The following is a 57671-nucleotide window of genomic DNA, read 5'->3' as shown; positions in this document are numbered from 1 at the left end:
GGTTAAAACTTTATACCGATTAAAACCATAAGTTAAAAAATAACTTTTAATTACAGTTTAAAGCCTGACCATCATAAATCTATCAGTTAAAAATGAGAAAAACAACTGGTTTTATTAATACTGATATGCCCTGTAAAAAGAAAAAATAAGAATATTAAATAGTTTAATAAGATAATATATTTAAAAAAGAACCGACTTTAATAATGCTTTCAAATTAAAATAAACTTTGTTATAAACTAGTTAAATCATCGATTATAAAAAAATACCAAAGGAATGATTTAACAGAATACGAATCAGGTTACTTGCAGTGTTACTATGTAAAACCGTAAATACGCCAGATTAAACTTGTTTTACACTGCTTTAATCATTCTTGTTCGTAAAAAAGTCTTCTTTTTGTAAAGAGGAATTCTTTTTCATCCTTAATTTAAATCACACTCATAATTTCATTATTCAATAATATCTATAGGTTTCTATCTCATTGTGGCTTTTGAAAAATAAAATCATACTCGTTGTTTTTATTTGTATTTCCTAATAATACCTAATGAGATAAATATAAAATTGAAACGCTTAATCAGCACACATCAAAAGATAGTGATATATCACGTAAATACTCTCTATAACTAATGGAAAAAGTGGAAGATTAAATTGTATAATTTAAATATTGCATCCAATCGCTTTCTGTAAAGTGAATAAATACTTACCTAATTAATGCCCATTGGAATTATTTTTCTGGCATACCTGTTGTTGAAGCGCCTATATCCTTTGCCAGAGAAAATCGACGTTTTCGCTATAAGGGCAAGATTTTAACTATGCGCAATTTAGTGTCACAACCGGTAGTAATAGCGGTAGATACTTTGGAATTTGGTCAGATGAACAACTGACACATGAAATTATCCTAAATGTATAAACTTAAACTCAGGAGAATTCCCGTGGATAAAATAAGAACTGTTGCAGAAACTTTAGCAGTATTACATCAGTATCATGATTTGGTTGGTGTAAAACGGCAGCCAAAGCAACTGAAAACCTCGGATTTTGACGGCAAGGTAATATTTTCTAATGATCCGAAGACAGCGACTGTGCCTCCTGCATTTTTTACCGTACAAACCATACAAGAGCTGAAGGAACTCGGTGGTGTGCCTGATAGTGAGTATGGCCCTGGCAGAATGGAACCCCACCATCCATTGCCGGAACCGTTTTCTGCTGAACGGCTGGCAAATGTCACGGGTAATCATATTGATTTATGCAAAGCGTTTAGAGCCTATATCTATAGTGATTCTACTTTGGTCAAAGATTATGAAGACATTCTTAATGCTAAACGTTTCCCGATGAAGATTGCGCTGTACAGTGGCGAAAGTATTACTATTACCGCAGATAATCCAGTGATTGTTGAAGATAAAGAGGGTTATGGTGAGCCGGTTGCCTTAGTGTATGACCAGATAATCTTTGAACAAGGAGGTCAAATTATTTACTGCACTAACGGTAGCATGGAAGCGAACAGCGTTATAGGACATGGAACTGATAAAAAGCAGGGTATTGTCAATAGAGGTACTGATGGAATCGATAATTCAGAGGGGAGCCAAGGAAATAATGGGATTAATGGCAGTAATGGTAATACGGGTACAGAGGGTAAAAGCAGCTGCAACATTCAATCCACGCCAGGTACAGATGCAACCAGTGGTTCTGCGGGAGCATCAGCGGGGAATGGTGGACGAGCTGGAGATGCAAATGACGTCACTGTTACGGTTCAATCTTTTATAGGATTAGTTAATGCGCTATCACTGGGTGGTCGTGGTGGTCACGGTGGTGACGGTGGAAATGGGGGGAATGGCGGAAATGGCGGAAATGGGGGGGATGTTAACAAAACAAAAAGCAAGTGTAGTCCTGGGTCTGGAGGAAACGGGGGGTCTGGAGGAAATGGCGGGGATGGGGGAGATGGGGGTAAAGGTGGAGACAGTGGTAACATCTATATTAATTTCTCTGACGGTCAGCCAATAATTAATGCTCTGTCATATAGAGGTGATGGTGGTAATGGCGGGAAAGGTGGGAAAGGCGGTAGTGGCGGAATAGGCGGGAACAGCGGAAAAAATAACGGCCAACCAGGCGCATCTGGTCAAGATGGTTCTGAGGGAAAACCAGGAGATGAAGGTATATCTGGTAAGATATTTATCAACGGCCAGTCGCACTAATTTTGTGCGCCATATTCTTTCTATGGCGCCCTGAATTTGTAGTATGAAATTGTTGGGAAAAAGTTACTTCAACCAACCTTTCTTTTGAGCAGACTCTAATTGTGGCAGTAGATATTGCCACAATTCAGGATAGACATCGGCAATAAAGTGATTGCGATTCATCACCTGCTCAAGACGAATACCGTTTTCCACCCAGCTTTGTCCCTTATTATGCAGATTCATCAGAATCGGCATTAATCTATCCAGCGTAATAGCAAAACAGGCATCCTGACTTTCCCCTGCTTCGTATTCCTGCCAAAGTGACATAAAGTGATTTTTTTGCGTTTCAGGTAGTAAGCCAAAAAGACGGTTAGCGGCTTTAACTTCCTGATCATGAATGGCTTCACGAGCAGCTAAATCATAAACCATCACATCACCGGCATCGATTTCAACGATATCGTGAATCAATGCCATCTGAATAACCCGCTGAATATCAACTTCTTTTACATACGGCGCAAAACTCATCGCAGCGATAGCAAAATGCCAGCTATGTTCTGCTGAATTTTCCTGGCGGTGGTTATCTAATAATTTGGTGCGCCGCTGAACTTTTTTCAGTTTATCCAGCTCCATCAAAAAACCGATTACATCCGTAAAAGGGCCAAAATCAACGGCAGGTACTGCTAACGACATACAAACCTCATAAATTATTTTTCTTCAACAAGGGAATAAGGCAGAGGCTGAATGGTCAGTGAATGTTCTTCATCGTCACGGACTCGGAACACGCTATCACTTTCCATATCATTATTCATGACGACCTGTACCCAAATACGATTATCATTCAATTTAACCGCAGCTAAAACAGTGCCCGTTCTCCGCCATTTATCTCCCAATCGCCATTCCAGATCATCACCGGCAACAGGCATTTTGGCAGCACTACCCGCCAGCCAGTACATTGCACGTTTATTTGCACCGCGATATTTAGCACGGGCCACCATTTCCTGACCGGTATAACAACCTTTTTTAAAACAGATACCACCCGCGAATGCCTGAAGGTTAGTTGCCTGTGGAATAAACTGCGCGCTGTTGGCGGCATCAATGACCGGGAAACCGGCTTCAATATCCAGAGCCAACCACTGTTCGCTGTGATTAAGTTGAGCTTGAAGTTTTTCTGTTAGCTGTTCAGCAGTGACAGTGTCTGTAACCAGAAGGAACCGCTCAGACGGCAAGGTAAAATGGAGCAAAGTAGTGGCTTCATGTTGAACTACCGCATTATCTGCATCCGGCAGCGCAGGGAAGATATTGCTTAGTGCTTCACGGCAACCTTTACCTGCGACACCTAGCAGTACCGTATTTTCATCCTGAACTAGCGTAATTTTGGAGAATACTGCATATTTTTTCAGCTCCTTAAGCTGGTTTTCCAGCACACTGCGGCGTTCAATATAAGCAAGGCTTTCACCACGATGAAAGAGACGCAGATTACTCCACATTTTGCCTTTCGCGTCACAATGCGCACTGAGCACATGTTGATTCGCTGCAAGAGCAGCAATATCTGCTGTCACCTGACCTTGCAAATATTTTTCTGCATCCGGTCCGGTTGCGGTTACCAGACCCCAGTCATCCAGAGAGATTAAAGTCAGGGGAAGGGTTGATGAAGACAATGGAGATTGTGAAGAAAACGGAGTTTTATAAGCCATGACACATCCTGCCAGTCAGATATTTGAGCCAATGATGCATCATGGTAAAAGAGCTGAAGCACAATGCAAGTAGTTATTATTGCGATTAGCTGGCATGATGCATGAGTTTGCCGGGCGATTTAATGGCTGATGGTTTTAAGATAAACAATGAGAATTAAAAAGGGGATTTTTTGAACATGGATATTAATAATAAAGCACGTATACACTGGGCATGTCGGCGTGGAATGCGTGAGTTGGATATTTCAATTATGCCATTTTTTAAGCATGAATATGACTCACTGAGTGATGATGATAAACACCTTTTTATTCGCTTACTTGAATGTGCTGATCCTGATCTGTTCAACTGGTTGATGAATCATGGACGTCCGGAAGATGAGGCGCTATTCCGCATGATTAAACTTATTCAGAATAGAAATAAAGCTCGTGGTCCTGTGGAAATGTGATCTCAGGGTATCTTGGAATACCCAGCTTATTTCCACCTGCGTCCATGGTGTGATAGCGTTTATCGTATTGTTGGCTCCGTGGCCGGCGGATGATTCTATTTTCTGGCTTCCTTTGGTACTGTTGATCATTGCCAGTTGGGGGCGTAGTCAGAAAAATATCCGGAAATTACAAGGGCCTTTGGTTCTGCTCAATAATAATAAGTTGCAATGGAAAAAGCACGAGTGGCAAATTATCCGGCAGCCGTGGGGGTGTCGCTATGGCGTGCTGATCACAGCGCAATCTTTTTATAACCGGAAAAAAATCCGATTATGGATAGCATCCGATAGCATGCCACAGGATGAGTGGAGGAATATCAACCAATTATTGTTGCAATATCCTGATATCTGATTGAGCTGAAATTGTTTTGATTAAAATAAAGGTTCCATTTCTTGCAGGATCTGCATACACCATTGTGATAAACGATCATCAGTTTGCTCAAATTGGTTTACGTCATCCAGAGCCAGCCCGACAAATTGCGAACCATTATCAGTTAATGGCTTCGGGCTGGTAAATTCATAACCTTCTGTGGGCCAAAAGCCAATGAAATGTACACCAGAAGGGCGTAAATGGTGATATAGCATACCGAGAGCATCAAGGAACCATTCGCCGTAATCAATTTGATCACCCATACCGTACATGGCGACGATTTTTCCCTGTAAATTAAGGGAAGGAAGTTGATCCCAGATAACCAGCCAATCTTCCTGCAATTCACCAAAATCCCATGTTGGGATACCAAGAATCAGTACCGAATACTCTTCCATTAATTCAGGTGTTGTCTCTTTAATATCGTGGAGATCAACCAAATCTTCGCCGAGGATATCGCGAATTTTCTCTGCTACCATTTCGGTGTAGCAAGTGCTAGAGCCGTAAAAAAGACCAATCTTCATCATTAATCATTATGGTTTTTGAATATCTGGGGTGGCATTGTAACAGAATAATTGCTTTTTCAGGCATAATAGCCAGCAGAGATATGCAGATTTAAGGAAAAGAGTTTCGTGTCAAAACAACAAACTCAGTTGACAAATCCACTGATAGAACAATTTCTTGATGCTATTTGGCTGGAACATGATCTTGCAGAAAATACGCTTGTTTCTTACCGGCTGGATTTACAGGCGCTGGATAATTGGTTAATACATCATGGTCATGATTTATTATCTGTCCAGTCGATTGATTTGCAGTCTTTTCTGGCAGAACGAGTGGATGGAGGGTATAAAGCCAGTAGCTCGGCGCGTTTATTGAGCGCCATGCGTCAGTTATTTCTCTATTTTTACCGGGAAAAAATGCGGGAAGATGATCCGACAGCGCTTTTATCTGCACCGAAATTACCAAAGCGGTTGCCGAAAGATTTAAGTGAAAAGCAAGTAGAAGATTTGCTTAATACACCTTGCACAGATCAACCTGTGGAGCTAAGGGATAAGGCGATGCTTGAAGTGCTTTATGCCTGTGGCTTGCGGGTATCTGAGTTGGTGGGGCTGACACTGTCTGATGTTAGTTTGCGTCAAGGCGTGGTGAGAGTCATTGGTAAAGGGAATAAAGAACGACTGGTACCTTTAGGAGAAGAGGCCGTTTATTGGCTAGAGAATTATCTGGAGTATGGGAGAGCTGGGTTGCTGAATGGTGCAACATTGGATGTGCTTTTTCCCAGCAACCGGGGGCGGCAAATGACCCGACAGACTTTCTGGCATCGCATTAAACATTATGCTGTATTGGCCGGGATTGATACTGAACGGTTATCTCCTCATGTTTTGCGCCATGCATTTGCAACACATTTGCTTAATCATGGCGCTGATTTACGGGTTGTGCAAATGTTGCTGGGGCATAGCGATCTATCCACAACACAAATATATACTCATGTCGCAACCGAGCGGCTTAGATTGTTACATCAACAACATCATCCGCGTGGGTGAGCATGGATTTAAAGGAACTGAAAATGAAAAAAAGTGGGTTATGTTTTTCTCTTTTGCTGGCCTTATTTAGCGGAAATGCGCTTGCTGATGATGACGCGGTTCATGGCGCGATGCAAAAGCTGGGGATCAAAGCAGAAAATATCCAGCCATCGCCGATTGTCGGCTTGAATACGATAGTGACTGAGCACGGTATCATTTATCTGTCTGATGATGGCAAGTATTTATTGCAAGGGCCAATTTACGATGTCAGCGGCAGCACTCCGGTGAATGTCAGTAATCAATTGTTGATGAAAAAGCTGGAAGCGATGAAAGACCAAATGATTGTTTACAAAGCGCCGAAAGAGAAGCATGTTGTTACTATTTTCACTGATATTACATGTGGTTACTGCCATAAATTGCATGAAGAGATGAAAGAATACAATAAACTTGGCATTACTATTCGCTATTTGGCATTCCCTCGTCAGGGGATGCAGCATCAGTCCGCTAAAGATATGCAATCTATCTGGTGCAGTGCAACACCACAAAAATCACTGGATGCTGCGTTTAAAAATGAGAGCATTTCGCCAATCAAAGATTGTAAAGTGGATATCGCTAACCATTATAAATTGGGAGTCCAATTTGGTGTACAGGGAACACCGGCAATTATTCTTAAAGATGGCAGCTTGTTAGGTGGATATATGCCGCCGGAAGCGCTGGCAAAAGCATTAGATCAGCGTGGTAAATAAGTTTAGTGAATATTGAAACACAACTCCGCCGCCGCCCGGCGGTGGATGATAGTCATCTTCCACAACAGACTCATCCATTATTGCGCCGTTTATATGCCATTCGTGGCATCCAGCAAGCTAATGAATTGGAACGCAGTGTTCAGGGATTACTGAATTACCAGCATTTGAGTGGTGTGGAACAGGCGGTAACGCTATTGTTGACCGCACTTTATGAACACTGGCGTATCGTTATTGTCGGTGATTTTGATGCTGACGGTGCAACCAGTACTGCACTGGCGATCCGCTCGCTACGGGCGATGGGCTACCGTAATCTTGATTATCTGGTGCCCAATCGTTTCGAAGATGGTTACGGTTTAAGCCCACAAGTGGTAGAAGAGGTTGTCAAGAAAGGCGCTGACCTGATTATTACTGTGGATAATGGTATCTCTTCCCATGAAGGCGTTGTAGCTGCACATCATCATCATATGAAAGTGATTGTGACTGATCATCACTTGCCGGGAGAAATTCTGCCCGCCGCTGATGCCATTATTAACCCCAATCTATCCGATTGTTTATTCCCGTCTAAATCATTGGCAGGGGTTGGCGTCACATTTTATCTGATGTCGGCTTTAAGGACTGCGCTGAGAAAAGAACAATGGTTTGAAAAACAGGGAATTGCGCTGCCAAATCTGGCAGAAATGCTGGATCTGGTTGCGTTGGGCACTGTTGCTGATGTTGTCCCTTTGGATACCAATAACCGGATTCTGGTTTATCAGGGATTAAACCGCATCCGCGCAGGGCGCTGCTGTGCCGGGATCCGCGCATTACTGGAAGTTTCTAAACGTGATGCTTATAAGCTGGCCGCCAGCGATTTGGGCTTCTTTCTTGGACCAAGGTTGAATGCAGCCGGTCGTTTGGATGACATGTCCATTGGCGTCGCTTTATTGCTCACTGACGATATGGCAAAGGCCCGTCAGATAGCTTGCGAACTGGACAGTCTTAACCATACCCGTCGTGAAATAGAGCAGGGAATGCAGCAGGAAGCACTGCAAATCTGCAACAAACTTGAACGTACCCGCACTGAATTGCCTTATGGTTTGGCGCTCTATCATCCAGAATGGCATCAAGGGGTGGTGGGAATTTTGGCTTCCCGAATTAAAGAGCGTTTTCACCGGCCTGTTATCGCTTTTGCACCGGCGGGTGATGGTATTTTAAAAGGTTCTGGCCGTTCAGTTCAGGGGCTACATATGCGTGATGCCCTTGAACGACTTGATACTTTAAATCCGGGGCTGATACTTAAATTTGGCGGTCATGCAATGGCTGCCGGATTGTCACTTGAACAGGATAAATTTGAACAATTCCAGCATCATTTTTCCACGTTAATGTCGGACTGGCTGGATATTTCGCAACTTGAAGGCGTTATCTGGAGTGATGGCGAGTTGGCAATGAATGAACTGTCATTGGAAATTGCTGAAATCCTGCGTGATGGCGGCCCTTGGGGGCAAGCTTTCCCGGAGCCTGTTTTTGACGGTAAATTCAGGTTGCTGCAACAACGCATTGTGGGAGAGCGTCATTTAAAAGTGATGATAGAACCCTTAAATGGTGGGCCGATGCTGGATGGCATCGCATTCAATATCGATCTTGCCCGCTGGCCGGATAACAGCGTCCGTGAAGTGGAAATTGCCTATAAACTGGACGTTAATGAATTCCGGGGCAACCGTAATGTGCAGCTTTTGATCCAGCATCTTTGGCCTTATTAAAAAATAGTCACGTATTCAAATGAGAGTACGTGACAAATCTATTGAAATGCTATAAACCCTTTGCCAAATCCGTTACAATACGCGGTTCGAAAAATATCCCATTTATCTACGACTACACAACGTAAGACACTAAAATATGTTTGAAATTAATCCGGTAAAAAACCACATTCAGGACCTGTCTGAACGGACAACGGTTCTGAGGGGGTATCTTTGACTACGATGCCAAGAAAGAACGTTTAGAAGAAGTTAACGCCGAACTGGAACAGCCTGATGTCTGGAATGAGCCGGAACGGGCGCAGGCTTTGGGTAAAGAACGCTCCTCACTGGAAGAGATTGTTGAGACTATCGATCAGCTTGAACAGGGGCTGGAAGATGTACAAGGCTTGTTGGAATTGGCGGTAGAAGCTGACGATGAAGAGACGTTTAATGAAGCCATAGCAGAACTGGAACAGCTTGAAGGTAAACTTGGTCAGTTAGAATTCCGTCGTATGTTCTCTGGTGAGTACGACAGTGCTAACTGCTACCTTGATTTACAGGCAGGCTCTGGTGGTACGGAAGCACAGGATTGGGCAAGTATGCTGATGCGTATGTACCTGCGCTGGGCTGAATCTAAAGGTTTTAAAACTGAAATCATCGAAGAATCCGATGGTGAAGTTGCCGGCTTGAAATCCGCGACCATCAAGATCATGGGCGATTATGCTTATGGTTGGTTGCGTACTGAAACTGGAGTTCACCGTTTAGTACGTAAAAGCCCATTTGATTCCGGCGGCCGTCGCCACACTTCATTCAGTTCTGCATTCATCTATCCCGAAGTGGATGATGATATTGATATTGAAATCAACCCGGCAGACTTACGTATCGATGTGTATCGCGCATCAGGCGCAGGTGGTCAGCACGTTAACAAAACCGAATCTGCGGTGCGTATTACCCATATTCCAACCAACATTGTGACTCAGTGTCAGAATGATCGTTCTCAGCATAAAAACAAAGACCAAGCCATGAAGCAGTTGAAAGCGAAGCTGTATGAGCTGGAAATGCAGAAGAAAAATGCTGATAAGCAGGTTATGGAAGAAAATAAATCGGATATCGGCTGGGGCAGCCAAATCCGCTCTTATGTTCTGGATGACTCACGGATCAAAGATTTGCGCACAGGCGTTGAAACCCGCAACACACAATCTGTGCTGGATGGTGATTTGGACAAATTCATTGAAGCAAGCCTTAAAGCTGGCTTGTGAGGAACTAATATGTCAAAACAACAACAGGGCGCAGAACAGGCTCCCGATTTAAATAATGAACTGCAAACCCGCCGCGAAAAACTGGCGGCTTTACGGGAAAATAGTGTTGCTTTCCCGAGTGATTTCCGTCGTGAAAACATTTCAGGAGATTTGCACGCGCAATACGACGACAAAACTCAGGAAGAGCTGGAAGCACTGAATATTGAAGTGACGGTTGGCGGTCGCATGATGACCCGCCGTATCATGGGCAAAGCTTCTTTCGTCACGCTACAGGATATGGGCGGTCGTATTCAGTTATACGTTGCCCGTGACGATTTGCCGGAAGGTATTTATAACGAACAGTTTAAAAAATGGGACCTGGGAGACATTCTGGGCGCTCGCGGCAAACTGTTTAAAACCAAAACCGGTGAACTTTCCATTCACTGTACTGAACTGCGTCTGCTGACAAAAGCGCTGCGCCCATTGCCGGATAAATTCCACGGACTGGCTGATCAGGAAACCCGTTACCGCCAGCGCTACTTGGATCTGATCGCTAACGAAGAATCGCGCAAGACTTTCCAGATTCGCTCTCAGGTTTTATCTGAATTGCGTAACTTCATGGTCAGTAAACGCTTTATGGAAGTGGAAACACCAATGATGCAGGCGATCCCGGGTGGCGCGTCGGCCCGTCCGTTTATCACTCACCACAATGCGCTGGATATTGACATGTATCTGCGTATTGCGCCGGAGCTTTACCTGAAACGTCTGGTTGTAGGTGGTTTTGAACGTGTGTTTGAAATTAACCGTAACTTCCGTAACGAAGGCGTCTCTCCGCGTCATAACCCTGAGTTCACCATGATGGAACTCTATATGGCTTACGCGGATTACCAAGATCTGATTGTTTTGATTGAAGAACTGTTCCGTACTTTGACGCAAAATATTTTGGGCAATACATTGGTTAAATATGGTGAGCAGGAATTTGATTTCGGTAAACCCTTTGCCAAAATGAGTATGAAAGAAGCGATCTGTAAATATCGTCCTGAAACCAATATGGCTGATTTGGATGATATGGACAAAGCAGCAGCTATCGCTGAATCACTTGGTATTGAAGTGGAAAAAGGTTGGGGCCTTGGTCGCGTTCAGTGTGAAATCTTCGAAGAAACTGCTGAAAGCCACCTAATTCAACCGACATTTATCACTGAATATCCGGCAGAAGTTTCCCCGCTGGCTCGCCGTAATGATGAAAACCCGTTTATCACCGACCGTTTTGAATTCTTTATTGGCGGACGTGAAATTGGCAACGGCTTCTCAGAATTGAACGACGCTGAAGATCAGGCGGAACGTTTTGCTGAACAAGTTCGTCAGAAAGACGAAGGTGATGATGAAGCCATGTTCTATGATGAAGATTATGTCACGGCTCTGGAGCACGGCATGCCGCCAACCGCAGGTTTGGGTATTGGTATTGACCGTATGATAATGCTGTTTACTGACAGCCATACCATTCGTGACGTTATTCTGTTCCCGGCAATGCGCCCACAGAAATAACAGCCAGAATTCAACTTCAAATTGCAACTCCCTATGGCATAACCGCCAAGGGAGTTTTTATTTTCAACTGCCTGAAATATAGGCAACTTAAACAGATAACTGCTTGCTGGTCTCTATGGAGTCGCTATAATAAAATGTATTACATCCAAATGCGGGCGTAGTTCAATGGCAGAACGATAGCTTCCCAAGCTCTATACGAGGGTTCGATTCCCTTCGCCCGCTCCAGTTTTACTGCTTCTTAAAAGTTCGCACGCATAGTTTTCATTGAAAATATATCCATTGATATAAGTATTGGCTAATATGAAAAAAATCCCACGATTAAACCAGCCTCGAATCAGTCACAAATGATGTATTTTTGAATGCGGATACATCACCATGGAAAGCATTCTATGGTAAGGAAATAATCAATAGAGGTTGTTTACCATGAAAGAAAAACATTGGTCAAAAACTCAATTTTTACATGAAGTTGTCACCAATCAAAATATTATCATCAAAGGAACCCATAGCTACTATAGTGATTGCTGGAGTGGTGGTTTTGAAGAGTCTGTCGTTCGCTATTTGTATGGTGATAAAATCAGTCTTCAATGGGAGTCTAAGTGGTCAATTGATAAATTGTATATTGGCGATTATGTTTGCATAGCTGCTGAAACCATCATTCTTATGGGTGGAAACAATACGCACAGAGCAGATTGGTTCTGTTTATATCCATTCATGGAATTCATTGAAGACGCCTATGTAGGCAAAGGAGACACGCATATTCATGATGGTGTGTGGCTTGGTATGCGTTCAATGATTATGCCAGGCGTCACCATTGGTGAAGGTGCTATAGTCGCTGCTAATAGCGTCGTCACTAAAGATGTTGCGCCATACAGTATTGTGGCTGGAACACCTGCGAAATTAGTTAAATATCGATTTGAACCACACATCATAAATGAGCTGCTTGGATTAAAAATATATGATTGGTCAGAAAAGAAATTTAATGCTTTAAAATCATATCTCTGTTCTTCAGATATTGAGGCGTTAAAATCTGCTGTAAAATCATATTCAGAGAAATAGTTAATTAATATTGTTAGTACATCAACTACTTATCTGTTAGTAAAATTTGCCATAAACTTTCGTTTAATACAGTCTCTTAATTAGGCTTTCTGATTAAGAGACTGAGTAAGGCGGTAGCATTCAACTATATTATTGTAACTCTCCGACAAAAATTTTTATTTAAAAAATTGAATTTAATATATCAGGAACTGCTCGACATTATACAATATAGCTGTCAATATTTACCGACCTATAAGTGATAGCAATGAGGTGAAAAGCTTTATCATGTAACTTTCAATTTGTTGATCTGAGAGGATGTATCACTTTGTGGTAAAGTAATGGTTGTTAAGGGCTAATGATAACAAAATATTATTTAAGGATTAATGTCGATGATCTCTGATTTAGTTAAATCCAATAGGTTAAAGATTATTTTCAATAGTATTGTTGGTGCTTTCAGTGCTTTCTTTAGTATATGGTTAATCTCCTTGATTACCGATGATGCGTTGGGGCAGATTAATACTGACTTGACATTATGGGCAGTCAAGTTTTTATCCGGATTAGTTTGCTTATTCATTGTGAGTTCTGTTGCCAACTACCTAATGACAAAATTAAGCGTTAAGATTATTTTTGAAGTTCGCAGCACCTTGGTGAGGCGTATTTTGAATACCCCGTATGCCATTTTGGATAGAATTGGTGGGCATAGAGTTCAGGCCAGTTTAACATCTGATGTTAGTGATATCTCCATGGCTATTTCTATCATGCCGCAGTTTATTTATCACGTAATTACAGTGGTTGCGTGCTTAGGTTTTCTGGCATTTAGATCAATTGAATTGTTTATGGTAATTCTGGTGATTTTTCCATTTGGGCTTTTGGTTTCACGTTACTTCATTAATAAAGGCGAAGCTTATGATGAGATATATCGTGATGATTATGATGAGCTTCATGAACAATTCAAAAGTCTGGTGGATGGAGTTAAAGAGCTTAATAATAATAAAAAGCGTAAGCGTTCGTTTTTTAATCGTGGAATTTTGCCAGCATTAAGAAAGATTAATGAATCTGATCTTAAATCAGAAATTTTTTGGAAACTGAGTGAAAACTGGGGACAAATATTATTATTTCTGGTACTTGGTTCTATTTTATTTTCTCATGCTATGTGGGGAATAGGGGAAAGTAGCGATATTCTTACCTTTATATTTATTATGACCTTTTTACTGGGGCCTGTTGATTTTATTTTGGCATCACAGGAGACCATAGTAAAATCTGTCATCTCTCTGCGTAAGATTGATAGTTTGCAACTTTCCGAAAATTTATCAATGGAGCCGACTCTAACAAACACAGAAAAACAAGATGAATGGTCTCAACTTTCACTGAATTCTATAAGTTTTAAATATACTGGTGAAGAGAATTGTTTTACGGTTGGGCCGATTAATTTGGATATTAAGCGTGGTGAAATTATCATTATTAAAGGTGGTAATGGCAGTGGTAAATCAACTTTTGCCAAATTATTGATTGGTTTGTTGAATAAAACTGAAGGTCATATTTTAATAGATGGTAAAGAGATTAATAAAGATAATCTAGAGAATTATCTCAATATGTACAGTGTTATTCATTCAGATTTTTATCTGTTTGATACTGTGATTAATCGCAAAGGTGAACCGGCAGATGATGAGCTGACTCGCCAATATCTGGAAAAATTGAATTTGTCAGAAAAAGTAACGGTTAAAGATGGCAAGTTATCGACCACTAAGCTTTCTCATGGTCAACGTAAACGCTTGGCTCTTGTGATCTCTTATATGGAAGATGCTCCTATTTGTCTATTTGATGAGTGGGCGGCGGATCAAGATCCTCACCATAGAAATTTTTTCTATCGTGAATTACTTCCTGAGATGAAGCGCAATGGAAAAACGATCATAGTTATTAGTCATGACGATAAATATTTTGATGCTGCGGACAGAATTATCACTATGGAGAGTGGCTTGGTGGATAATGTTGAAGTCAACACGTACCCCAATAAAGTAGAAAATGCTGTTTTAAATCCGGCACTTTCTACTATTGAATCATAATAGAAGATATATTAGCAATTGCCCTGTAAACCGTCGCCCAATCGGGCGGCGATATAAGGGGAGCTAATCCGGGGTTTCCTGCGATCTGACATAGGTTTTCAACGTTTCAATCGTTGCGCCGCCTGCACTACATGCAAAATAAGATCGTGATCATTAAGAACCATGCTGGTGGTTCTAACCTCTTTATCAACGATAGAAACACCAGCTTGAACGCTACCTTAGATATAAAACCCAGAAACGGCAGTCAAATCTAATAATATGTGAGTAGACCTAATTGAGGCTGATTGAGGGACTGGAAGTCACTCTCAGTTATCTCAATGATATCGGGAAGCATAGCATCTATTTTTTCATGTGCGTCAGGTACAATGATCGCTATGATTTGAAATGTATCCGATCGCTCCCAATGCCTAGCATAAACAAGATAGTTATTGCTTGTACGCGCAGACTGCCTTATGTCCGAGCTCCAGAAGCCTTTATGTGAATCTTGAGGATTCCCGATGATTGGGCATTTTGGTTTCTTTCAAAACCGCCATTTCTTCCTAACCTTCCCGAAACGGATTCTCCGTTTAGATAAAGCGACAGTTCCCTTGCATATCCTTGAATTGTTGTATTAGAGGCTAATGACGCGTGAATAGTGACGTTTGCCATTAACGCCACCCCGATGTTTTAATCCTAAGTAGTCTCCTGGACGCTGATAATGCCATAGCAAAACTTTCTTCAGTGCCTTCAACGCTGCTGTCAACCGTCGGGATCGGAGATGTAAATTGTTCAGCAATCAAAGCAATATTGAGATACGCATTTCTCAAGTTAGATACAGCTCTAATAGAAAATTTTTATGAAAATAAAGGTATCCCTATTCATGAAATAAATTTCATATTTAAAACTAATATTGAAAAAGACATTTCATTTTATTTAGAGTACGGAATAAGAAGAAAGTTAATTTGGATGCCAATAACAGAACTCCATACGTTGAAAATAATGCCAAATATAGTTATTGACGCAATATTGGGAAAAACAACGAACTACATTGTGTCTTTTAACTAAGTTCCCTGATGTTATTCAAACCATGAGGTTTTTTTTTGATCTGCCGACGCAATAGACAACAGTCGGGATAGCAGAATCATATGATAAATAGCGTTTTGATAAAAACGTTGAGCTCTCGTTTTGCATCACCATTAATTCCCGGCCATTTCCTGTTTCAATCGTCGCCACAACGTAGTACGGCTGATCCCCAGATGTTCCGCAGCCGCATGGCGATTGCCGGAAAATCGTTTCAGGGTTTCATGAGCTGAGGGTGGGGCAACAGGTGAAAATGGCATCACCAGAGAGGGCTTCGTACTTTTTTCTATCAGTCTGAGTGCAGGTTGGCGCTCCGGTGAAAGAGCCAATATCAATTCAGGTGTCAATATATGCTCAGTATGGGCGCTGAGGTATAACGCGATTCGCTCCATGAGATTACGCAGTTCCCGAACATTACCGGGCCAATGATAGGTTTGCAATGCCTCCTGACAAGCAGAAAGCTCTTGTACTCTTGACTGCGATACTGGCAAATTCAATGCGGCAAACGCCCGTCGCAGATATTCCAACGCCAATGTACCAATATCGTTGCCTCTTTCTCTGAGAGCGGGGATATTGATCCGCAATACACTCAGGCGATAGAACAGATCGGTCCGAAAACGCCTTTCCTGAACCCAAGTATCCAAATCGCAATGTGTGGCGCAAATAATCCGAACATCAACGGCAATGGGGCGGTGCCCCCCTACTCTGACGACAGATTTTTCTTCCAGCACTCGCAATAACCGTGTCTGAAGAGGCAGTGGCATTTCACCAATTTCATCCAGAAATAGTGTGCCCCGATGGGCAACCTCAAAAAGGCCTGCCCGCCCTCCACGTTGTGAGCCGGTGAAAGCCCCTTCTTCATAACCAAACAATTCAGCTTCCAGCAAGGATTCAGCAATGGCGCCACAGTTAACGGCAACAAACGGGCGTTGATGTTTGCCTGCAACATGACCATACCGAAGGGCATATTCATGGTGAATGGCTTGTGCCACCAGCTCTTTCCCTGTACCGCTTTCCCCCTGTATCAGAACCGTGGCAGGCGAGCAGGCATATAACATGATGGTGTTGCGCACGTGCTCCATCACAGCTGAATTTCCCCGAATATCATTGAGGGTGTGGCGGGTGCGCAGGGTTTCCTGTATCGGATAAGCAGAAATTGAAATTTGATTGCGCTTGGTCATTCTGGCGATATCTAGTGCATCATGGAATGCCCGGCGAATAGAATCCGCAGAATAGACAAAGACGCCGACAAGTTCAGCCTCATAGGCGAGATCGGTAATCAGCCCGGCACCGACAATGACTTTAATGCCGATAGCCTTTAATGCATTGATCTGAGCCCGAGCATCTTCTTCCGTGATGTAGCTGCGCTGCTCAATACGTAAGTTGAACCGTTGCTGAAATTCTTCCAGCGCAGGCAATGTATTCTGATAGGCGATAACACCAATGCGGGAACTGATTTGTCGTGCACGGGCCAGTGCCTGCATAAAATCAAATCCACTGGCTTCTGCAATGATAACAGGTACTGACAAACGGCTTTTCAAATAGGCGCCATTAGAGCCGGCACAGATCACTGCATCACAACGTTCGATTGTCAGCCGTTTACGAATATGCTGAACCGCATTTTCAAAGCCAAGTTGGATAGGCGTGATATTCGCCTGATGATCGAACTCCGGCGTGATGTCACGGAATAGATCAAAAAGGCGGGAAATGGATACCGTCCAAATGATCGGTTTGTCGCTGTTATCACGCCCTGCTGATGATGTTTCTGCCATTCCATCCTCCTAATATTGTGTGCTGTTTTTATTTTTCCCACCAGAACAATTCCATGTTTCAAAAATGTTTCAATTATTTTTTTGAAACAAAATTAATTTATTATGAAACAAGAACATTTTTGTATCAATGATGCTTTCCTGCAACATTAACCAATGTGCTTAATGTTATTTTTTGATTTAAAAACAATATGTTAATTTCAATCTTATCTTTATTTTTAAATTTATTAGCCATTTTTTACTTTGTTGGCACACACATTGCTTTATAACAAATGTATTTCATTCTAATAACAATGAGGTTATGTATGCCGTTTTCCTCTGCCGGTTTGGCATTTCGTCAGGCTATAGAAGCTGAATCTCCATTACAGGTCGTTGGCGCCATCAATGCCAACCATGCGTTGCTGGCGAAACGGGCGGGCTATAAAGCCATTTATCTTTCTGGCGGCGGTGTATCGGCGGGTTCATTAGGTATGCCTGATCTGGGAATTTCAACGCTGGACGATGTACTGACAGATATCCGCCGTATCACGGACGTCTGTGATTTGCCATTGCTCGTGGATGCTGATATCGGTTTTGGTTCTTCTGCCTTTAATGTGGCCCGCACCGTGCGCTCAATGATTAAAGCCGGCGCTGCGGGGTTGCATATTGAGGATCAAATCGGCGCGAAGCGTTGCGGTCATCGCCCGAATAAAGAGATTGTGTCCAAAGAGGAAATGATTGATCGCATTAAGGCCGCAGTCGATGCCCGTATTGATAAGAATTTCGTCATTATGGCCCGCACTGACGCTTTGGCTGTTGAAGGTTTGGAAGCGGCTCTTGACAGGGCTAAAGCCTATATCGAAGCCGGGGCAGACATGCTGTTTCCTGAGGCAATCACGGAATTACACATGTATAAAACATTTGCGTCAACAACCGGGGTTCCAGTACTTGCCAACATCACTGAATTTGGTGCGACACCACTGTTCACTACCGAAGAGTTGAAAAGTGCAGATGTTTCCATTGCGCTTTACCCGCTTTCTGCTTTCCGGGCAATGAATAAGGCAGCCGAGCAGGTTTACACCACACTTCGCCGCGAAGGAACACAGAAGAATGTGATCAACATGATGCAGACTCGCAATGAGCTATACGAAAACATCAACTACTATGATTTTGAACAAAAACTGGATGCGCTTTTCTCCCAGAAAAAATCTCAATGACGGACAGTTCCACCCAATTTCATCACTTTATATGGCATAAAAAACAGTAGAGGTGAGACCAATGAGCGAACAGAACACGATTACTGAGTCAACTACTTTCAAGCCTAAAAAATCTGTTGCCCTTTCGGGGGTCAGCGCGGGTAACACCGCACTCTGTACAGTTGGGAAAACCGGCAACGATCTGCATTACCGTGGCTACGATATTCTTGATCTTGCAACCCAGTGTGAATTTGAAGAAGCTGCGCACCTGTTGATCCACGAAAAATTGCCTTCCCGCGCTGAACTGGCCGCCTATAAAACGAAACTAAAAGCACTGCGAGGTTTGCCGGGTAGCGTCAAGGCAGCACTGGAAACATTGCCCGCCGCCGCTCATCCGATGGATGTCATGCGTACAGGTGTATCCGTTCTTGGCTGTACATTGCCTGAAAAAGACGATCACAATCTTGCGGGTGCGCGTGATATAGCTGACAAATTACTGGCTTCTCTTAGCTCCATGTTGCTCTACTGGTATCACTATAGCCACAACGGACGCCGTATTGAGGTAGAAACCGATGATGAGTCGATAGGCGGGCATTTTCTTCATCTCTTGCATGGTAAAAAACCCAGTGAATCATGGGAAGAAGCTATGCATATATCCCTGATCCTTTATGCCGAACATGAATTTAACGCCTCGACATTTACCAGCCGGGTTATCGCAGGAACCGGCACAGATATCTACTCCGCCATTATCGGGGCGATTGGCGCACTGAGAGGACCAAAACACGGTGGAGCAAACGAAGTCTCCTTTGAGATTCAGCAGCGCTATGAAAATCCTGACGAAGCAGAGGCAGATATCCTGGCGCGTCTGGCAAGAAAAGAGGTCATTATCGGCTTTGGTCATCCGGTTTACACCATTTCAGATCCCCGTCACAAAGTGATTAAAAATGTGGCTCTGCAACTTTCCAAAGAGGCAGGAACGACCAAAATGTTTGATATTGCGGATCGACTGGAATCTGTAATGTGGGCTAACAAAAAAATGTTTCCGAACCTTGATTGGTTCTCTGCTATTTCCTATCACATGATGGGTGTACCGACAGCGATGTTTACACCGTTGTTTGTGATTGCCCGCACATCGGGATGGGCTGCTCACATCATTGAACAACGTATTGATAACAAAATTATCCGTCCCTCGGCCAATTATACCGGGCCGGAAAATCAGGTATTTACGCCAATTGGCGAGCGTGGATAACGTTATTTTTAGTGCGGTGTTTCCTGCATTCATGTTTTTTTAACAAGGAATTATTATGTCTACCTCTGTAGTAAACAACCGTCCTGAATATGATCAGGTGATTGTGGATATCGTGGATTATGTAATGGCATACCCCATCACATCATCCATCGCCCATGAAACGGCCTATTACTGTTTTCTGGATACGCTAGGCTGTGGGTTGGAGGCGTTGGAATACCCGGCCTGTAAAAAACTGCTGGGGCCTATTGTACCGGGGACGGTTGTGCCTAATGGTGTGCGTGTACCAGGAACGCAGTTCCAGCTTGATCCCGTACAGGCGGCGTTTAACATTGGTACGATGATTCGGTGGCTGGATTTTAATGATACATGGCTGGCGGCTGAATGGGGACATCCGTCCGATAACCTTGGCGGCATACTGGCAGTAGCTGACTGGTTATCAAGAAATGCGGTTGCTTGCGGCAAAAAGCCTCTCACGATCAAAGCCGTTTTGATGGGCATGATCAAAGCACATGAAATTCAGGGATGCCTTGCACTGGAAAATGCATTCAATAAAGTCGGGTTGGATCACGTCGTTCTGGTAAAAGTGGCTTCGACGGCTGTTATTGCTGAAATGCTGGGGTTGAACCGGGAAGAGATCCTGAGTGCGGTATCGCTTGCCTGGGTTGATGGGCAATCGCTGAGAACTTACCGCCATTCCCCCAATACGGGTTCACGTAAATCTTGGGCTGCGGGTGATGCAACATCCCGAGCTGTTCGTCTGGCTCTCATGGCTCAGAAGGGTGAAATGGGATATCCCTCTGTATTAACCGCAAAAACCTGGGGATTCTATGATGTCTTGTTCAATGGGCGGCCTTTCAAATTCCAGCGTGCCTATGGTTCTTATGTGATGGAAAATGTGTTGTTCAAGATCGCTTTCCCGGCGGAATTTCATGCACAAACGGCTGTGGAAGCGGCAATAAGCTTGCATCAACAACTGAAAGACGCTGGCAAGACCATCAATGACATCGCAAAAATCACTATTCGTACTCATGAAGCCTGTATTCGGATTATTGATAAGCAAGGCCCGTTAAACAACCCAGCCGACAGAGACCACTGTATTCAGTATATGGTTGCGGTTCCTTTGATCTTTGGCCGTCTCACCGCTGCGGATTATGAAGATAGCGTTGCGGCAGATCACCGTATTGATGCACTGAGGGAAAGAATAGCGTGTGTTGAAGATGTCAATTTTACCCGTGATTACCACGATCCGGCAAAACGCGCTATTGCTAACGCATTAACCGTTACATTTACAGATGGCAGCCAGCTTGATGAAGTCAAAGTCGAATTCCCTATCGGCCATGCACGCCGCCGCCAAGAAGGCATACCATTATTGCTGAAAAAATTCAGAACCAATCTGGCACGCCAGTTTCCTGAAACACAACAGAGGAAAATTCTGTCTGTTTCCCTTGACCGTCAGCTACTGGAAAACATACCGGTAAACGAATACCTTGATTTGTACGTTATCTAATCTGAAATGCCATCGGCGGTCGCTCTCCCTGAGTGCTGCTCTATCATTTTACGCAGTACCAGGAGAGATTATGTTATTCAAAACTTTTTATCAGCAATCCATTGATGATCCCAACTCTTTCTGGGCTGAACAGGCTAAACGCATTTTCTGGCAACAACCTTTTGAACGGGTTCTGGATCACAGTAACCCACCCTTTGCCCGCTGGTTTTGCGGGGGAAAAACCAACCTGTGTTACAACGCACTGGATCGTTGGTTGGAAAGCCAGCCTGACGCCAAAGCGCTCATCATGATTTCAACAGAAACAAATAGTGAGAAAGTATTTACTTTCAGGGAATTACATCAGGAAGTGAACAGAACGGCGGCCATGATGCTTGCTCTGGGCGTTAAAAAAGGCGACAGGGTTTTGGTTTATATGCCGATGGTTGCCGAAGCGCTGTTTGTTTTGCTCGCTTGTGCCCGTATTGGCGCAGTTCACTCGGTTGTTTTTGGTGGTTTTGCTGCCCAGAGCCTTGCTACACGGTTAGATAATGCCGAACCTGTGCTGGTGGTGTCTGCGGATGCGGGATCTCGCGGTGGAAAAATCATTCCTTACAAACCGTTGCTGGATGAAGCTATCGAACTGGCTAACCACAAACCCCGCCATGTACTGATGGTTAACCGCGGGATGGCTGACATGGTTTGGCTGCCGGAAAGAGATGTTGATTTTGCAACATTGCGACAAAAGTACCTTGATGCTGACGTTCCTGTGACCTGGCTTGAATCAAATGAAACCTCCTGCGTGCTCTATACCTCCGGCACAACGGGCACCCCAAAAGGCGTTCAGCGTGATGTCGGCGGTTATGCTGTCGCATTGGCAACATCCATGGATATCATTTTTGGCGGTAAAGCGGGTGAAGTGTTTTTTTGTACGTCAGATATTGGTTGGGTCTTGGGACATTCTTATATTGCCTATGCCCCTTTAATCGCGGGAATGGCGACGATTATGTATGAAGGGCTGCCGATACAGCCGGATGCCGGCATTTGGTGGCAGATAGTGGAGAAATATCAGGTAACACGGATGTTTTCAGCGCCGACGGCGATTCGTGTATTGAAAAAATACCCGGTTGAATCTATTGCACAATACGATACTTCATCACTTAAGTCGTTGTATTTGGCGGGAGAACCGCTTGATGAACATACTGCTCGTTGGATTACAGAAGCGATCAACACCCCTGTTATTGATAACTACTGGCAGACTGAGACAGGCTGGCCGATTATGGCTATTGCCCGTGCTCTGGATGACAGGCCGAACCGATTTGGCAGCACGGGTTTCCCGATGTATGGCTTTCATGTCAAGCTCATCAATGAACTGACTGGCGAAGAGTGTGGCGATAACGAAAAAGGCCTGCTCGTTATTGAGGGGCCTTTGCCTCCAGGTTGCATTCAAACTATCTATGGTGACGATACACGTTTCATCAATACCTATTGGTGTCGTTTTGACCAGCCTGTTTATTCCACATTTGATTGGGGTATCCGTGACAGTGACGGCTATTACTTTATTTTGGGACGTTCGGATGATGTGATTAATGTTGCGGGACATCGATTGGGAACGCGGGAGATAGAAGAGTGTCTTGCCGGCCATGAAGACGTTGCCGAAGTAGCCGTTATTGGCATCAAGGATACCATCAAGGGACAAACCGCAGTTGCTTTTGCCGTCCTCAAGGACGGGAGGGAAATTCAGAATGCTGAGTATTATTCTTCTCTGGAAAAGGATCTGATGGGCTTGGTGAACAAACAAATTGGCAGCGTGGGCCGCCCGGCGCGGGTATATTTCGTGTCCCAGCTTCCCAAGACTCGTTCAGGAAAAATGTTGCGCCGAACTATGCAGGCAATATGTGAAGGGCGTGAGCCTGGTGATATTTCTCTGATTGAAAACCCTGCCTCTCTGGAGGTTATTCGGGAGGCTGTTTTTTGGTGAATTTTTCGTTATTGATTTGCTAGAAAATTTCATCCCGAAATTTATCCTGTCAGTACATGGTCGTGAACATTTCGATATCGCGTCTACGACCATGATGTAGTATAGAAAATCAGCATATCAAGGTGTTGCTATGCTTGACTCGGTTAGTGAAATGGTTATTGCACCAGATAGAGTGGATGTTTTGTTGGATAGGAATCGTATTCAGTTGACGATACCATCTTAATAGATGATTTATTATCTCTGATTATCTTTAATCCATTCACCGGCCATTTAGCAGAATTAAGAAGAAATGCGGCTGGTTGTCCAGTTGTACCAATAACGGGAGCGCCGACTTTTAATGAAGCGCCATATGGAATGGTATGGAAAATCTCAGGTGTAACTTCAACGAAGTTCTTGGTTAAAAACTGAATTGATCGAATGGAATGAGCTTGAAAACGCGTTCCAGATACAACAAATGTTAAAGGTAAACCGGCTGCTTTAATTCCATAACCTTCGTAGATATTCGCGACCTGACTAGGAAGCATATTCTCACAGCTCATTCCAGCACTGACGTCGATACCAATATGTGCCAAGTTTGTAGGCGACCTACGAGGGAAATTACGCGCAGTCGCATTGATAACATCGATTGGCAGTGTACTGCACTGTCCGGTACTTGAGACAACTGAGTGTTTGTCAGGTCTTGATACAATACCGGGACCTTCTACAGTGGAAGTGCTTAATTGGACATCATTGTAGATTTTCGTAGAGAAGTCTGGAGGATAAAAGCTTAAAGATAGCCTGGAACCATCATTGTGGGCCACGATCCATGCATTGAGCGCATCAGAAAACTGCATATCGACACTTACCCAATAGTTTTGACGGTATCCGGTGTGATTCTCTTCCGTTTTTGTGACAAATCCATTAGGAGTAAGCTCTTCCACTTCACTTTGAAAGGTTGGATCGGGAGATCTTAAGACATATTGTCCACCGCCGCCGTAAATTTTATCTAGGGAATTTTCTCCGGTCGTATCAGTGTACATAAGGTAAAACATGCCATTGAGATAGGATACGGATGGTTGCCCTGCTCCATAGGGATTTCCATCTAGCTTCTTGTTAGCGGGTAAGATTATCGGATTACCATTATTTGCACGTGTCCAATTAATTCCGTCAGTACTTGTTGCGAGGCCAATTTTTGTTATACCTTCAGCATCAACCCGAACGCTGTCCCATCCACCATAATACATATAATATGTACCGTTAACCCGTATGACAGAGGGATCGCAAGTATGGACTTTATCGAATGCGGTTGCTTCCTTGTTAGGAGAAAAAACAATCTGGTAGGGATCTCTACCTCCACGTGCGTGGAAAGGACCATCAAGAGATGAAGATTCGGCATAGAAAATATGGTCACCGGGATGAGTGGGATCGGAACCACACCACCACATCCGATATACCCCGTCCAACATCACGGAAGGTGCATAATTGTATACCCCTCCCTTAACCACAGGACTAATAGAAGTTCGAATGTCTGATGTTGTTAAAGGTATCTCTGTTTGTGCTAATGATGGGGGGGCCAATAATAGTCCACAGAGAATAACCAAGCTTAAGGTGACCAATAAAACATTTCGATAAATCACACGCAAATAGCGAAACAGCAATCCACAATAATGCAAGGAGCAAACTAAAGCATCATTTAATGTGGATCTGTGATTATTTGCCAGATCTGACATTTTAAGTGCATAGTTATTGATGCTTAATTGCTTGATGATGCCCCAAATTTTGGGCTTTTTTTTAATACACAAAGTCACAATTTTCTCCAGAGTTGTAAGTTTAAATAATGGAGCGAGAAAAGTTCTTAGCAAAACCTCTCTAAAATATGCTCCTAAAAAAGATGCAATGACTGGCAACCAGCATTCGTCGCACTAAATTCAGTCGGTGATGGGTAACTTAACCCGCTATACAACCGTCCTTTGTTAGTACATTGCATAAATTAGTGCTGGTTTATTCGAACAGTTCTTGTGCTGGTCTTCTGGTGTGCCTTTATAGGCATCTTCTTACCAATGTCGCTATGACAAAACACTGTCTATCAGCGCTGGTGTAGTACAGTAGTTTGCTGTCATCAGTAGTTATAAAGATAAATTTTTGTATTTTTATCCTGCCATGATCAAACCATTAGAGTTAAATAAATCGGTATCAAAAATAAAACGGTCATTGTTTGTTTGGTGGTGAATAACTGTTCATGGCAAAAATGTTACATAAATCACAAAAAATATCAATGAGTTTATTTTTAAGACAATGCCTAACCAATCAAAAAATTCCGGCTGGGTACTGGCTCTCTTATCTAGTGAGTATTTTTTGTGGAGGATAAAAAAATGCGATTGTAATTATGAAGGCTTATGGGTTATGTGGATAAGAGTTGATGTGGAAACGGTATTATTAGACATGTTAAGTCAAGTCTACCTTAATTGCTCATGGGGGAATGCCTTTGCCGGTGACGTTAATCTCTGTGATTTTGCTCGGTGTTCATGAAAGCAATTCCTCTGGCTTGAGAAAAACATCAAATTTTGTCGTCAAAGCGACATTCCTGCATAAAGTGTTTTAACATTTGACTGTTAAATACGTACAATCCCCTCCCTGAATGTGTTCTCTACAGAAATAGGCTTGGTTTGTCACTGATCCAGATTTACACATCGCGGAGCCGCTTGTCAGCCTGGCTTGGTATATTCGCGATATTGATGTTGTTCATTGCCCCCGTGATCTCCCGGTCACTGGAACATGTGCGCATTGGTGAGTCTCATTCATCAAAAGTGGCCGATTGTCATACGGTAATGTCACCTGACGATGATATGCCCAGGAATATGTCTCATTCTGACATTGTTTCTGCATCACCGGGCACTTACCATCATGACGGCATGCAGATGGGTATGCATGCTGGTGGTGGCATGTCGATGCTGGAGGATATTGCCTGTGGATACTGCGTCTTTCTTATCCATGTACCGATGCTGGATTTGGCGAATACACCGTTATTCTGGTCAACTTCGCTGACTTCACGGTCACCACCGGTTCAACCTGTAACTCTTCTCCTTGCGCATTTCATCTTTTCTGATTCACTACCTCGCGCTCCGCCTGAACAGATCTAATCTCATCGGTTTAAACATAATAAAACACGTTGTCCTGCTAACTTCTTAGCCAGGAAAAGTTTGCTTATACCAAAAACTGTTTTGGTTGGATTCTATAACGTATTCCGCTGTTGATAGCAATATCGCTTCGGAGCGAGAATGCACATTAAGGAAAGATGATGTTTAAGAAAAATTCTTCTTATAAAAAAAATACGCTGGCCCGTTATATTAGCTCGGCAATGCCGCTTTTTTTGCTGGCTGCTTTTAATGGATATGCGGTTGAAACCACATCAGATTCGCACGATCATGCGAATGGCCCAAAAACCAATGATGGCGATGTGATTACCGTCACTGCGCCTTTATATTCACCTTTGGCAATTGTCACTTCACCAAAAACGCCTCGTCAGCCAGTTCCGGCAAGTGATGGCTCTGACTATCTGAAAACCATACCCGGTTTTTCACAAATCCGTAATGGGGGCACTAATGGTGATCCGGTATTTCGGGGAATGTTTGGTTCAAGGCTTAAGATCCTGACTGATGGCGCAGAAATGCAAGGGGCTTGTCCTGGTAGGATGGATGCGCCTTCATCTTATATTTCACCGGAAAGTTATGATTTGCTGACACTGGTTAAGGGGCCTCAAACTGTGTTGTGGGGGCCGGGCGCTTCAGCAGGGACCATTAGGTTTGAGCGTGAACATCCTAAATTTAATGAGCCGGGAGTAAAGGTCAATGCCAGTGGATTGACCGGTTCAAATGAGCGTTGGGACGGTAATGTTGATGCCAGTATCGGCAATGAATTGGGATATTTACGTTTCATAGGAAATAAATCCCATTCAAATGACTATAAAGATGGTGATGGGTATCGTGTCCCTTCACGCTGGGATAAGTGGAATAGTGATCTGGCACTGGGATGGACACCGGATAAAGATACGCTGCTCGAATTGACCGCCGGGAAAGGTGATGGCGAAGCACGATATGCAGGGCGTAGTATGGATGGTTCACAATTTAAACGTGAAAGTCTTGGCGTGCGTTTTGAGAAATCTAACCTCGGTGAGATTCTTGATAAGGTTGAAGCCCAAGTTTATTACAACTATACCAACCATATTATGGACAATATAACCTTGCGTTCTCCGAACAGCCCCATGTCTATGGGATCAATGGGGAAGATGGGCATGCCTTCTACGACCTGTAAGCATATGTGTGGTATGCACATGAATATGAACAGTGGTATGTCCATGCAACTGGATCGCCGGATTGTGGGGGGACGGGCCATGGGCACCTGGCTATGGCAAGATTTCAAGCTGGAAAGTGGTGCGGACACTCAAACTAATACCCATCGTAATAAATCAGGCAGCGTGTGGCACAAGGATGCTCAATTCCGTAATTATGGTTTGTTTGGCGAGCTGACTTGGTACGCCACAGAGCAGAGTGAGTTGATAACCGGCGCCCGCCTTGATCGCAGTCTGGTGAAAAAATTCGCCGGTAATAGCGAGAAAGAACGAAATGATACTTTACCAAGTGGTTTTATGCGTTTAGAGCATACTCTTACTGATGTTCCTCTGATGTTTTATGCCGGGATTGGTTATACCGAGCGCTTCCCGGACTACTGGGAGTTATTCTCGCCTAAACTCGGTCCAGCCGGCAGCGCCAGTGCTTTTGATGGCGTGAAAAGCGAAAAAACCACCCAGCTTGATATTGGGGCGCAATATACGGGGGAACGCTTTAATAGCTGGGTGTCAGCCTATGTAGGGCGTGTGAATGATTTCATTTTGTTTAGATATAGCCCAACCAATACCCGCCTCAGCCAAGCTGATAATGTTAATGCCAATGTTATGGGCGGAGAGATGGGATTTGGTTATCAACTGACAGATCATTGGAAAACGGATGCCAGCCTTGCTTATTCCTGGGGTGAAAATACCACGGATAACAAGCCACTGCCTCAGATCCCACCTCTGGAAGCCCGTTTCGGATTGACTTATGAACATGGCGATTGGAGCAGTACCGGTTTATGGCGATTAGTTAGCAGCCAGCATCGGATTGCTGTAGATCAGGGCAATGTTGTCGGCAAAGATTTTAAAGACAGTCCAGGCTTCGGCGTGCTTTCTGCAAACGTCGCCTATAAGATCAACAAAAATGTCAAAGTCAGCACAGGTATCGACAACATCCTGAATAAAGGATACAGCGAACACCTCAACCTTGCAGGTAATAGCACCTTTGGTTATTCATCAAACACCTCAGTAAATGAACCAGGCCGAACGATATGGGCTAAAATGAATGTAACATTCTAATGAGAAAATGGCGTCCAGTGACTGGACGCCAATATTTGTTTAATATTCAAGGCAAATAATATAATAGGAGTTATTATTTCTTATTACCGATATACGGATAAACTTTCACATAATCAACATCAAATGTAGCGGTTGTTTTATTTATCGGGCCGTAACCCTGAGCTGGATAACTTCGCGGTATTTCAGAGCTTAAAATAATGTATTGGTTTGCGATTGAAATAGGAACTTGTTCCAGACCAGACAAATATTGAGGAACATCATCAACATAAAATGTGTAGCCATTTGGTGTCCATGCCACCGCAAATTTATGGAATTTACCATCAGCAAGTTTACTCATAGATAATTTCTTTGACCATTGTTTATGAGCGGCGCCATAACCATTCCAATGAATCGCATGATCATATTGATCTTGTTTAGCTTCCGCTAAGTGTTCAAATACATCGATTTCGACGCCTGATTTTTCTGGATTCGTCAGATCTTTACCCATTGTCGGTGACTGTATCCAGAATGCGGCCTGATTACCTTCTGCGCGGTTAAATCTAACAGCGGCTTCCCAATAGCCATATGACTGTAGGAAACTCTTTTGTGTTGAAATCATGCCGCAATAATTTTGTAGCTTGCCAGAAGAACTATCAGAATAAGTTTTTATGGTTAAATATCCATTCCGAACAATAACTGCTGACTGAGTATTAATACAATTATTTCTGACACCCAAACCACGGTAATCCCATTTTTGGCTATTGAGTATTGTGCCATTGAAATTCTCCTCGAATGACGACGTGGGGCTGAATCCATTTGGGATTTTTGCCGAAGCGTACCCGCAGAACAATGGGCTTAATAACAACGTATAGGCTAGCTGAACTTTCATCTATTTTCCTTGTATTTTTTGACGTGAATAGTTGCCACTCGGACGCTCCTACACGTTTTCGTAGGGATTGATTAAAGGAAAATAATTAAAATAGAGACAGTAAAAAAATAGTTATAGCTGGTGAATAAAACCCCGTTCATCAGAACGGGGTATATTGTAACGCTAGATTATTTCGATGCATCCAGAGCTTGGGCAAGATCGGTAATAATATCATCAATATGTTCAATGCCGATTGACAGGCGGATCATATCGTGTGGTACACCGGCTTTAACTAACTCCTCGTCATTTAATTGGCTATGAGTGGTTGAAGCTGGATGGCAGGCAAGTGATTTTGCATCACCAATATTGACCAGGCGCACAATCAGTTCTAACGCGTCAATAAAGCGGGCGCCGGATTCCTGTCCGCCTTTAATACCAAAGGAAAGAATAGCTGATGGCTTCCCATTCATATATTGCTGTGCCAGTTCATGTTCCGGATGGTCTGGCAATCCTGCATATTTCACCCAACTAACTTGAGGATGATTTTGCAGGTAATGAGCTACTTTCAGGGCATTTTCCGTATGACGTTCCATTCTTAATGCCAGCGTTTCCAACCCTTGCAAAATAAGGAAAGCATTAAAAGGCGATAACGCCGCGCCCATGTTACGTAACGGTACAACACGGCAATGCCCGATAAATGCAGCTTTGCCGAATTGTTCGGTATAGATGACGTTGTGATAAGAGGGATCCGGGTTATTCAGGATGGCGAATCGTTGCTTGTGTTTTTCCCAAGGGAAGTTACCAGAGTCAACAATGATGCCGCCAATAGTGGAGCCGTGTCCTCCCATGTATTTGGTCAGAGAGTGAATAATAATATCGGCGCCATGCTCAAAGGGCCGACAAAGTGCAGGCGTAGCGACGGTATTATCAACGATTAAAGGAACGCCATGACGGTGAGCCACTTCTGCGAACTTTTCCAGATCAACAACATTACCTGCTGGGTTACCAATGGATTCACAGAATACCGCTTTGGTCCGGTCATCAATCAGTGATTCCAATGCTGCAATATCATCATGGTCGGCAAAGCGTGTTTCAATACCGAACCGGGGCAAGGTGTGAGCCAGCAGGTTATAGGTGCCGCCATATAACTTAGCAACAGATATAATATTATCCCCGGCTCCGGCAATGGATTGAATAGCGCAGGTGACAGCAGCCATACCGGATGCGACCGACAATGCAGCTATCCCGCCTTCAAGTAAAGCAACCCGTTTTTCCAGTACGTCATTAGTCGGGTTCATAATACGGGAATAGATATTTCCCTCTACCTTTAAATCAAACAGATCGGCACCGTGTTGAGTATTATCAAATGCATAGGATGTTGTTTGATAAATAGGGACAGCAACGGCTTTGGTGGTTGGATCGGGTGAATATCCGCCGTGGATCGCAAGAGTTTCTGGTTTCATTTTCGGTCTCTTCTCTATATCAGTAAGATTACATGTATCTTTGATGAATAGATGTAAGCGGCTTTTATCAAAACTACAGCTCCACTTACTGCTGTTCACAAGGAATTTAACTTGTACATTTGTTTGATTGACGAACTGTCGGAGTAGGTATCTATCAGCTTAAGGGAATTTTCGGTGATAGAAAATGTGATTTTTTCGTCATTTTCTTCAATTCTCCAACGGCCAATGTTATCGACGTTATTGGAAGCCCATTCGACATGATTGCCATTTAAATAACCCTTAGCTTTCCACAGGGAATTATCACTGGGTCGAATGTAGTGCATATACGCCATTTTATCGTTATCCCCAAAAGATATCTTGATGATTTCTGTCTTTTGACTAAATAGGATAGATGCGGTTGCCTGGCAAATTTGACCAAGCTGAGGATGAATTTGCACCGTAGTTTTAACAGGTTGAGAAGTCGTTTTATCGGTTGAAATTGTGTAAAGTCCCATCGCCAGTATCGCTAAAACAATAAAGATTTTATTATTAGACATTATATTCCCGCTAATTCTTTATTAATCAAATAAATAATTTAAAAATGTTACTAATTTAGTGATATATTGGGTGTCGCTATTTTTTAATTATGTGGACATTATCACAAAAAGCAGAAGCTACTTAAGTCGAGTAACATTAACTATTAAAATGGAAAATGAGAACAAAAGACTTAAATAAATATCTAATCTTGTAGAAAGATCACAAAATTTCTTGTGAAGTAGTTCGTTTTCGTTAGGTTACTTGATTTATTTTTCTCTATTTCCTGAACAAAAATAGAGGGTATGCCCATAATTTTAAAATTTTTCTGCATGATCTTAGTTATAATTTATTGTTAGTATGACCAACATTGGAGCTAATCAATAAATTAACGGTATTTTTATGTCTAAATTTTCAAACTGGCAGGAATTAAGACAACTGTTCTTACTTTCTTTTCCCATCATTATTGCGCAGATAGCACGTACTGCAATGGGGGTTGTTGATATAGTGATGTCTGGTCACTATGCTACCGCTGATTTAGCGGCAGTAACGTTAGGAAGTAGTATTTGGTTCCCTATATTTGTGTTGGGATACGGGACTATTATCATGCTTGCAGCAGATGTCGCAAAGCACAAAGCGCAAGGTAATGAAGAAGGGGTCAAAGAGAGCCTTAGAAATTATTTGTTTCTATCGATGATACTTTCAATACCAATAATTTTATTATTAATGTTAATTAGCGAACTATTTTCGTTTATAGGATTAGATGATGATATATTAGATATTACACGGGGTTATGTTCTTGCTATGGTATTTAGTGTTCCCGGGGTGATGATATTTAATGTTTTTCGTTCATTTCTGCAAGGCTTGGAAGACACGAAAGTTGCTATGTACCTATCTTCTGGTGGCTTATTACTGAATATACCATTAAATTACATGCTTATTTACGGGAAATTTGGTTTTCCAGAAATGGGCGGCATTGGCGCAGGTATTACAACGGCAATTATTAATAATCTAAGTGCTGTATGCTTAGTTGTTTATTTTTTATTGAAAAATGAATATCGACGATATCGGTTTCGTTTAAAATTTCCAAAATATCAAGATTTACTGAGGACTTTTTATATTAGCATTCCTAGTGGATTGGCTTTTTTTGTTGAAATGGTTTTTCTCGATGTGGTTGCTGTATCCGTTGCGCCTTTAGGCACTCAAACTGTTGCCGCACATAATATTATGCTTAATATCGTCACTATTATTTATACCGTCATCACAGGATTTTCGACCGCGACGACGGTAAGAGTGGGCTCCTATATTGGGCAGAGAGATAGAACATCATTAATGGGTGTTATAAGAGTTTCGATTTCTTTGATATTATCTGTCTCGGTAATTTTTGGCTTTATAATATATTTTTTCGCGGCGCCATTGATTGCACTCTACACTAACGATGATTCAGTTATAATAATTGCACTTAGCCTGGCTTTTCTATTCTGTTTTTTTCAGTTCTTCGACTCCTTTCAGGCCTCTTTAGCGGGTATTTTGCGTGGTTTTCATGATACCCGATCGGTATTCTACGCACCTTTATTTGGTTATTGGTTAGTGGGTTTACCACTAGGGTTTATTTTAGCTTTGACAAACTGGGTAACCGATAGCATGGGGATTGTGGGATTTTGGTATGGTTTGGTTTTAGGTCTTTTTGTCAACTCTATTTTACTGTCTATTATATTGAAGGTGAGGACGAGAACGATAGTTTCTCAGTTAAATCCTTAATAAATCAGCCTGAGAACTATCGCACCGACATAAATTCCCTGCCAAAAGGTAGGGAATTCTATGAACTTATGTAAATAACTTATTCAATTCTTTCATATAAGATAAAAATAGTATTAATATTTTATCTAAAAATTTATTTCGTAAAAAATTTTCATTGTGAATAAAAGTTTACTGTTTAAATTTGTGGTTATTAAATCTATTTAAGAGGGGGATAATGTCGTAATTGTATTTTAATTCGTGTTGATAATATATCCATTTTAGAGGTTTTGGTAAAAAATATATTATTGAAATTTTTATGTAAATTACATTTCAATTCTTTATAAGAATTTATTCCTGTTTAAATCAATAAGATAAATTATCTTTTATTGATTTTTGTTTTAAATTGTTAAACGTTTTTTGATTAATTTCGGATCACTAATTGGCATTATATTAGTTACGTATAAAATAGTAATGTGTAAATTAATTTCAAAATGAAATAATAACTTATGATCATATTACTGTGTATTGATTTTTTTACACTTATTATTAGTTTTATCTACCTAAGATTATTTCCATTATTATACTAAGGTTATGGTAAATATTGATTTAATAATTAAATAGTTAAGTGTATTTATTGCCATTTTATACAAGTTCACATAATGATTTTATGATAATGATTATCATTTCATTTTTTATTAAAAGTACGTTAATATGCGCGTCAGTCTTCGGACGGTACTAAAACTATGTAATAAGCAATCTCTAACATTTAATTAGTTAACATAAGGAATATGCTATGAACAAAGTTAAAGTGTTAATTGCAGTATTAAGTACATGTGGATTAGTAACACAAGCAATGGCTGCGCCAGGTTTTGGGCAAACTCAAGATTTTAATCAGAATAGCCCCAGTATTAATATTGGGGTAACTGACGCGCGTGGTGGCGGTCATCCAACTCCTGGTGGGGAGCCGGGAATTGGGGTGCATTCTATTGCTAAAGGTAAGATCACTGGTTTCTCAAGTCTTGCCGGTTATGTCGCAGCGGATGCGAATGGCGTTCATAAAATTTCTATGCCTGGATCGGGTACCCATGGCGGTATGGGGGTATTTAACTTTAGTAAAGTAGCTAATGCTGATGTCTATTTTGGTGAATGGTCACAAACCGGTCAGGTAAATGATACGACTCATACTGCCTATTATTCCGGTAAAGATGTGACAGCCAATTTACCTACTGGAGGTATAGCGACTTATACGGTTAAAGGAATTAACCAATATAGTGGCAGCAATGCCTTGCAAGGCACATTCACTGCTGATTTCGGCCAGAAAAAGCTTTCTGGTTCAATAGCGAATAGTGTGCTGACCGTCGGCATTAATTCCAGAATTAGAGCAGATGGTTCATTTGCCGGGACGGCGACAGCCGGAAATGTTGTCGGTACAAACAACGGCCACTTCTTTGGTGATAATGCGTCGAGTTTAGCAGGGGTGGCTAAATTTAATTCGGATCATAGTAAAGATACCGCCTTTGGTGGGACTAAAAATCCATAATATGAGCTTGTATTGATGGAATAAGGCAAAGTTTATATGGGCTTTGTCTTATTTTGTTTATTTATTGGTCTGACTATTAAGTAGTGATATTCCGATGTTAAATATCCCCATTATCCGTTTTACCATACTGCTCAGTTGCTTGTTTATTTATCCCTCTTTGGTTCTGGCAGATGAAGATGCTGGCAGAAGATTGTGGCATAACGTACAGCGAAATTTGCAGGATCAAGAAAAAGAACTCGTTACTGATGAAACTGTGAATGAAAATACTGATCATTTATCGATAGTCCTTAATGGTCAGACTTTCAGTGTTGAGAATAATGTGAATGAGGTTGGTCAGGCGCTGTATTTAGCCATTAATCATCAACAAGTAAAGGATGTTGAGCGTTTTTTGTCGATGTATCAGAAGTTACCTGGGTATGACATGCAATTGGTACATTTTGCTCAGGCGAATCTTGCTCGCTCGCAGGGTAATTTAGTGGCGGCAGAACAGCATTATCAAGCTATTTTGCACCAGCAACCTGATTTTACCCGTGCTAAATTGGAGTTAGCCAGGGTCTATTATGAAAACCAGAAAAATAAAGAGGCAGGTTTACTGTTTAATGAAATTTCTGCGGCAAATCACGATAACGAAAATAAATTACCGCCAGCAGTCATTAAGAATATAACCAGCTATCAAGATGCGATTGAGTTACGCAATGCCTGGCGTGGGTCTTTTGCCGTAGGATATATTTTTAACGACAATACTAATATGTCACCAAATAAGCCTCCTGTTTGCAAGGAATATGCTGAAAATGGCAGTTGTATAGTTGAACGTAAGTTACCTTTGGCAAAGAAGGCAAATGGTATCAGTTATGATGCTACGTTACGTAAGATATACCAACTAAGTGGTCACCATAGTATATCCTTGCGCTCAATGATTTATGGTGAAAGTTATCGTAATCATAGTGAGGAAAATGAAAATACAACTTCCGCTTATTTGGGATATAACTATAAGGCACAGAAAAATGATTTTCTGATAGGTCCAATTATTGAGTTTAATCATGTTGGTAATCATTCCCGTTATCGCACCACAGGAGTGAAAACTGAATGGATGAATATTCTATCAAAAAATCTGGCATTGAATCTTGAAGGTGAATATAAACAGTTTCGTTATCATAAGCTTTATAATCATAATGACGGTAATATGACTTCTGTTTATGCCACCTTATCTTATTATTTAACTGATCAGACAATTACCTTTACTGGAGGTGATTGGGTTAATAAAACCAGTGTTGAGAAAGCGGATGATTATCAACAGAAAGGCATACGAGCGGGTATTTCCACCCAGTTGTATCCGGGAATTAATGCAGTGGTATTTACCGCATTACGACAGAGGCAGTTTGGAGATTACAGTGTACCATTAAGTGCACGCCGTAAAGACAATGAACAACTCTATTCGGCAATTCTCAGTATGCCTAAATTTGATGTTTTTGGCTTAACTCCGGTAATCACTTATCGGTACAGAAAAAACAATAGCAATGTTGATTGGCTATACTCATATAACAAAAACGAAGTGTTAATTAAGTTTGAAAAATATTTTTGATATTGATTGAAGTAATAGGTTATTTAAATCCGTACTATGGCAGATAATCACTATGTATAAATTAAATAATAAATACAGTAAAATAACATTGGTGATGGTATTAACTTACAACATGATACCTTACCGAGTTGATGCAGATACACCAATACCCCCTGCTCAATCAGCAAAACAGCCTGCTGAAGATAAGTCTGATTTGGGAAGAATTAACGTTTCAGCAACCAGTGAAAAAGATCAGGCAGGCTATGATGCAGTTTACGATAAAGATATTACCAATATTTACCTGGGTAAGGATCTGGTAGAACGCTATAAGGGCGCTTCACCTGCGGATGTTTTAAAAAGTGCAGTCGGCGTATTTAGTGGTGATTCCAGAAACAGCGGTGCATTAGATCCTAATATTCGCGGCATTCAAGGGCAAGGGCGGGTTCCTGTCACCATTGATGGTACTGAACAGGCGATTACGACCTGGCGTGGTTATAACGGCGCTAATAATCGTAATTATATTGATCCTAACTTGATTAGCAGCATTGAAATAGAAAAAGGCCCGTCACTGACTCGCGGAGTAAAAGGCTCGATAGGTGGAGCAGTAATAATAAAAACGTTGGGCATTGATGATGTGGTGCCGGCAGATGAGCGCTTCGGGATTAACCTGAAATTAGAAACCAGTAGTAATGCGGTAAAAGAGCGTGCACCTAATCTGCAATTGGGACAAGATTATCGTGATATTCCTGGTTTTACTAAGGGGTTTAATTATGTTGATCCCGCGTTAGAAATTACCCCAAAAACCTCAAAAGATAATAAATTGCTTGGTCTGAAAGATAATGCAATACGTCTGGCGATAGGTACCCGGCAGGAATACTTTGATTTAATGGCTGCCTATAGTTATCGCAGTAAAGGCAACTATTTCGCCGGCAAAGGAGGTGCTCATCGCTATGATGCGCCGATCAGTGATAAGGATAAAGATATCCTTGAAGGCGGCGCTAGGGCGTATGATCCTTATCTGCCTTTTGTGGCACGTATATATCGTCCTGGTAATGAGGTGCCGAATACTTCCAGTGAAATGGAATCTTGGTTACTTAAAAATACCTGGCGTCTGGCTAATCAACAGACTATCGAGTTTGGCATTCGCGATACTAAAACGATTTACGGTGAGATTATGCCTTCGCGTCTTGGCTGGGTGCGGGCTGAGGATAATGTTGTACCACAATGGCCTTTGGCTAATGTACATCAGCAGGCATTTAATGTGGATTATAAATGGAAGCCGGATGAGAATAAGTGGGTTGATTTTGATATGAAGTTTTGGATTACCCGTACTATTAGCGATACTAATACTGCTGGGGGATATCCACGTGAGCCGCGGGAACGAGATGTAGTCTGGGATAATGATCATAAGGAGAAGAATCCGAATAAAGATGGTCGTTTGGTCGATACCGCTGCTACCAATGCACATAATAATCGCTGGGGGGTTGATCTTTCTAATGCCTTTGCTCTGTCTCCTGATTTGGATTTAACATTGTCGGCCAGCCTGCAACGGGAACGGCTTGGCTCACATGATGATTATGAAGCGAAGAACTTCTCTAGTTTTCGTTCACCACCGAGAAAAGGACGCCGTCAAGAAAACAATATTGCATTTAATTTTGATTGGCGTCCTACCTCATGGCTGGCATTAAGTGCCGGCGCTAGACGAGTAAGCTATTGGTCTAAGGATGATTTTTTAAATGAACGTTTAGCTGCCCGTGATCCCGGTTATAGTAAAGATAAAAAACTGGTTGGTCAGGGATTGCGATATAAGAGAACGCTTACCGCACGAGAAGCTGAATTATTGAAAAAATTTAATGAATGCTTTGAGTGTTTAACTGATGATGAATTTAACGAATATAGCGAAAAAAATTTTTCTGAATCAAAAGAGCGGGATTCAATTTTTCGCCCTATGGTACCAGTAGATGTGCTTTGGCAATATCATGACGATGGTAAGTTATATAAACAAGATAATCCCTATTTCAATGGCGAACTTGATATGAATGAGCGAGTTATTGATCCTGTGACTAACAAAGAAGTGTATAAATATGAATACGGTGGCGCTCAACAGAATAGTCGTTATATTGATAGTTCAGGCGAAATTCTGAATGTAGGTGATGGTGGTTCAGTTTATAAACAAAAAAGTGAACAGGAACGTTGGTCTAAACAACCTAAGCGTAAAGATTATGCCTGGGCGCCGATATTTTCCGCAACGGCTTATGTGAGTGATAACGCGCGTATCTATGCACGTTATGCCGAAGCAGTACGTATGCCGAGTATTTTTGAAGATACCGTCGGATTTTCCTCTGGTTTTACTGACAAACCGGCCCGTGCTTTTAAACCTGAACGTAGCAAAACAGTTGAAGTGGGTTATGTTCATGATTTAAGTCAGTTGTTGGGGGCGGAGCATAATGCGGATATTAAATTCGCTTATTACAATACGGTCATAGAGAATGTCTTTGATCGTGATGATAACTTTACATTTACTCAATTAGATAAGCAAAAACTATCCGGTTTAGAAGTACAAGGGCGTTATGACAACGGGGGATTCTTTACTCAGTTTGGCCTGTCTTATAATCTTAAGAATAAAGTTTGTGATAAAACCTCAGCGGGTAGGTTAGATTCGACCAATCAATTTGGTGTTCCAGAATGTATTGATGGTGGTTTTCCCGGTGGTTTTTTAAGAACGACTATCCCTCCCCGTTATTCTCTTAATCTGAATATTGGTGGCCGGTTATTAGATGAAGATTTAGAAATAGGGAGCCGGATATTGTATCACAGTAGTGTGGAGAATAAGGATGAAAAATGGTTAATGAAAAAAATGCCAGGTATTTATAAAGGGATAAATAATAACCCGATGCGCTGGAATTCGGTAATGACCGTAGATGCTTATATTAATTATAAGGTTGCGCCAAATGTCGTCGTTGAATTATCCGGCACTAACTTAACCGATCGCTATTATCTGGACCCGTTAACCCGCTCCATGATGCCGGCGCCCGGACGGACGTTTAAGCTTAGTGTCACCAGTCAGTTCTGACGCTTGACGGGAGATTAGCCTACCTGTAAGAAGGTTAATCTCCGCAGATAACGAGCGGAAAGGTGGCTTGAATTATGATGAAAAATCGTATTTATATTGGCTTGTTTGCTTCTTTGCTGTTACATACAAGTGTCATCGTGTTTATGGCATCTCATTTATTACGTGATGATAGCGCAAATAATCAATCAGTGAATTCGCCAATAATCAGTATCTCAATAGAAATGTTTGCTTCGGCAGCACCTGCTGGGCAGGAGCTGCCGACGAAGCAGGAACCTCTCCCGCCTCCGTTACCGCCAGAAGTGGTGGTAGCGGAATCGCCGCTTGAGGCGAAAATAGCACTCAATAAGCCAGCGGACAGGCCACGGAAACGAGAACAGCGGAAACCGCCGGAAGAATATGCAGATGCCAAACCGAGGAGCAAACCACAGAAAGAGCCAGTAAAAGATCGCCAGCCAAAACTGGCGGAGCGTGGGCGTAAACTGGAAACAGAGCAAGCAGCGGACAGTTCCCAAGTGGCCGGGAGAGATGTTGTGGATTCACAAGCTGGCGCACGTCAGGCGACGACCAGTCAACCGATGACGGGTTTGGGTTCTGATGATTTACAAGGCTATCAGTCTGCTTTACGTCGTGAAATTGAAAAACACAAACGCTATCCACGTCGGGCGAAGAAGATGAAACAACAGGGTATTGTTCAGGTAAGCTTTCGTTTACTGGACAGCGGCGATCTGACGAACCCTCAATTAGTGCGGAGTTCTGGCGCTGATGAATTAGATCGGGCGGCACTTGCGGCTATCCAACAAGCCCGGTCTGTAGGGGTAAAACCGGCTGGCCTGCCGAGGGATCATACTTTAGCGATAGAGTTTAATTTGCATTGAGGAGGTGACTCCTCATGCTTGTTTTCTCATATGTAATAACGGAAAAGGATTACCCTGGCCGTCAGTTTCTGAGCGGTTAAAAACCTTAAACCCCTGATGCTGATAGAAACCCACTGCCTGAGCATTTTGTTCATTAACATCCAATTCATTGATATCTAATTCATTGATACCAAAATTCAGGAGTGCTTTGCCGATACCTTTACCACGGGAATCAGGGGAGATAAACAGCATCTCAATCCGATTTTTATCAACACCCATAAAACCTTCAATTTGGTTTTTGTCATTTGTCGCTTTATAAACAGCCAGTGTTGGCAGATAGGTATGCAGAATCAGTGGGCGTAATTCATTAATATTTTCGTCAGATAAAAAATCGTGTGTTGCCCGTACAGAAGCTTCCCATATTTCGGTCAATTTACTGAAATCAGTCTTTATTGCTTGCTGAATTTTTATATTCATTCTTCTTAATACTTTATTTTAACTATTTTTCTAAACCAATAATGGGCTGACTCTATCACATTTATTGTGATGAATCGCTTCAGATATTACCCAAATCTAGCTAATTATCCTCCCCAGAATTTTATTCTGTCTATTTCGTGATCTATTTCATGAAACGAGGAAGTGCGTTGAGTCTATTTGGTCTAATATTACTTTTTATAGATAGTTGAATTTTAACCGAATTGATTAGTTGAACTGTCAAATAGCACGAAACTTTAAAGATGTAAAAAAAACAATACAGAGTATCCTCTTTTACTAACTATAATGAGGTATTGGTTAACCAAGAGTAGGGTTGCGTCATATCTCATTAACGCAGTTTCTATTTGGATTGATCATTTCAGTTGAACAGCTAGTTCAATGATAAATATAAAATTATTTCTTGAGGATAATTCATGAAAAGGTCATTTATACTTGCACCAGGTATGTTAGCACTTTCAATAAGTGCAATTTCGAACGCACACACTTATAACAACCTATATGTTTTTGGCGATAGCTTAAGCGATGGCGGAAATAATGGTCGATACACAGTAGATGGTATTAATGGTACTGAAAGTAAATTGTATAACGATTTTATCGCTAAACAATTAGGGATTGAACTGACCAATTCTAAGAAAGGAGGTACTAATTATGCTGCCGGCGGCGCGACTGCTGTTGCCGATTTAAATAATAAACATAACACTCAGGATCAAGTAATGGGTTATCTGGCAAGCCATGGTAACCGTGCTGATCCTAATGGCATGTATGTTCATTGGATTGGTGGCAATGATATTGACGCTGCATTACGAAATCCAGCTAAAGCGGAAGAGATTATTACTAAGAGTGCGGTAGCGGCTTCATCACAGGTACATGCTCTTCTCAATGCAGGAGCTGGGTTGGTGATCGTGCCCACGGTTCCTGATGTGGGTATGACTCCGAAGATTATGGAGTTTGTTCTCTCTAAAGGCGGAGCTACTTCTGAAGATCTGGCTAAAATTCATGTAGCAGTCAACAGGTATCCCACAATTGATAAAGACACCCGTCTTCAAGTTATCCATGGTGTTTTCAAACAGATCGGATCCGATGTTTCAGGAGGTGACGCCAAAAAAGCTGAGGAGACCACTAAACAATTGATTGATGGTTATAAAGAATTAAGTAGTAATGCTTCAAAATTGGTTGACAGCTATAATCAATTAGAAGATACCGCCCTTAGCCAAGGAAATGGCAATATTGTTCGCGTTGATGTTAATGCCCTCTTCCATGAAGTTATCGCTAATCCTCTACGCTATGGTTTTCTCAACACCATCGGTTACGCTTGCGCTCAGGGTGTTAATGCAGGTTCCTGTCGCTCTAAAGATACCGGCTTTGATGCCAGCAAGCCCTTTTTATTCGCTGATGATTTTCATCCAACGCCAGCCGCACAGCATATAGTTGGTGAATACACTGTTTCAGTCCTCAATGCTCCATATCGGGTTATGTTACTGACGAATGCCAACAATGTGCCCGTCAAAGGGGCACTTGCTTCTCTTGACGGCCGTTTACAGCAATTGCGTAATATGGGTAACGAACAGGGTAAACTAGGTGTATTCGGTGGTTATAGTGGTAATCACAACCATACACTGACATTGGGTAGTGACTATCAGATCATGGATAATATTCTGTTGGGCGGCATGATCTCGCGTTATCAGGATAATTCTTCTCCAGCCGATAATTTCCACTATGATGGCCGCGGCTATGTGTTCACCGCTTACGGCTTGTGGCGTTACTACGATAAAGGTTGGATTAGCGGTGATCTTCACTATTTGGACATGAAATATGAGGACATTACTCGTGGTATCGTGCTCAATGAGTGGTTACGTAAAGAAAATGCCTCGACTTCCGGCCATCAATGGGGCGGACGTATTACCGCTGGTTGGGATATTCCGCTAGCGCCTACCATCACGACCAGCCCGATCATTCAATACGCCTGGGATAAAAGTTATGTCAAAGGTTATCGTGAATCGGGTAATAACAGTACTTCCATGAATTTCGGTGAACAGCGCTATGACTCTCAGGTTGGCACGCTAGGCTGGCGTCTTGACACGAATTTTGGCTATTTTAATCCCTATGCCGAAGTTCGGTTCAACCACCAGTTTGGTGATAAGCGTTATCAGATTCGTAGTGCTATCAACTCAACCCAGACCTCTTTCGTTAGCGAGAGCCAAAAACAGGATACCCATTGGCGTGAATACACTATTGGTATGAATGCTGTTATTACAAAATATTGGGGTGCTTTTGCGTCAGTATCACGCAATGACGGAGATGTTCAGAATCATACCTACTCTTTCAGTTTAGGTGTTAATGCCAGCTTTTAATTGTGCGTTGGCCGAAAAATTAATGATAATGCCCGATTAGTGATCGGGCATTTCCTAATCACTTGCCATTATCAATATTAAAATCTCACCGGAAGTCAAAAAATGGATAAAAAGGTTAATTTAGAATTATCTTGATAAAGAATAGGAATTTTATTAGTTAATTTTATAATTATCGTAATTAACAAAAATACCGGGATCAGGATAGCGATCGGTCTTAATTGTTTTATTATTGCTAATACTACAGCCATAAATATTCTGTTATAATTCGAACTATTCTCCCCCAAGACTTGTTAGCTCATGAAATATTGGTGACCTTGCACATTATTAAAATTTCTTTATATAGATAACCGGGTAATAAATCTCATACATAAAGGTTTTCTAAGATAAAAAATCTCATATTTTGTGTTGCTAGACTTGGTTTTTCAATGTAATTTATGTTGTATAGAAATATAAGAAGTGTGTAATAGCAAGGAATAAAAACCATCAATAACACACTGATTTAAAACAAAAAATAAGTTAATTTATTAAAATGTCGTTATTAATCAAAAAAAGCTGTATCAATTGTGATATGTGTGAACCTGAATGTCCCAATCAGGCGATATCAATGGGAGATGAAATTTATGAAATCAATTCTGACCGTTGTACTGAGTGCATCGGTCATTATGATGCTCCTACTTGCCAGTCAGTCTGTCCGATAAACAATACGATTATTACCGATCCAGGCCGTCAGGAAACAGAAGAACAATTGTGGGATAAATTTGTGCTATTACATCATGCCGATAAAATCTGAAATTAACTTTCCAGAATGACTGTCGCGCAGGCGTAACAACGCTCATCAGCCAATGTGACATGCAAAGAGGTTGCCCCCAGTTTCTGGGCTAATTCTGCGGCTGCGCCATAAAGCCGCAAAATGGGTTTTCCCAAATCATCGTTAAGCACTTCAAACTGGTTAAATGCCAGCCCATTACGGATACCGGTTCCCAACGCTTTTGCCGCGGCTTCTTTTACCGCAAAACGTTTAGCCAGAAAACGAACCGGTTTTTCATGTTGCTGATATTGCTGCCATTCTGATTCACTGAGAATGCGTTTTGCCAGACGCTCACCTGAGCGTCCGACAACACCCTCAATACGGGCAATTTCAACAATATCTGTACCTAATCCAAGAATAGCCATTAACGGCGAGCTTTCCGTATCTCAGTTTTCATATCTGCCACAGCAGCAGCCAAGCCGCTGAATACCGCACGCCCGATTATTGCATGGCCAATATTCAGTTCATAAATTTCCGGCAGAGCAGCAATACGCTGTACGTTATGATATGTTAACCCATGACCCGCGTTAACCTTCAGCCCTTTGCCAGCAGCATAGGTAACAGCTTCTTTAATACGCTGGAACTCTTTTTCCTGTTCTATTTCACCTTCTGCATCAGCATAAGCACCTGTGTGAATCTCAATAAACGGTGCGCCAACCTCACTAGCAGCATCAATCTGCTGGTGATCCGCATCGATAAATAACGAAACAAGAATACCCGCGTCAGATAAACGCTTAATCGCTTCAACCACTTTATCTTTCTGACCAATAACATCTAAACCCCCTTCTGTTGTTATTTCCCGACGTTTTTCAGGCACCAGACAGCAAAATTTAGGTTTAAAGTGACAAGCGATGTCCACCATTTCATCTGTCACAGCCATTTCAAGGTTCATCCGGGTCTGAATAGTTTCATTCAGCAGTTCAACATCCCGATCAGTAATATGACGGCGATCTTCACGTAAATGAATAGTAATACCATCCGCACCCGCCTGCTCTGCAATAAAAGCAGCCTGAATAGGGTCCGGATAAACTGTACCACGAGCATTGCGCACTGTTGCAATGTGATCGATGTTAATACCTAACAATACCTCAGCCATATTTATCTCCTGTAGTTATATTGAATGGATAACAAGTTTACACTTTCCATTATGAAGAGAAACAAATTCATTAGTTTTCTTTCTCTTCAGGATTTTTACATACAAACTGTCGAAATAACTCACGACTTTTTAAAGGCTTGCCACCAAGATAAGGTTTTAGAGCCATACGGGTGAAACGCTTTGCTGCTTTTAATGTCACCGAATCAGGAAATTCACCGACTGCCAGTGATTTTAATTCACGCCCGGTAAAACTGTAATGATCAACAACCAGACTAGCGATAAATCCTTTTTCTTCTCTATAGCGGTAAGTCATCGTATCGTCCACAGGTTCGCCACTTCCTGCACAATGAAGATAATCAACGCCATAACCAAGATTTGCCAGCAACGCCAGCTCAAACCGGCGCAATGCATGTTCCGGTGTATATTCACTGGCAGCAAGAATCTGTAAACACCGGAGATAATCAAAGAATAAAGCAGGATAAGCCGTTCCCTGCTCAAGCACTCTTGACAACAATTCATTGATATATAAACCGCTGTATAACACGCTGCCGGTAAGGGGAAGGGCAAGAGAGATAGGGTCGGCATCACGCAGCGTTTTAATTGCCCCGCGTCCACTCCAACGAACCAGTAACGGGGTAAATGGTTGCAAGCAGCCTTTAAGATTGGAACGACGGCTGCGTGCACCTTTTGCCAATACGCTGATCCGCCCTTCATTTTCAGTAAACAGATCCAGTAACAGACTGGTTTCACTGTAAGGACGCCCATGAAGAACAAAAACACGCTGCCAACCGTCCACAGGTGAGCCCTTATTTCAAATCATCAACGTAACCCAGGCTACGCAGTGCTCTCTCGTCATCAGCCCAACCCGCTTTAACTTTAACCCACAGTTCCAAATGGACTTTAACATCAAACAATCTTTCCATGTCCTGACGGGCTTCAATACCAATAGTTTTAATTTTACTGCCTTTATTACCGATAACCATTTTCTTCTGGCCTTCACGCTCAACCAGAATTAAACCGTGGATCTTGTAATCACCACGCTCATTCACCACGAACTGCTCAATTTCAACCGTGACAGAATAGGGCAATTCATCACCGAGAAAACGCATGAGTTTTTCACGGATAATTTCAGACGCCATAAAACGCTGGGAACGATCCGTAATATAATCTTCCGGAAAATGGTGAGTTGCTTTCGGCATATATCCGCGCACAATTTTTGCGATCGTATCTACGTTCATGCCTTTTTCAGCACTCATCGGTACAACATCAAGGAAGTTCATCTGTTTGCTGAGGAAACCAATATGTGGCAACAGAGTGGCTTTATCAGTCACGTTATCCACTTTATTGATAGCCAGTAAAACCGGACAATGCAAGCTACGCAGTTTATTCACGACCATTTCATCATCAGGGGTCCAGTGCGTCCCTTCAACAACAAAAATGACCAGTTCCACATCACCGATAGAACTACTGGCCGCACGGTTCATCAACCGGTTAATCGCCCGTTTTTCTTCAATATGTAATCCTGGAGTATCCACATAAATGGTCTGATAAGCACCCTCGGTGTGAATACCGATAATACGGTGACGGGTAGTCTGCGGTTTGCGGGAAGTGATAGATACTTTCTGACCTAAAAGCTGATTCAGCAATGTGGATTTACCCACATTAGGCCGTCCGACTATTGCAACAAATCCGCAATAGGTTTCTTGTTCGCTCATTCAAGCTCCAGTTGTTTTAATGCTTGCTCAGCCGCCGCCTGCTCTGCTTTGCGGCGGCTAGAGCCTGTTCCTTTAACCGGCTGTTCGATACCACTCACTTGACAGTGAATAGTAAATTCCTGGTCATGGGCTTCACCACGAACCATAACAACCAGATATGATGGCAGGGGCAGGTGATGCCCTTGCAGGTATTCCTGTAAACGGGTTTTCGGGTCTTTCTGTTTGTCACCAGGGCTGATTTCATTCAGGCGGGTTTCGTACCAGCTCAAAATAATTCTTTCAATGGTCTGAATATCGCTATCAAGAAAAATGGCGCCAATCAGTGCTTCAACCGTATCAGCCAGTATAGATTCACGACGAAAGCCGCCGCTTTTCAATTCACCCGGCCCCAAACGCAGACATTCACCTAATTCAAATTCCCTTGCCAATTCAGCCAAAGTATTACCACGCACCAATGTGGCGCGCATCCGGCTCATATCCCCCTCATCTACACGAGGAAAACGATGATACAGTGCATTGGCAATGACAAAGCTCAAAATTGAGTCACCAAGAAATTCCAGCCGCTCGTTATGTCTACTGCTGGCACTACGATGAGTTAACGCTTGTACCAGCAGATCATGCTGATCAAAGGTGTACCCCAGCTTACGCTGCAATCTGTTAATTACGATGGGATTCATGTGCTACCAAATATAGGTCAGAATTCGTCAAATAAAAACGCACACGCAACAGACCTGTTACAGGAAATTCTGACAAAACTGTTGCGTTTGCACTGGCTCCTTTAAGGGAGCCAGTTATTAAGTTTGAAAGGATATTCTACACTGTGAGTAAAATTAATGCTTCGCTAATATAGAAATATTAATTAATTCCACCAATGCGGCTAAAGCGAACTCCGGTAGGCCATTCCCCTTCCTGTTTCTCAAAACTCATCCAAATCGCTGAAGCACGGCCAACCAGATTTTTCTCAGGAACAAAGCCCCACTCACGGCTATCCGCGCTATTATCACGGTTGTCACCCATCATAAAATAGTGGCCTTCGGGTACAATCCACATGCCCTCTGGCAAACCTGGCTGACGGAAATTAGGCATCGGTAGTAAACCCGGAATCTCCAGAATATGGTGTGTCGCTGTTCCCAAATTCTCAATCCGTTCACCTTGCCGCCGACTATAAGGCGGTAATGTTTCTTCAACCGGAATTTGGAAAACACCTATCTTTTTCAGGCTTTCACCCTTGGAATTAACGCCATACTGCTGCATTGTCCATTCACTTGGGAACAGTGAACCGTAAGAAACCGGTAATTCTTCCTTACAATTCTCTGTTTTGCTACAACCCGAGAAAATACTCAGCTCTTTCTTTACCGGATCATAAATAATTTTATCACCCGGTAAGCCAATTACCCGTTTGATATAGTCAAAACTTGGATCCAACGGATATTTAAATACTGCGATATCACCACGTTTTGGTTCACCGGTCTTAATCAATGTTGTTTGCGTGATGGGATCTTTCAATCCGTATGCATACTTCTCTACCAGAATGAAATCACCAATCAATAAAGTTGGCATCATAGAACCCGATGGGATCTGAAATGGCTCATAAACAAAAGAGCGTAGGATCAGAACCACGGCTAACACAGGGAAAATAGATGCACAAGTATCCACCCATGTTGGCTTGTTAATAGTCTCAGCCAGATGCTCCTGATCCATTGTACCTTCAGTCAGCTCCTGCAATCTGATAAGTTTTTTCTTACGCGCTGGGGCCCATTTGAAACGATCAATACACCAAATAATGCCGGTGACTAACGTTGCCAGCGTTAGGATCAGGGCAAAAGTGTTAGCCATTTAGACTCCTTACAAGCTTATTAATGGTCTTTACCAACATGAAGAATAGCTAAGAAAGCTTCTTGTGGTAACTCAACGTTACCCACTTGTTTCATGCGTTTCTTACCTTCTTTCTGTTTCTGCAATAGCTTTTTCTTACGGCTGACGTCACCACCATAACACTTCGCTAAGACGTTTTTACGTAATTGCTTCACTGTTGAGCGAGCAATAATGTGATTACCAATCGCAGCCTGAATTGCGATATCAAACTGCTGACGAGGAATGAGCTCCTTCATCTTCTCCACCAGTTCCCGGCCACGGTACTGCGCGTTGTCACGGTGAGTAATCAACGCTAATGCATCAACCCGCTCACCATTAATCAACACATCCACACGAACCATATCAGATGCCTGGAAGCGAGTGAAATTATAATCAAGTGAAGCATAACCGCGGGACGTGGATTTCAATCGATCAAAGAAGTCCAAAACCACTTCAGCCATCGGTATTTCGTAAGTCAGTGCAACCTGTTTACCGTGGTAAACCATGTTAGTTTGCACCCCACGTTTCTCAATGCACAATGTAATGACATTCCCCAAATATTCCTGGGGCAACAACATATGACACTCGGCAATCGGCTCACGCAACTCTTCAATATTATTCAGTGGCGGCAGTTTAGATGGACTGTCCACATAGAGAATATCGTGGCTGGTCGTTTCTACTTCATAAACAACCGTTGGCGCAGTGGTAATGAGGTCAAGATCATATTCACGCTCCAGACGTTCCTGAATGATCTCCATATGCAGCAGACCAAGGAAACCACAACGGAAACCAAAACCCAACGCAGTCGAGCTTTCCGGCTCATAGAACAAAGATGCATCATTCAGACTCAGTTTACCCAATGCGTCACGAAATCCCTCATAATCATCAGAGCTGATAGGAAACAGCCCGGCATAAACCTGTGGCTTGACTTTCTTAAATCCCGGCAGTGGTTTTTCCGCTGGTTGCCGGGCCAGCGTCAATGTATCCCCCACAGGTGCGCCAAGAATGTCTTTAATCGCACACACCAACCAACCCACTTCACCACAACCCAGTACATCGCGGTCAACACGCTTAGGTGTGAAAATCCCAAGACGATCTGCGTTATACACCTGGCCGGTACTCATCACCTTGATTTTGTCGCCCTTACGCAGGGTACCGTTTTTAATCCGAACCAGGGAGACAACACCAAGATAGTTATCAAACCATGAGTCGATAATAAGTGCCTGTAATGGCGCTTCAGAATCACCTTCCGGCGCCGGAATCTCTTTAACTAAACGCTCAATGACGTCTTGTACCCCAACACCCGTTTTGGCTGAACAACGCACGGCATCGGTAGCATCAATACCGACGATATCTTCGATTTCTTCCGCCACACGCTCAGGTTCAGCCGCCGGTAAATCGATTTTGTTCAGAACAGGAACAACCTCCAGATCCATATCCAACGCAGTATAACAGTTAGCCAGCGTCTGGGCTTCCACGCCCTGTCCGGCATCAACCACCAGCAACGCCCCTTCACAGGCAGCCAGCGAGCGAGAAACTTCATAGGAGAAGTCTACATGCCCCGGGGTGTCGATAAAGTTCAATTGATAGAGTTGGCCATCATCCGCCTTGTAATCCAGAGTGACACTTTGTGCTTTAATGGTGATACCACGCTCACGCTCAAGATCCATAGAATCCAGCACTTGCTCTGCCATTTCACGATCTGTTAAACCACCACAAATTTGAATAATACGGTCAGATAACGTCGACTTACCGTGGTCAATGTGAGCAATAATGGAGAAATTTCGTATTTGCTTCATTATAAATATTTTTCTGCCTTGATATTTCTGAATCATTCGCCTAATGGACACACAGAGGGACATAAAGCGACGGTTTATAGGCCGGCCAACGGCCGGAAAGGCTGTATTCTACATGCCAAATCTACGAAAACCTAGTCATGCCTGTGGCTTTAATATGAGTCAGTAAATTAAAAGTTTTGGATGATTAAACCAGATTTATTCCTGATGCTGAATATGAATAGCATCAGGAGGCAAGCCTATTTGTAAAACGATGGGTTGATATTCCTGCTGATTATCCCAATAAGTCGCAATTTTGCGGGCAAGGAAGAACCCTAACATACCTCCCAAAGCACCACCACAAAACACCCATAATTGATTGGTTACCCATAACTGAAAAAGCGCACCGCCCAAGAATAACCCAATAAGTGGTGTTAAATAAACCAGCAACGCTGAACGCAATAAACTCCCTTCAGGGATCCCGACTTCCACTTTCTGCCCTGGCTGCAACGGCTGTAAAATCTCCAGTTCGAGCTGATGTATACCATCAGACCCCAATTTATTCAGTAAATAGGAGCCACATGTCGCGCGTGCCTGGCAACTGCCACAACCAGAAGAGGAACCATAACGTAATAATGCCCTCCCCTGTTGCCAGCGGATTACTGTCGCCCACTCTTTAACCATCAGTTAGCTCCTATAAACGCGACGCCCGCGGCGACACGCTTGGCGGTTGCCAGTGGTAATTCACCAATAATTGTCACCTCATTAGCTCCACGTATTACACTATAGATCGTTCGGTGCCCGCGACGGAGAGGATGTTCCAACTTACCGGTTTTATCAGCGTTAGTCACATTCACTGAAAAACTGAATAAACCATCACTGAACATGATGGACTCAAGCGAGTCAATATTTGACAATTTACGCCGGTTACGTGAAACCTCGGTGAAACCATCCGGCAATTTTCCTACTTTCCAGTTGAATACCACTTTCTCTGACGATGGAATGACCAGCATGGGTGGCATATTCAGACGGGTAATAACACTCATTGCATTATTGATATCGCCACCTATTATGGAGGAAACAACCCGAAATTGCTCAAGTGTTTCACTATCACGATCAAGCAAATCGATACGTAATGGCAAATGCGTTTTTTCATCGAGCAGTAAAATATAATTATAACGCACTTCATCTTTGGAAGTGATGCGTACAACCCGACAAGGTCTGTCGCCTATATGAGTACGGCCAACATCGATGAAATTGTAGTATTTTTTCAACTGAGTGAAGTCAGCAAAAATAACGGCAGGTAAATAGTCAATAATATGATCGCCATTAAGACTGAAAGCATCCAATCCAGGTTCAAAATAACTGATCTCATTACCACGCTGGACAATCTCCCTACGGGAACCATCCATCTGCATGATTTGAGCAATTGGAATACCATTAACAATGGCGTGACGATAACGAACTGAGACAATAGCCTGCTGACTGAGATTAATAAAAGCAAGCTCGTAAGTCAGGGATTGAGCGGCATTACCCATTTCCTGCAACAAAGCCTCAGCGCTGCTGAACTGCGCCGAGGCTTGTAAAGGAGTAAATAGGCTGCCCGCCAGCAAAGAGACGGAGAACCAGATATGTTTCATTACTGCTGTTGCGTTCCTAAAGATTGTGTTCCGGGAACCGGAATAGCAACCGGTGGTGGAATTCTCCGTCCATCATTTTGTTCAAAATGCACACGGCGGTCGAGTTCATATTGTTGCAGCATGATATTAATGCGTTTATTACGCTCCTGCACCTGCATACGCTGATCATTGCCAAACATATCACCACCGGAAGGCACGCCGAGACTCACCGGAGAAGCAGATCCCATCATTGGCAATGTGTTAAATGCCGGCGTGTCAGATTGATATTCAAGATCCACAGCATTATGACTATTATACTGTTGCACACCTATCAATACTGCCAGCGAAACACATGCTGCAACACTCACTTGAGTAATTTGACTCGCCCAAGGGCGAAGTTTTTTCCAGAATGGCATTTTCTGCCAGCTCTCTGGCTGAGGCTGAGATTCAGGAACAGCCCCAGGGTTAAAATGAACAGGCTCTTTTTCAAGCGCTAATGCGACCCGGCTCGCAATATCCATATGCAATACTTCAGTCACATCACCACGCAATGCGTCACGTATCAGGTGGTAATTTTCCCAGTGTTTCTGCATGGCAGAATCTTTAGATAAAATACTAACGACTTCACTATCAAGAGTTTCGCCATCCATCAGTGCGGAAAGTTTTTCTCTTTGCATGCCAAAGTACCCTTCAGTATTGTTCCACTATTTTTAATTTTAAATCAGTGGTTGAATTTTATCATCAATGGCTTCCCTTGCACGGAAGATACGGGAACGAACAGTACCTACCGGGCAATCCATAACAGCAGCTATTTCTTCATAGCTTAACCCATCTAATTCCCTTAGTGTTATTGCCATTCGCAAATCTTCGGGAAGAGACTCAATGGTTCGGAAAACCACCTGCCTTAATTCTTCTGACAACATTAAATTCTCAGGGTTCGAAATTTCTTTTAGTGCATTTGAAGCTTCATAATCTTCTGCGTCATTGACATCCAAATCACTGGATGGTGGACGCCGCCCTTGAGAAATCAAATAGTTCTTAGCAGTGTTAACTGCTATTCGATACAACCAAGTGTAAAAAGCACTATCGCCACGAAATGATGCCAATGCCCGATATGCTTTAATAAATGCTTCCTGCGCAACGTCAGGAACATCACCCTGCGGAATATAGCGGGATACAAGACTCGCTACTTTATGCTGATATCTGATTACCAGTAGGTTAAACGCCTTCTGGTCACCTTTCTGCACTCGCTCAACCAGCATTTGATCCGTTAACTGCTCGCTCATCCGAGGTTAAATCTCCTGAAGCAAAGCTCCACATTTATATTTATTGAACCAACCATGATGTCCCATTTTTCTAAGCAAGCATGGCTTTGAGTAGTAAAATTTTGCGAAGTTCAATTTGTGCCATCATTTTGTTGCAATCATAGCCTTTATCCTATCTGATAGGCTAACATGATTTTACCCATCTTCCTTCATACATAATCAACTATGCAATCATTATTCCCGCAACATTACAGCGATGTACTTATCATAGGCAGCGGTGTAGCCGGCCTGTCTTTGGCTTTACGGCTGGCCTCACAATATAAAATCACTGTATTAAGTAAGAGTATTCTCAGCGAAGGCGCATCCTATTATGCACAAGGGGGGATCGCCGCAGTATTCGATAAAACAGACAGCATCACATCTCATGTTGAAGATACCCTTATCTCCGGAGCAGGGCTTTGCGATAGAAGTGCTGTTGAGTTTACCACCAGCAACGCTCGTCATTGTGTGCAATGGCTGATTGATCAGGGTGTTTTATTTGATACAGTAACCCGTGAAGATGGCGAAAAACAATATCATCTGACCCGTGAAGGTGGACACAGCCATCGGCGTATTTTGCATCACGCTGATGCAACCGGCAAAGAAGTCGAAACCACACTGGTTGAAAAAACCATATCTCATCCGAACATCACAGTGAGAGAACGTTGCAACGCCGTTGATTTAATTACTTCAAATAAAGCCCAATTCGATGGTAATAACCGGGTAGTCGGCGCTTATATCTGGAACCGACAGCAGGAACAGGTAGAAACCTATCGCGCAAAGATTGTTGTATTGGCAACCGGTGGTGCGGCTAAGGTCTATCAATACACGACAAATCCCGATATCTCATCCGGTGATGGCATAGCAATGGCGTGGCGCGCTGGCTGCCGTATCGCCAATCTAGAATTTAACCAATTTCATCCAACCTGTCTTTTTCACCCACAAGCGCGTAATTTCCTGCTGACAGAAGCCCTGCGAGGTGAAGGCGCTTATCTGAAACGACCGGATGGCAGCCGTTTTATGCCTGATTTTGATGAGCGCGCTGAACTGGCGCCCCGCGATATCGTCGCACGGGCTATTGACCATGAAATGAAACGCCTTGGTGCTGACTGCATGTTTCTGGATATCAGCCATAAGCCAACTGATTTCATTATCCAGCATTTTCCGATGATCTATGAAAAACTGCTGACGCTGGGATTTGATCTGACAAAAGAACCGATTCCAATCGTTCCTGCCGCGCACTACACCTGTGGTGGCATAGTCGTCGATCATCAGGGCCGCACTGACCTCAACAACTTATATGCTATCGGTGAAGTCAGCTATACTGGCCTGCACGGTGCAAACCGTATGGCATCCAATTCCCTGTTAGAGTGTCTGGTTTATGGCTGGTCTGCGGCGGAAGACATCCAACAACAAATTGAAAAAATCGAAGAAGTATCAGAACTCCCTTTCTGGGATGAAAGCCGTGTTGACAATTCAGATGAACAAGTCGTCATCCAACACAACTGGCACGAATTACGTCTATTTATGTGGGATTACGTTGGTATTGTACGTACAACCAAACGTCTGGAACGCGCATTGCGTCGTATTAATATGCTGCAACAAGAGATTCATGATTATTATTCCAATTTCAGAATCTCCAACAATTTGCTGGAATTACGAAATCTGGCGCAAGTCGCTGAATTAATCGTACGTTGTGCTCTGGAAAGAAAAGAGAGCCGGGGCCTGCATTTCACACTGGATTATCCCGATTTACTGTCAGAATCGAAACCAACCATTTTAACCCCCTAATTTTTACCAGCACAACCACGCTCCGGCGTGGTTCTTTCAATAACGTGATTCCTTCAATAATAGAGATAGAAATCCGTGACGAGCTGCTGAAATTCCCGCGTATATACACCATCTGGCTGGCGAATGACCAATTCACTTATTGAGTTCGTTTCTTCCTTGCGGGAAAATGCCAACAACACCCGGTGTAATGGCTTACCTTGCCTGTCGCGAATATTGACCCGATGGTGAGAAAACCAACCCATCTGATATGCCATTGTTTCAAATACTTCACCAATGACATACGGCAATACCACACAAAACAGACCATCAGATGTAATCAACTTCCCAACATATTGTAATAACCGCTGATGCGTTAGTGAGCTGGTATAACGAGCTTGTTCTCTTGCCTCATTCCGGCAGGCAACAGCCGGTTCAAAATAGGGTGGATTACTGACAATCAAGTCATAACATTGTGAATACCGATCAGCGAAATCACCGATATCCTGACGATAAACATTTATTTTTCTCTGCCACGGAGATTGCTCTATATTCTCTTGAGCCTGCAATGCAGCACCAGTATCCAGTTCTACTGCATCAATTTTGCTATTTTCATCTGTACGCTGTGCCAACATCAAAGCAATTAACCCGCTGCCGCAACCGATATCCAAAATTGCTTTTTTGCCACTAACCGGAGCCCACGCGCCCAATAGAACACCATCTGTTCCTACTTTCATCGCACATCGGTCATGGCCGACAAAAAATTGCTTAAAAGTGAATCCTCCCCGGCGCAGAGATTGTTTCTGTTTCAAATTAATAACCTGCATCTGTGTCAGCACAAAAAATTTCGCCATAGGATAAGGGTTATTATGTTCCGATAAAAGCTATCTGCCTTACTGACAGCTTTAATAGATGAACAATACGTCTAACCTGTTTATAATTGGCGGCCTAAACAGAGGTATATAATGACTGCAACAAACTTTTCTGAGCTTGATCTTGATGAACGCCTGCTTGATGCTCTAAATGATAAAGGTTACTCCCGCCCAACAGCAATTCAGGCTGCTGCTATTCCGGCTGCAATGGATGGACGTGATGTTCTGGGTTCCGCGCCCACTGGAACAGGTAAAACCGCAGCTTACCTGCTACCAATTCTGCAACATTTACTCGATTTTCCACGCAAAAAATCTGGCCCGCCACGCATTTTGATCCTGACACCAACCCGTGAACTGGCAATGCAAGTGGCAGACCAGGCAAAAGAACTGGCTGCACATACCAATCTGGATGTTGCTACGATTACCGGCGGCGTGGCCTATATGAACCACGCAGAAGTTTTCAGCGAGAATCAGGATATTGTCGTCGCCACTACTGGCCGTCTGCTGCAATATATCAAAGAAGAAAACTTTGATTGCCGGGCAGTTGAAACACTCATCCTCGATGAAGCAGATCGTATGCTGGATATGGGTTTTGCCAATGATATTGAAACCATCGCGGGCGAAACCCGTTGGCGCAAACAGACCATGCTGTTTTCTGCAACTCTGGAAGGGGAGGCCATCCGTGATTTTGCAGAGCGCTTGCTGGAAGATCCGGTTGAAATTGATGCAGAGCCGTCACGCCGTGAACGCAAAAAAATTCAGCAATTCTACTACCGTACAGACAATCTGGAACACAAAACAGCCCTGCTTTGCCATTTACTGAAACAATCGGATGTCACTAAATCCATCATTTTTGTTCGCAAACGTGAACGTGTACATGAGCTTGTAGATGGACTGCGTCAAGCCGGTATCAAAGCCTGGTTCCTCGAAGGGGAAATGGTACAGGCTAAAAGGACAGAAGCTGTTAAGCGTTTGAATGATGGCAGCGTCAACGTTCTGGTTGCCACTGATGTTGCTTCCCGCGGATTGGATATTGATGATATCAGTCATGTTTTCAACTTCGACTTACCACGCACCGCCGATGTTTACCTGCATCGTATCGGCCGGACGGCGCGTGCTGGTCGCAAAGGTACCGCAATTACCTTAGTAGAAGCGCATGATCATGTTTTATTAGGTAAAATCAGCCGCTATCTGAACGAACCACTGAAATCGCGGATTGTTGATGAACTTCGCCCAACAACCAAAGCACCAAGTGAGAAAACCAGCAATAAGCCATCGAAAAAAGTATTGGCTAAACGCAAAGAGAAAAAGAAAGCGGAAGAATCAAAGAAGAAAGAAAAAATACGTCATCGGGATAGCAAAAATATCGGTAAACGCCGTAAACCTTCTGGTAATACAAAAGCGGAAGCCCCAACCAATAGCAATGCGTAAATCTTTAAACGGGCCGATTGGCCCGTTATAGACCGCTGACAAACCTCGTTGAAAATACCGGGGTTTGTTCCTTTCATTATGATTCATAATGCCACCCATTTTCCTCATTAACCCGGTTTAATCTTCCGCCAAGGCGTTACTTTCGCCTCTCCTACATTGACTCCAGAGATAAAAACAACAAAGCATCGCGACCAGCAAGGCTATCTTCTTGATATACCCAAGAAACTTCAAGATGCAGTTTTTAGCACCTGAAAATGGTCGTTAATTCTAGACATCAGCGAGTCCGCTATATCCGGTAGCGTTGTGGTGAAAAATTTGAAG

General features: G+C 42.7%; 48 protein-coding genes, 1 tRNA gene and 1 pseudogene. 26 read left to right on the top strand and 24 right to left on the bottom strand.

Annotated features, from left to right (window positions below; genetic code table 11):
* Positions 1-929 precede the first annotated feature (929 nt).
* On the top strand, positions 930-2186 hold the full coding sequence (locus ABR397_RS14825; RefSeq protein WP_350306411.1) for a hypothetical protein: 1257 nt from the start codon (positions 930-932) through the stop codon (positions 2184-2186).
* Between the two features lie 63 nt (positions 2187-2249).
* Here ABR397_RS14825 and ABR397_RS14820 read toward each other — a convergent pair whose 3' ends face one another.
* Positions 2250-2855: an HD domain-containing protein gene (locus ABR397_RS14820; protein WP_350306410.1), complete on the bottom strand. Its 606-nt coding sequence runs from the start codon at positions 2853-2855 to the stop codon at positions 2250-2252.
* 14 nt (positions 2856-2869) lie between these two features.
* Entirely contained in the window at positions 2870-3859 is a 990-nt protein-coding gene (ygfZ, locus tag ABR397_RS14815; RefSeq protein WP_350306409.1) for a tRNA-modifying protein YgfZ, read from the bottom strand.
* A gap of 176 nt (positions 3860-4035) precedes the next feature.
* Between ygfZ and sdhE the strand changes: the two genes are divergently transcribed.
* On the top strand, positions 4036-4302 hold the full coding sequence (gene sdhE, locus ABR397_RS14810) for an FAD assembly factor SdhE (protein ID WP_350306408.1): 267 nt from the start codon (positions 4036-4038) through the stop codon (positions 4300-4302).
* Positions 4283-4690 carry a protein YgfX gene (locus tag ABR397_RS14805; RefSeq protein WP_350306407.1) on the top strand — a complete coding sequence of 136 codons (408 nt, stop codon included), beginning with the start codon at positions 4283-4285 and terminating at the stop codon, positions 4688-4690. Before sdhE ends, ABR397_RS14805 begins: the two co-directional genes overlap by 20 nt.
* Positions 4691-4710: 20 nt before the next feature.
* Here the strand turns inward: ABR397_RS14805 and fldB are convergent, their stop codons facing one another.
* Positions 4711-5229 carry a flavodoxin FldB gene (gene fldB, locus ABR397_RS14800; protein WP_350306406.1) on the bottom strand — a complete coding sequence of 173 codons (519 nt, stop codon included), beginning with the start codon at positions 5227-5229 and terminating at the stop codon, positions 4711-4713.
* 108 nt (positions 5230-5337) lie between these two features.
* Between fldB and xerD the strand changes: the two genes are divergently transcribed.
* The 8 genes from xerD to ABR397_RS14760 all read left to right on the top strand — a co-directional run bounded on the left by xerD (position 5338) and on the right by ABR397_RS14760 (position 14570).
* Complete coding sequence (xerD, locus tag ABR397_RS14795; RefSeq protein ID WP_350306405.1) at positions 5338-6249, top strand: site-specific tyrosine recombinase XerD; 912 nt, start codon at positions 5338-5340, stop codon at positions 6247-6249.
* Between the two features lie 23 nt (positions 6250-6272).
* On the top strand, positions 6273-6974 hold the full coding sequence (gene dsbC / locus ABR397_RS14790; protein ID WP_350306404.1) for a bifunctional protein-disulfide isomerase/oxidoreductase DsbC: 702 nt from the start codon (positions 6273-6275) through the stop codon (positions 6972-6974).
* Positions 6975-6979: 5 nt separating this feature from the next.
* On the top strand, positions 6980-8713 hold the full coding sequence (gene recJ, locus ABR397_RS14785) for a single-stranded-DNA-specific exonuclease RecJ (protein ID WP_350306403.1): 1734 nt from the start codon (positions 6980-6982) through the stop codon (positions 8711-8713).
* Positions 8714-8849: 136 nt separating this feature from the next.
* A protein-coding gene (gene prfB / locus ABR397_RS14780; RefSeq protein WP_350306402.1) for a peptide chain release factor 2 occupies positions 8850-9948 on the top strand; the annotation gives its coding sequence in 2 pieces (ribosomal slippage) (positions 8850-8924 and positions 8926-9948; 1098 coding nt in all).
* Positions 9949-9957: 9 nt separating this feature from the next.
* Positions 9958-11472 carry a lysine--tRNA ligase gene (gene lysS, locus ABR397_RS14775; RefSeq protein ID WP_350306401.1) on the top strand — a complete coding sequence of 505 codons (1515 nt, stop codon included), beginning with the start codon at positions 9958-9960 and terminating at the stop codon, positions 11470-11472.
* A 151-nt stretch (positions 11473-11623) separates the two neighbouring features.
* Positions 11624-11697, top strand: a tRNA-Gly gene (locus ABR397_RS14770).
* Positions 11698-11895: 198 nt separating this feature from the next.
* A complete protein-coding gene (locus tag ABR397_RS14765) occupies positions 11896-12528 on the top strand; it encodes a CatB-related O-acetyltransferase (protein ID WP_350306400.1) in 633 nt (210 codons plus the stop codon).
* A gap of 368 nt (positions 12529-12896) precedes the next feature.
* Positions 12897-14570: a cyclic peptide export ABC transporter gene (locus ABR397_RS14760; protein WP_350306399.1), complete on the top strand. Its 1674-nt coding sequence runs from the start codon at positions 12897-12899 to the stop codon at positions 14568-14570.
* Between the two features lie 63 nt (positions 14571-14633).
* Here the strand turns inward: ABR397_RS14760 and ABR397_RS14755 are convergent.
* From ABR397_RS14755 to prpR, 4 genes and pseudogenes are all read right to left on the bottom strand, one after another.
* Positions 14634-14720 (bottom strand): annotated as a pseudogene (locus tag ABR397_RS14755) (IS200/IS605 family transposase); the annotation flags it as partial.
* Positions 14721-14820: 100 nt separating this feature from the next.
* On the bottom strand, positions 14821-15024 hold the full coding sequence (locus tag ABR397_RS14750) for a type II toxin-antitoxin system YafO family toxin (protein WP_350306418.1): 204 nt from the start codon (positions 15022-15024) through the stop codon (positions 14821-14823).
* On the bottom strand, positions 15021-15218 hold the full coding sequence (locus tag ABR397_RS14745) for a hypothetical protein (RefSeq protein ID WP_350306398.1): 198 nt from the start codon (positions 15216-15218) through the stop codon (positions 15021-15023). Before ABR397_RS14745 ends, ABR397_RS14750 begins: the two co-directional genes overlap by 4 nt.
* 527 nt (positions 15219-15745) lie before the next feature.
* Complete coding sequence (gene prpR, locus ABR397_RS14740) at positions 15746-17401, bottom strand: propionate catabolism operon regulatory protein PrpR (RefSeq protein WP_350306397.1); 1656 nt, start codon at positions 17399-17401, stop codon at positions 15746-15748.
* Positions 17402-17703: 302 nt separating this feature from the next.
* Between prpR and prpB the strand changes: the two genes are divergently transcribed.
* The 4 genes from prpB to ABR397_RS14720 all read left to right on the top strand — a co-directional run bounded on the left by prpB (position 17704) and on the right by ABR397_RS14720 (position 23286).
* The gene (gene prpB / locus ABR397_RS14735; protein ID WP_350306396.1) at positions 17704-18594 is read left to right on the top strand and encodes a methylisocitrate lyase; all 891 of its coding nucleotides are present in this window, start codon (positions 17704-17706) and stop codon (positions 18592-18594) included.
* A 61-nt stretch (positions 18595-18655) separates the two neighbouring features.
* Positions 18656-19822, top strand: a complete 1167-nt coding sequence (gene prpC, locus ABR397_RS14730; RefSeq protein ID WP_350306395.1) for a bifunctional 2-methylcitrate synthase/citrate synthase — start codon at positions 18656-18658, stop codon at positions 19820-19822.
* A 55-nt stretch (positions 19823-19877) separates the two neighbouring features.
* On the top strand, positions 19878-21329 hold the full coding sequence (locus ABR397_RS14725; protein ID WP_350306394.1) for a bifunctional 2-methylcitrate dehydratase/aconitate hydratase: 1452 nt from the start codon (positions 19878-19880) through the stop codon (positions 21327-21329).
* A 70-nt stretch (positions 21330-21399) separates the two neighbouring features.
* Positions 21400-23286, top strand: a complete 1887-nt coding sequence (locus tag ABR397_RS14720) for a propionate--CoA ligase (protein ID WP_350306393.1) — start codon at positions 21400-21402, stop codon at positions 23284-23286.
* Positions 23287-23441: 155 nt separating this feature from the next.
* Here the strand turns inward: ABR397_RS14720 and ABR397_RS14715 are convergent, their stop codons facing one another.
* Positions 23442-25172 carry a hypothetical protein gene (locus tag ABR397_RS14715; RefSeq protein ID WP_350306392.1) on the bottom strand — a complete coding sequence of 577 codons (1731 nt, stop codon included), beginning with the start codon at positions 25170-25172 and terminating at the stop codon, positions 23442-23444.
* A 795-nt stretch (positions 25173-25967) separates the two neighbouring features.
* On the opposite strand from ABR397_RS14715, the gene ABR397_RS14710 reads away from it, so the two are divergent.
* Positions 25968-26405: a DUF2946 domain-containing protein gene (locus ABR397_RS14710; protein WP_350306391.1), complete on the top strand. Its 438-nt coding sequence runs from the start codon at positions 25968-25970 to the stop codon at positions 26403-26405.
* Positions 26406-26560: 155 nt separating this feature from the next.
* On the top strand, positions 26561-28672 hold the full coding sequence (locus tag ABR397_RS14705; protein WP_350306390.1) for a TonB-dependent copper receptor: 2112 nt from the start codon (positions 26561-26563) through the stop codon (positions 28670-28672).
* A 73-nt stretch (positions 28673-28745) separates the two neighbouring features.
* Here ABR397_RS14705 and ABR397_RS14700 read toward each other — a convergent pair whose 3' ends face one another.
* The 3 genes from ABR397_RS14700 to ABR397_RS14690 form a co-directional block, all read right to left on the bottom strand.
* The gene (locus ABR397_RS14700; protein ID WP_350306389.1) at positions 28746-29540 is read right to left on the bottom strand and encodes a glycoside hydrolase family 16 protein; all 795 of its coding nucleotides are present in this window, start codon (positions 29538-29540) and stop codon (positions 28746-28748) included.
* Between the two features lie 167 nt (positions 29541-29707).
* On the bottom strand, positions 29708-30982 hold the full coding sequence (locus ABR397_RS14695) for a bifunctional O-acetylhomoserine aminocarboxypropyltransferase/cysteine synthase (protein ID WP_350306388.1): 1275 nt from the start codon (positions 30980-30982) through the stop codon (positions 29708-29710).
* Between the two features lie 95 nt (positions 30983-31077).
* On the bottom strand, positions 31078-31518 hold the full coding sequence (locus ABR397_RS14690; protein ID WP_350306387.1) for a hypothetical protein: 441 nt from the start codon (positions 31516-31518) through the stop codon (positions 31078-31080).
* Between the two features lie 379 nt (positions 31519-31897).
* Here ABR397_RS14690 and ABR397_RS14685 point away from each other — a divergent pair, with 379 nt between their 5' ends.
* From ABR397_RS14685 to ABR397_RS14665, 5 genes are all read left to right on the top strand, one after another.
* Complete coding sequence (locus ABR397_RS14685; RefSeq protein ID WP_350306386.1) at positions 31898-33256, top strand: MATE family efflux transporter; 1359 nt, start codon at positions 31898-31900, stop codon at positions 33254-33256.
* 772 nt (positions 33257-34028) lie between these two features.
* On the top strand, positions 34029-34775 hold the full coding sequence (locus ABR397_RS14680) for a Slam-dependent surface lipoprotein (protein WP_350306385.1): 747 nt from the start codon (positions 34029-34031) through the stop codon (positions 34773-34775).
* Positions 34776-34869: 94 nt separating this feature from the next.
* The gene (locus tag ABR397_RS14675; RefSeq protein ID WP_350306384.1) at positions 34870-36357 is read left to right on the top strand and encodes a surface lipoprotein assembly modifier; all 1488 of its coding nucleotides are present in this window, start codon (positions 34870-34872) and stop codon (positions 36355-36357) included.
* A 52-nt stretch (positions 36358-36409) separates the two neighbouring features.
* On the top strand, positions 36410-39409 hold the full coding sequence (locus ABR397_RS14670) for a TonB-dependent receptor domain-containing protein (RefSeq protein WP_350306383.1): 3000 nt from the start codon (positions 36410-36412) through the stop codon (positions 39407-39409).
* A 74-nt stretch (positions 39410-39483) separates the two neighbouring features.
* Entirely contained in the window at positions 39484-40284 is an 801-nt protein-coding gene (locus ABR397_RS14665; RefSeq protein WP_350306382.1) for an energy transducer TonB, read from the top strand.
* 12 nt (positions 40285-40296) lie between these two features.
* On the opposite strand, the gene ABR397_RS14660 is transcribed toward ABR397_RS14665, so the two are convergent.
* A complete protein-coding gene (locus ABR397_RS14660; protein WP_407072882.1) occupies positions 40297-40734 on the bottom strand; it encodes an acetyltransferase in 438 nt (145 codons plus the stop codon).
* A 437-nt stretch (positions 40735-41171) separates the two neighbouring features.
* On the opposite strand from ABR397_RS14660, the gene ABR397_RS14655 reads away from it, so the two are divergent.
* Entirely contained in the window at positions 41172-43109 is a 1938-nt protein-coding gene (locus ABR397_RS14655; RefSeq protein ID WP_350306380.1) for an autotransporter outer membrane beta-barrel domain-containing protein, read from the top strand.
* A 529-nt stretch (positions 43110-43638) separates the two neighbouring features.
* A complete protein-coding gene (locus tag ABR397_RS14650; protein WP_350306379.1) occupies positions 43639-43899 on the top strand; it encodes a YfhL family 4Fe-4S dicluster ferredoxin in 261 nt (86 codons plus the stop codon).
* Positions 43900-43901: 2 nt separating this feature from the next.
* On the opposite strand, the gene acpS is transcribed toward ABR397_RS14650, so the two are convergent.
* The 11 genes from acpS to rpoE form a co-directional block, all read right to left on the bottom strand.
* Positions 43902-44282, bottom strand: coding sequence for a holo-ACP synthase (gene acpS, locus ABR397_RS14645; protein WP_350306378.1), 381 nt, complete (start codon positions 44280-44282; stop codon positions 43902-43904).
* Entirely contained in the window at positions 44282-45013 is a 732-nt protein-coding gene (gene pdxJ / locus ABR397_RS14640; protein WP_350306377.1) for a pyridoxine 5'-phosphate synthase, read from the bottom strand. Before pdxJ ends, acpS begins: the two co-directional genes overlap by 1 nt.
* Before the next feature lie 70 nt (positions 45014-45083).
* The gene (recO, locus tag ABR397_RS14635) at positions 45084-45809 is read right to left on the bottom strand and encodes a DNA repair protein RecO (RefSeq protein WP_350306376.1); all 726 of its coding nucleotides are present in this window, start codon (positions 45807-45809) and stop codon (positions 45084-45086) included.
* A gap of 10 nt (positions 45810-45819) precedes the next feature.
* Positions 45820-46728 (bottom strand): GTPase Era, encoded by a 909-nt coding sequence (gene era, locus ABR397_RS14630; protein ID WP_350306375.1) that lies wholly within the window; start codon positions 46726-46728, stop codon positions 45820-45822.
* On the bottom strand, positions 46725-47405 hold the full coding sequence (gene rnc / locus ABR397_RS14625) for a ribonuclease III (RefSeq protein ID WP_350306374.1): 681 nt from the start codon (positions 47403-47405) through the stop codon (positions 46725-46727). Before rnc ends, era begins: the two co-directional genes overlap by 4 nt.
* 178 nt (positions 47406-47583) lie before the next feature.
* Positions 47584-48564, bottom strand: coding sequence for a signal peptidase I (gene lepB / locus ABR397_RS14620; RefSeq protein WP_350306373.1), 981 nt, complete (start codon positions 48562-48564; stop codon positions 47584-47586).
* A 20-nt stretch (positions 48565-48584) separates the two neighbouring features.
* Positions 48585-50381 carry a translation elongation factor 4 gene (gene lepA, locus ABR397_RS14615; protein ID WP_350306372.1) on the bottom strand — a complete coding sequence of 599 codons (1797 nt, stop codon included), beginning with the start codon at positions 50379-50381 and terminating at the stop codon, positions 48585-48587.
* 195 nt (positions 50382-50576) lie between these two features.
* Positions 50577-51041, bottom strand: coding sequence for a SoxR-reducing system protein RseC (rseC, locus tag ABR397_RS14610; RefSeq protein ID WP_350306371.1), 465 nt, complete (start codon positions 51039-51041; stop codon positions 50577-50579).
* The gene (rseB, locus tag ABR397_RS14605) at positions 51041-51997 is read right to left on the bottom strand and encodes a sigma-E factor regulatory protein RseB (RefSeq protein ID WP_350306370.1); all 957 of its coding nucleotides are present in this window, start codon (positions 51995-51997) and stop codon (positions 51041-51043) included. Before rseB ends, rseC begins: the two co-directional genes overlap by 1 nt.
* On the bottom strand, positions 51997-52653 hold the full coding sequence (rseA, locus tag ABR397_RS14600) for an anti-sigma-E factor RseA (protein ID WP_350306369.1): 657 nt from the start codon (positions 52651-52653) through the stop codon (positions 51997-51999). The genes rseB and rseA overlap by 1 nt, the downstream gene beginning before the upstream one ends.
* Before the next feature lie 39 nt (positions 52654-52692).
* Entirely contained in the window at positions 52693-53262 is a 570-nt protein-coding gene (gene rpoE, locus ABR397_RS14595) for an RNA polymerase sigma factor RpoE (protein ID WP_350306368.1), read from the bottom strand.
* Positions 53263-53466: 204 nt separating this feature from the next.
* Between rpoE and nadB the strand changes: the two genes are divergently transcribed.
* Positions 53467-55071, top strand: a complete 1605-nt coding sequence (gene nadB / locus ABR397_RS14590; protein ID WP_350306367.1) for an L-aspartate oxidase — start codon at positions 53467-53469, stop codon at positions 55069-55071.
* A 53-nt stretch (positions 55072-55124) separates the two neighbouring features.
* Here the strand turns inward: nadB and trmN are convergent, their stop codons facing one another.
* A complete protein-coding gene (gene trmN / locus ABR397_RS14585) occupies positions 55125-55874 on the bottom strand; it encodes a tRNA(1)(Val) (adenine(37)-N(6))-methyltransferase TrmN (protein ID WP_350306417.1) in 750 nt (249 codons plus the stop codon).
* Positions 55875-56012: 138 nt separating this feature from the next.
* Between trmN and srmB the strand changes: the two genes are divergently transcribed.
* Positions 56013-57350, top strand: a complete 1338-nt coding sequence (gene srmB, locus ABR397_RS14580; RefSeq protein ID WP_350306366.1) for an ATP-dependent RNA helicase SrmB — start codon at positions 56013-56015, stop codon at positions 57348-57350.
* The last annotated feature ends 321 nt before the right edge of the window (positions 57351-57671 follow it).

The organism is Photorhabdus viridis (assembly GCF_040256935.1).
GTDB classification, from domain to species: Bacteria; Pseudomonadota; Gammaproteobacteria; order Enterobacterales; family Enterobacteriaceae; genus Photorhabdus; species Photorhabdus viridis.
This window is presented reverse-complemented; position numbering and strand designations above follow the sequence as displayed.

Coding starts and splice junctions, on each gene's coding strand:
- ABR397_RS14820 (WP_350306410.1), bottom strand. CDS start 2,855: ATGTCGTTAGCAGTACCTGCCGTTGATTTTGGCCCTTTTACGGATGTA.
- ygfZ (WP_350306409.1), bottom strand. CDS start 3,859: ATGGCTTATAAAACTCCGTTTTCTTCACAATCTCCATTGTCTTCATCA.
- sdhE (WP_350306408.1), top strand. CDS start 4,036: ATGGATATTAATAATAAAGCACGTATACACTGGGCATGTCGGCGTGGA.
- fldB (WP_350306406.1), bottom strand. CDS start 5,229: ATGAAGATTGGTCTTTTTTACGGCTCTAGCACTTGCTACACCGAAATG.
- dsbC (WP_350306404.1), top strand. CDS start 6,273: ATGAAAAAAAGTGGGTTATGTTTTTCTCTTTTGCTGGCCTTATTTAGC.
- lysS (WP_350306401.1), top strand. CDS start 9,958: ATGTCAAAACAACAACAGGGCGCAGAACAGGCTCCCGATTTAAATAAT.
- ABR397_RS14765 (WP_350306400.1), top strand. CDS start 11,896: ATGAAAGAAAAACATTGGTCAAAAACTCAATTTTTACATGAAGTTGTC.
- ABR397_RS14760 (WP_350306399.1), top strand. CDS start 12,897: ATGATCTCTGATTTAGTTAAATCCAATAGGTTAAAGATTATTTTCAAT.
- ABR397_RS14745 (WP_350306398.1), bottom strand. CDS start 15,218: ATGGCAAACGTCACTATTCACGCGTCATTAGCCTCTAATACAACAATT.
- prpR (WP_350306397.1), bottom strand. CDS start 17,401: ATGGCAGAAACATCATCAGCAGGGCGTGATAACAGCGACAAACCGATC.
- prpB (WP_350306396.1), top strand. CDS start 17,704: ATGCCGTTTTCCTCTGCCGGTTTGGCATTTCGTCAGGCTATAGAAGCT.
- prpC (WP_350306395.1), top strand. CDS start 18,656: ATGAGCGAACAGAACACGATTACTGAGTCAACTACTTTCAAGCCTAAA.
- ABR397_RS14725 (WP_350306394.1), top strand. CDS start 19,878: ATGTCTACCTCTGTAGTAAACAACCGTCCTGAATATGATCAGGTGATT.
- ABR397_RS14720 (WP_350306393.1), top strand. CDS start 21,400: ATGTTATTCAAAACTTTTTATCAGCAATCCATTGATGATCCCAACTCT.
- ABR397_RS14705 (WP_350306390.1), top strand. CDS start 26,561: ATGATGTTTAAGAAAAATTCTTCTTATAAAAAAAATACGCTGGCCCGT.
- ABR397_RS14700 (WP_350306389.1), bottom strand. CDS start 29,540: ATGAAAGTTCAGCTAGCCTATACGTTGTTATTAAGCCCATTGTTCTGC.
- ABR397_RS14695 (WP_350306388.1), bottom strand. CDS start 30,982: ATGAAACCAGAAACTCTTGCGATCCACGGCGGATATTCACCCGATCCA.
- ABR397_RS14690 (WP_350306387.1), bottom strand. CDS start 31,518: ATGTCTAATAATAAAATCTTTATTGTTTTAGCGATACTGGCGATGGGA.
- ABR397_RS14685 (WP_350306386.1), top strand. CDS start 31,898: ATGTCTAAATTTTCAAACTGGCAGGAATTAAGACAACTGTTCTTACTT.
- ABR397_RS14680 (WP_350306385.1), top strand. CDS start 34,029: ATGAACAAAGTTAAAGTGTTAATTGCAGTATTAAGTACATGTGGATTA.
- ABR397_RS14675 (WP_350306384.1), top strand. CDS start 34,870: ATGTTAAATATCCCCATTATCCGTTTTACCATACTGCTCAGTTGCTTG.
- ABR397_RS14670 (WP_350306383.1), top strand. CDS start 36,410: ATGTATAAATTAAATAATAAATACAGTAAAATAACATTGGTGATGGTA.
- ABR397_RS14665 (WP_350306382.1), top strand. CDS start 39,484: ATGATGAAAAATCGTATTTATATTGGCTTGTTTGCTTCTTTGCTGTTA.
- ABR397_RS14655 (WP_350306380.1), top strand. CDS start 41,172: ATGAAAAGGTCATTTATACTTGCACCAGGTATGTTAGCACTTTCAATA.
- ABR397_RS14650 (WP_350306379.1), top strand. CDS start 43,639: ATGTCGTTATTAATCAAAAAAAGCTGTATCAATTGTGATATGTGTGAA.
- acpS (WP_350306378.1), bottom strand. CDS start 44,282: ATGGCTATTCTTGGATTAGGTACAGATATTGTTGAAATTGCCCGTATT.
- pdxJ (WP_350306377.1), bottom strand. CDS start 45,013: ATGGCTGAGGTATTGTTAGGTATTAACATCGATCACATTGCAACAGTG.
- era (WP_350306375.1), bottom strand. CDS start 46,728: ATGAGCGAACAAGAAACCTATTGCGGATTTGTTGCAATAGTCGGACGG.
- rnc (WP_350306374.1), bottom strand. CDS start 47,405: ATGAATCCCATCGTAATTAACAGATTGCAGCGTAAGCTGGGGTACACC.
- lepB (WP_350306373.1), bottom strand. CDS start 48,564: ATGGCTAACACTTTTGCCCTGATCCTAACGCTGGCAACGTTAGTCACC.
- lepA (WP_350306372.1), bottom strand. CDS start 50,381: ATGAAGCAAATACGAAATTTCTCCATTATTGCTCACATTGACCACGGT.
- rseC (WP_350306371.1), bottom strand. CDS start 51,041: ATGGTTAAAGAGTGGGCGACAGTAATCCGCTGGCAACAGGGGAGGGCA.
- rseB (WP_350306370.1), bottom strand. CDS start 51,997: ATGAAACATATCTGGTTCTCCGTCTCTTTGCTGGCGGGCAGCCTATTT.
- rseA (WP_350306369.1), bottom strand. CDS start 52,653: ATGCAAAGAGAAAAACTTTCCGCACTGATGGATGGCGAAACTCTTGAT.
- rpoE (WP_350306368.1), bottom strand. CDS start 53,262: ATGAGCGAGCAGTTAACGGATCAAATGCTGGTTGAGCGAGTGCAGAAA.
- nadB (WP_350306367.1), top strand. CDS start 53,467: ATGCAATCATTATTCCCGCAACATTACAGCGATGTACTTATCATAGGC.
- trmN (WP_350306417.1), bottom strand. CDS start 55,874: ATGCAGGTTATTAATTTGAAACAGAAACAATCTCTGCGCCGGGGAGGA.
- srmB (WP_350306366.1), top strand. CDS start 56,013: ATGACTGCAACAAACTTTTCTGAGCTTGATCTTGATGAACGCCTGCTT.